The organism is Blastomonas sp. SL216, from assembly GCA_026625625.1.
In the GTDB taxonomy this organism is placed as follows: domain Bacteria; phylum Pseudomonadota; class Alphaproteobacteria; order Sphingomonadales; family Sphingomonadaceae; genus Blastomonas.
The window spans coordinates 2,740,450-2,796,330 of record CP113055.1; the positions used below are offsets into that span (position 1 = coordinate 2,740,450).

The following is a 55,881-nucleotide window of genomic DNA, read 5'->3' on the forward strand; positions in this document are numbered from 1 at the left end:
CGGCACCCTGCCCGCCAACCCAGCCTTTACCGCCTATGCCGAACGGCTGCGCGCCCGCCCCGCCTATATGCGCGCCAAGGCCATCGACAATGACCTGATCGCTCAGGCCGAAACCGAGGGAGCCGGCGCATGACCCGGCAGGAGGGCGGATGCCATTGCGGCGCGGTGCGCTTTGCCGTCGACGCGCCAAGAAACGAGGACGAGGCCCCGCGCACGGCTTTGTGCCATTGCAGCGACTGTCGGCGCTGCGCCGGGGCACCCGCTGTCGGCTGGACGGCGGTGGCCGGCACGACCTTTCACCTGCTGAAGGGTGAGCCTGCGATCTATCGGTCATCCGAACATGCCGAGCGCAGCTTCTGCCCCCATTGCGGGACCGGGCTGTTCTATGTCAACGAGGCGGCGCTGCCCGGCCTGGTCGATATCCAGACCGCGACCTTCGACGATCCCGATGCCTTTCCCGCGATGGCGCATATCCAGACCGCCGATCGCATCGGCTGGATGAAAAGCGCCCATGAGCTGCCTGAGTTCGAGCGCTTTCCCGAAGGATAAAATCCTCCCCGAGCTTGCTGGGGGAGGATTTGGGTCTAGCCCATCACCCCGTGGGTCCGAACACCTTGGGCGCGCCGGTACCGGCCTTGCGGTCCTTGTCGCTGGCGGTGATCGCTTCCATAATCTGCGGATTGCGGAAGTCGCCATCGGCATAGTCGCGCGCGGACTGGCCGGCGATGGTATCCTGCTTGTCCGGGTTTGCGCCGTTCTTCAGCAGCAGGCGCACCATGGCCAGATCGCGCAGCTGCACCGCGCGGATAAGCGCGGTTTCGCCCGAATTGTTGGTTGCATCGACCTGCGCCTTGCGTCCCAGCAGCGTTTCTGCGCCTTCGACAAAGCGCAGGTTGGTCGCCAGCATCAGCGGCGTGACCCCGTTCTTGTCGCGCGCATTGGGATTGGCACCGCGCTGGAGCAGAAAGCCCATCCAGGTCAGGTCACGCCGCGCGGTGACGATGTGCAGCGCGGTCTCGCCGCTGGTCAGATCCTTGGTGTTGACGATGGTGCTGCCCGGCTCGTTCAGCATCTCCGTCGCCTTGTCGCCGTCGCGCTCGCGCACCGCCTTGAGGAAGTTGTAGCTGTCGGAAAACTGGGCCTGCGCGGCCACCGGCAGCAGCAGCGCCAGCGCGGCGAGAAAGGCCAGCGAAAACCGGTTCAAAATGCGGGTCATGCGATGATGCACGTGTGCAAAGTCCTCGTTCAGGGCGCGACCCGGTCAACGGATCGCGTTTGTGATCAAGCCCCCTTGAAAGCGGCTGCATAGCAGAGCATGGACGAAGCTGTCATGAACAAATCCCTTTTCGCCGCCATCACCGCCCCCCTTCTGGTCGCCCTGTCGCTGACCGCGTGCAACAGCAGCACCGCCAAGCCCGAGGCCCCGCTGGAAGGCGCGCGGATCGGCGGTCCGTTCGCGCTGACCGACCAGAATGGCAAGACGGTGAAGGACACCGACTTTGCCGGCAAATTCCGCATCATCTATTTCGGCTACAGCTATTGCCCCGATGTCTGCCCGGTCGACCTGCAGAAGATCGCCGCGGGCTTTGCAAGGTTCGAGAAGCAGCAGCCCGAGCGGGCCAGCCAGATCCAGCCGATCTTCATCACCATCGATCCCGAGCGCGACACGCCGCAGGTGCTCAAGCAATATGTCGGTGCGTTCCACCCGCGCCTGATCGGCCTCACCGGCACGCCCGAGCAGATCAAGCAGGTCGCCGACGCCTATCTTGTCATGTACAAGGCGCAGAAGCCCGCAGGCGCAGACCCCAAGGCCTATCTGGTCGATCACAGCCGCCAGGCGTATCTGATGGGCAAGAAGGGTGAGCCGATCGCACTGCTGCCCTATGACGGTACGCCCGAAGCGATCGCCGCCGAAATCGACAAATGGACGGCGTAAACCGCTTCTGGGAACAGCCGCTCGCCGGCCTGGACCGGGCGCAATGGGAAGCGCTTTGCGATGGCTGCGGCAAATGCTGCCTGCACAAGGTCGAGGATGAAGACACCGGCCGCATCTATCCCACCAATGTCGCCTGCCGCCTGCTCGACACGCGCACCGCGCGCTGCGCCGATTACCGCCACCGCCGCGCGCTGGTGCCCGATTGCCTGCGCCTGACCCAAGGCAATGTCGGGTCGATCGGCTGGCTGCCTTCGACCTGCGCCTATAATCTGCGCGCCCAGGGCCTGCCGCTGCCCGATTGGCATCACCTGAACACCGGAAGTGCCGCTGCCATGCATGCCGGCGGCCATTCGGTTGTCGGACGCGTGATCTCCGAAGTGCATGCCGGGCCGATCGAGCACCATATCATCGAGGCCGAATTGTGATCGGCAGCGGGTCCTCGCTCACCCGCCTTCTGCTGCGCAAGCCCGCGCCGTCCGGCAGCCCCGAGCGGCTGACCATCAACGGCCGCGATTATGCGCTGGTCGTGCGCCGTCATCCGCGTGCGCGCGCCATCCGCCTGCGCACCGATCCGGCCAGGGGCGCGCTGCTGCTCACGCTGCCGCGCCATGCCCGGCTGGGCGAGGGGATCGCCTTTGCCCGCACCCAGGCCGACTGGATCGAGGCCAGCTTCGCCCGCGCCGGCAGCGGCACCCCGATCGCGCCGGGCGCACTGATCCCGTATCGCGGCGCGGATCACCGCATCGACTGGGATGCGCGGCATGGCCGCACCGTCGTCGCCGCCGATGGCATCATCCGCCTGGGCGGGGCGCAGGATCTGGTAGAAGCCCGCCTCACCCGCTGGCTCAAGGCCAAGGCCAAAAGGCTGTGCACGGCGGATCTGGCCGATTACTGCGCCCGCGCCGGCGTTCCCGCGCCCGCGCTGGCGCTCAGCAGTGCAGCGCGCCGCTGGGGCAGCTGCTCGGCCAATGGCACCATCCGCATTAACTGGCGGCTTGTGATGGCTCCCGACATGGTGCGCCGCTCGGTCGTCGCGCACGAGGTCGCACATCTGCGCCACATGAACCACAGCGCCGATTTCTACGCATGGCTCGACGCGCTGTTCGAAGGCGACCGCAAGTCCGCCGACCGCTGGCTGAAAGCGCATGGGCGGGGATTGTATCTGGTCGGCGGGGGCAGCTAGGCGCTGCGCTAGCGCACAGGCAAAGGAGCCTCCCCCGCACGCGCTTCGCGCTACACCGTCATCGACGTGCCCCTGTAGATCCGTGCCCGATAGCGCGAATCCTGCGCGTCGGGCAGCGGTGCGCCGACCAGCAGGACGGCGCGGGCGAAGCGTTTCAGCTCTTCCTGATGCTCCACCGCGTTGCGCGGTTCTTCGGAGCGGATGCGGCGGGTGAGGTTGATCTGGTTGGTGGGCACATCGTGTACCAGCCGCTCGTTTTCCACCGCCAGCGTCGCGGTGAAGGCGTGCAGCGTCGTCTTGACGAAATTGGCGAGCGCAAAGGCCGGGCCGCTCTGGCCGAAGGGCACATCTGGCGAGACCAGCACCAGCTGGCAGCCATCATAAAGCGAGGCCTTGCGGCCGATACGGAAATGATGGGTGAGGTTTTCCTCACACAGGTCGCGGAATTCCTCGGGTGCCAGCATCGCGCCGTCCTCGAACAACCGGTCGGGCAGGCCCGCCATCGGCGTCGAGACCACGGTGGTCGGCCGTCCGAATTCGGTCAGCGCCTGGTCCATCGCGCCTTCGATGTCCGCGCCGCACACGCGCACGGTCACCTTGTCGGCGACTTCCTGGTCCAGCATGGCGAGCACGCCTGCGCCCCCCGCTTCGCTGCGGGTGAGCAGCACCATGCGCGCGACGCCCAGGCCGCCGATCAGATGGTTGGCGGTCTCCGCGATATAATCGGCCAGATGCTCGCCGATCACCCAGACGATCTTGCCCTTCATCTGTTCGAGCCGTTCCTGCTTGGGGCTGCCGAACATTTCGCGCTCGGTATAGGAGCGCTCGACGCTGAGGCCGCCCGAAGGCATGAAGGTCTCGCCGCTCACCGCGCGGTCGGCGAGGTAGAAGACCGTGGCTTGCGCAACTTCGCTCTCCTTGGGCATCGCGCCCAGATGCAGCTGCGACAGCACGCCGCGCCCGACCTTGTCGGCCTCCTTGCCGATGCGTTCCTGCGGCAGGTACGGCATGTCATCGGGCGGAAGCGCCATCAGCCAGCCGGTCAGGCCCTCGTTGGTGCCGCTGCGCTCCTGCCATTCGGGATGGCCGAGCAGATAGCCCGCCGAGCGCAGCCGCGCGAGCAGGCGACCGGCGATATCGGCGGTGAGCAGATAGCGGTCCCAGGTGCAGATGCCGTCGCCCTCGCGCGCGAGCTCCAGGCAAAGCAGCCGCAAGGGATCGGGCGTCGAACGGTCATGGCTGAGATAGCCGGTATCGTTGCGCGCCAGCCGGCCGAGCACATGCGTGACCTCTGCCCCCTCGCGGATCGATTCGATCACCGCGGCATAGATGGCGTTCAGCCGCTTGTTCTCGAGGATCAGGCGCGCACGGCGCAGGAACAGTCCGGGCTTGCCGCCTGTGCCGGACAGGCGATCGCCGTCGACCGGGCCGGGGGCAATCGCGTTGACCTGGATTTCGGGGCCCAGGAAGCGCGAGAAGCTTTCCACCATCGCACGCTGTCCGGCCTTGGACACCGCATAATCGGCGCGGTTGGGATAGGCGACGGCCAGGAATTTCTCGCCGCCGAAATAGCTCGACACGTTGAGGATATAGCCCGATCCCTGGCGCTTCATGATCGGCACGACATAATGCATCAGCAGGTAATTGCTGATCAGGTTGGCATCCAGCGTCCAGCGCCACATGTCGAGGCTCATGTCGATGACCATGTCCTCGGCGCCTGCGACCCCGGCATTGTTGATCAGATAATCGATCCGCCCGAACTCGGCCATGGTGGCGTCCGCCGCGCGGCGCAGCGAATCGAAATCGCTGACATCGACATCGGCCATGATCTTGACCCGGCGTTCGACGCCCGAAAAGCCGACATCCTGCAGCTCGCCGACGATGCGTTCGCGCGCGGCTTCCAGCTCGCTGGCGCGGCGTGCGACCATCATCACTTTCGCACCGGCGAGCGCGAGCAGCCGCGCCACCTGGCCGCCGATCCCGGCCGATCCGCCGGTGATCATCGCCACCTTGCCCAGATGCAGCCCGGTAATGTTCTCGGCAAAGCCCAGCATCGCCCGGCGCGCACCCGTTTCCTCGCCGATATTGGCGGGCAGGTAGAGCGAGGTTTCGGTGATCTTCTGTTCCTTGAAGACGATGCGCGTCGCATGGCCCGCGGCAAAGCGCGTGTTCTCGTCCTCTGCATTGGTATAGCGCACGATCTGGTTGCCCCAGGCGGCGCGCTTCTGCCGGCCTTGCGCAAAATCGACGCGCGATTCATCGCGCCAGATGGTGATCAGCTGCGCGATCGCGGCGGTGAGGATGCGGCCCGCCTTGTTGCCCTTGCCATCGCTGGGTCCGGACATGAACACGAAGCGCGGGTCCTGCATCAGGTCGGTGCGTGTCTTCCAATAGCGGCGCAGCGTCCGCGCGACCGCGATCGTGCCGGTCAGCTCGACATCGATCAGCGCATCGACCTCGGCATCGGACGCCGCGACCAGGCTGTCGCCGAAATGGCCGGCGGGCTTGACCGGCAGCACGATGGCGCTGTGGATCGCGCCATGCGCGTCCGAATAGGCGCGGATCGCCGCCTCCATGCCCTCGGGCTCGGCGCGGTTGAAGCGCATGATAGTGAGGCCTTCCTCGGCCCCTTGCGCTTTGACGCGTGCCTCGGCCTGCGCGACATCGACCTGCCGCGTCATGCCCAGCAGCACGCGCGCACCGCATGCCGCCTGGATCTTCGCCATTTCCAGCGCGTCTTCCCAAGCCTCGCCCGCCGCGATCAGCACGGTCAGGCCCGCGCCGTCGAGCGAGCGCATCGACGGGCGCGTCATATAGGTGGAGCGCGAATCCTTGCGCACCTGCATGCCGTGGGTGACGTCGATCTCGTTGCCGTTCAGCGCCGCGGATTCATCGCTGGCGAGGAACAGGCACGCATCGGCAATGTCACCGGGCACCGGCAGCGTCTTCTGCTTGGGCGCATCGCCGACCGCGCGCTCGAGCGTCATCCGGCCCATGAAATGACTGGCGGTGGTGTTCTCCGGCTCGCCCTGCAGCTTGTCCATCGCGGCAAACACCGTGCGAATACGCTCGCTCTCGATAGGGCCGGGAAAGACCGTGTTGACGCGGATGCCGTTCGCGCCCAGCTCCTTGGCGAGCTCCTGGCTCAGCGCGTTCAGCGCCGCCTTGGGCACGACATAGGCGGTGCGTCCATAATAGCGGGTGTGCGAGAAGATCGTCGAGATGTTCACCACCGATGCGCCCACCGGCATGATCGGCGCAGCGGCGCGGGTGAGGTTCCAGCTGACGCCCAGCAGGTTGCGCATCGCATCGGCGACCGTTTCGGTATCGCCATTGGCTTCCATCTCGGCGCGGGTCAGCGGCACGTTTTCCAGCGTCTGGCGGGGGCCGGCAGAGCCTGCATTGTTGACCAGCACATCGATGCGGCCGAGCGCCGCCTTGACCTGATCGATCCCGGCGCGGACCGAGTCCGGATCGGCTCCGTCGAGGATCACGGTGAAGACGCGCGCATCCTCCACCCCGGTTTCGTCGAGCAGCGCCTGCTTGGCCGCGGCCAGCCGCTCCTCGGTGCGTCCGGTCATCACCAGGGTGGCCCCTTCGGCGATGAAGCGGCGGATGATCGCGCCGCCCAGATTGCCGGCGGCACCGGTGACCAGCGCCACCTTGCCCGCCAGCCTGCCCGTTGCCGCCTTGCCGCCCGCCGGATCGACCTTCGCGCCCTTGCCTTTGCCTGCCGTCATGTCTTTATCTCCTGCCTGCCCGCACCGGGGCGGCTTGTGTGCGTTCAATCCTGGATGCGGGCCGCTGCGCTTGCCCAATATTCGAGCAGCTCGTCGCGGCTGCGCAGGCCCAGAGCGGGCAGCGCATGGTTGACGACATAGGTCGCGCCGGTATGCCGGTTGTCCCACATCGCCTGATGCGCCTCCGGCAGGCCGTCCCAATCGACGACCAGGGGCTCGGTGACCGAGAGCAGCCCGCCTGCAATCATGTTGTTCATCACCGTCACCTCGTGTGCGTTGCACAGGTGGGTGCCGTAGATATTGGCGGTGGGCATGATGATCCGGCGCTGCCGGGTCCAGACCTGCGGCGCGTAGAAGGTGTAGCGGCGACCCGCCATCTCCTCGGCATAGACCACGCGGCCGCCGAACGGCTTGACCAGCGAGGTCGACACGCCGAGCGAATCCTGCCCGGCGCGCTCGATCACCAGATCGGGCACCCCGCGCGGATTGCCGGGCGAGCCCAGGATCTTGCCGACCGCGGTGCCAAAGGGCTTCAACGTGTGCTGCTGATAGCGGCGCACGCCCTCCTTGAACCGCTCGATATCGGCCCGGGCATCGGGAAGCCTGGGCAGGGTCTCGGGCCATTCGAACTCACTGTCACGGCGCTTCAGCCCTTCCAGGCTGATGATGCCTTCGACCGACTCCTCCAGCCCCAGCGATTGCAGGAATTCGCGCTGCCCGTCGGTGGTGGTGACGATCACGGTGCGCGCCTTGTACAGCCGCGCCGCCTCGATCATTTCCAGACCCAGCGGATCGGCGAGATCGCGGCTGCCCGGACCATAATAGAGCAGCACCGATTCCCCGCCGCGCAGCTGCGCGCGGGCCAGCATGTCCGATGGCGCGGCACTGCCGGTCTTGCCCATGAAGCTGAAATGATAGCCCGATGACGCCCCGTAAAAGGCGAGCGTGCCATGCTCTTCCAGCAGCTGGAAGCTGCGTGGAAAGGCGCTTTCACCCGCGTGGCTGACGACGAAATCGGCGAGCCTGCCGCCGTTCATCCGGCGATATTCCTCCAGCAGTCCTTCGCCTTCGCGCTCCCAGGCTCTGGCCGCATCGGGATCGTCCGGCACCGGGGTGAAGGCGGCGATGAAGCGCGGGTCCTTGCGGTTCAAGGCCCCGACCGCGCCCTGATCCTTGACGAATGCGGCACGGTCGCTGCTCGACACCAGACCCGTCGCCTTGAGCCCCGACTTGATGCTGCTCTTCAGCGCATCGAGCCCGGTCCCGGTGGCAGAGCCTTCGACGAAGATCGTCTTGCCCGGCACGATTTGCAGCGTCGTGAACAGGCACCGGGTGATCGTGCCCAGGTTGAGCACATAGCTGCCCGCCTGCTCGAGCGTCAGATCGGGCGGCACGCGGTGCAGCTGCGGTCCCTGGACGTTGAGGAACTGCGCGTGGCTTCCGGTCTTGGTCTCATAGCCCTGGATCGCAAAGCCCGCGAACATCGGGTCGTTGCCCGCTTGGGGGGAGAGCAGGTCCGAGGTGCCCGAGTACACGACCACCATGTCGCCGACGCGCAACCGCCCTTCGGCCTTCACCTCGCTGCCCAGCGAGGCGACCAGCGCGAGCCCGCCCGATCCGGTGATCTGGACATCCTCGTCATGCCCATCAAAGGGGGAGACGGGGATGCCGGTGAGCGCCCAGATATCGTTGAAATTGACCTCGCTGGTCAGCATGTAGACCAGAGCCTCATTGGGCTCGGGCGCGACCACGGGCACGATATGCTCCCGCTCATGGCTAGCAGGTGGCCCGAAACGGGGCGCGCCGGTATCGGGATCGCGGCTGATGCCGAAGGCGAGCTGCCTGGGCGGGATCGCGGTGACGCCCGGATAGAAAGGCGCGCCGACGGGCAGCAATTGGCCCGAGGCAATCATCGCCGCCTTGTTGCCCTCATGCTCGTCGTCGATCCACACGCCGTTGCGGCGGACGGGGAGCGGCGGCGACTGCTTGTCCATGAACTGGCGGATGCCGGTCTTGCCGCCTTCGGGATCGATGATCGCTTCGGCAAAATGCTCGCCCTCGCGCTTCAATCCGGCGGCCATGCCTTGCGTCCAGCCGGTGCGCACCGCATCGAGCGCGCGCCGCCCTGCCGGCCCACGCCCCGCCCAGTCGAGCTGTTTCAGGATGCGCTGAAGGAACGCGTCTTCCAGCACCGAATCCAGGTCGATATGCGCCGCATTGGCCCAGCGCTTGGTCATCGCCTTGCGATCGGCAAAGGCCTTGCCCAGCGGGCTTTCCGGCCCGTGCCGCGCAAACTCGCGCACCATCGCATGCGCCATGCTCAGCACATCGTCGCTGCCATCGGCGACCTGTTCGATCGCGCCCAGATCCAGCGCTTCGGCAGCGCTGATCGCGCGCCCGCCCAGGATCAGATCGAGCGCATCGCGCAGCCCTTCGGCAGCGCGCCGTTCGGCGAGCAGGCGCGGCAGCCGCTGCGTTCCACCATAGCCGGGCAGCAACCTCAGGTTGATCTCCGGCTGGCCGAAACGCGCCATCGGCTCTGCAATGCGGTAATGGCAGGCGAGTGCGAATTCCATGCCGCCACCCAGCGCCACGCCCTGGATCGCGGCGATGCAGGGCTTGCCCATCGTCTCGATCTTGGCAAAGGCCAGCTGCGCATTGTTGGGCAGCACGCCGGCTTCCTCGACGCTGTTCACTTCCTCGAGCATCTGGCGGATATCCGCGCCCGCGACGAACGAGGCGGTGCCTTGCCCAGTAAACACCACCGCGATCACATCATCCTTGCGCGCAAGATGCTCGACCACGATCACCAGCTCGTCGATCGCGCGTTCGTTGAGCGCGTTGACTGGCGGGTTGGTGACGGTGACCGTCGCGACGCGCTTGCCGTCGCCCAGATCATTGTACTGGATCAGGAAATAGCGGTAGCGCTCGAACAGCGCCTGGTCCTCGGCCAGCTGCTGCTTGCGCTGCCAGGCGGCAACGGCAAGCTTGAGCGCATCGATGCTCTCCGGATTGCGCAGCGTCGAGGTGTCGCCGATATCGCCGCCCTCGACGATCGCGCGGACCATGCGGCGCATGTACTTGCCCGAACGCGTTTCGGGAAACTCTGCGACCTCCAGAAAATCCTGCGGCACCGCGACCGCGCCCTTTTCGGTGCGGACAAGGTCGGTCAGACGGCGGCGGTCGTCCTGGGTGAGCCTGCGTCCGGCAATCGTCGTGACAAAGGCAATCGGCGTCGCCCCCTTTTCGCGGTGCGGCGCGCCGACGACCAGCACATTGCCCACCGGCGATCCGGGATCGAGCGTCTTGTCGCGCAGGATCGCGCCTTCGATCTCTTCGGTGCCGATGCGATGGCCCGAGACGTTGATGACATCGTCCGAGCGGCCATGCAGCGAGAACGAGCCATCCTCGTGCCGGATCGCGAAATCGCCCTGGGTATAGGCCCAGGTGCCCTTCCAGCGCCCCCAATAGGTTGACGCGTAACGGGCGGCATCCCCGCGCCAGAGCGGGTTGACGCGGATGCCGCCCGACACGGGTTCCAGCGTGAATTCGTCGGTATCACCCCAGATGGTGCGGGTGAGATAGGGATAGGGAAGCGCGATGACGATCTCGCCCTTCTCGCCGTTCTTCGCGCGCCGCCACGGCACGCCGCCGGGCTCGTCGCGCTCCAGCCCGAATTCCAGATCGGGCGCATCAGGGTCTTCCACCCAGACATCGCCGACAATCCAGGGCAGCGGATAGGTGTGCGCATCGGGGCGAAGCGGAAAGTCGGTATTGCCGTAGAAATGCGTCCAGGCGATGCCGCCATGCTCGGTCGCCCAATAGCTGTTGATATACCAGGGCGTGACATGCTCCATCGCGAACGCCTGGACCGAGGGCGAGGTCGGCTCCGCGCAGAACGTCGCGACCTTGAGCGACGACATGTCGTAATTCTGGATGTCCTTGAGGTTCTCCGGATCCTGCATCACGCTTTTCAGGAAGGTGACGCCGGCCTTGAAGATCTGCACCTTGTGCCGCTCGATGATCGAGGCGAAGCGGCCTGCATGCGGGAAGACGGGCGAGCCTTCGGTGATGATCGTCGTCACCCGGCACAGCAAGGACCCTGCGATCAGATAGCTCTGCCCGGTGATCCAGCCCGGATCGGCGACGACGAACATGACATCGCCGGGCGCGGCATCGAAGGCCACCGGCATGGTCGCGGCGACACCGGCGCAATAGCCGCCATGCACATGCACGACGCCCTTGGGCTTTCCGGTCGAACCCGAAGTATAGATGATGAAATTGGGATATTCGGAATCGACTGGCAGCGGCTTCGACACGGCCCAGATCGCAGCCACGAAATCCGCATCGGGCAGCGCGAGCAGCGCGGCCTCGTCGGCGACATCCAGCCCGGACGCGCGCGCGGCATCCAGGATCGCGGCGCTCGCCTGGCCGGTAAGGTCATGGCTCCAATGGTCGCGGCCTGCATTCCATACCAGGTCGGGCTGCGCGGTGTGGCGCACCACGACCACCGCCTCGACACGCGGCGGAGAATCGACCAGCGCAGAGGCAATCGCCATGCGCAGGTTCGCGGCCTGGGCGGCGTTGAGGGCCGAGCCCTGCGCCAGATCGTCGAGCGCGCGACCGACACCGCGCATCACGTCCGATCGCTCGACCGTCACCTCGCCATCGAGCAATTCGGTGACCGCCCCGGTGATCGCATCGCGCACCCTGGCGTCCGCTGCGTTGGCGGGATCATCGAGCGCGCCTGCCAGCCGCTCCATCGCCGTGCCGACGCCGATGAAATTGTCGAGCGCAGGATCGGTATAGCTCGTCTTGAACGGCACCATCTGCGCGTTGCGATAGCTGCCATCGGCGGTGATCACGATCCGCGCACCGGCATCGGCAATGCGGTCGGACAGGGTCTTGTCGCTGAACCCGCCGAATACCGGCGTATAGATGATGCCGGCGCGCTTGGCGCCTTCGGTCCAGTAGATCTGCGCCGGGATCGACGGCATGTTGAGCGCGATGCGATCGCCGGCCTTGAGCCCCAGCGCTGTCAGTGCCAGCGAGCATTTCGCCGCTTCCAGCATCAGCGCCTTGCGGCTGACCGGATAGCAATCGACCGGGCCGCCGCGGCCGTTGTCGCTGGACATGTTCCAGCGGTCGCCCTCGAAGATCAGCGCGGTCTCGGCGCCATGGCCTGCGACCACATGCCGGTCGACCTCGTTGAAGCCGCTATTGGTATAGGCACCCTCGAACCAGCGCCAGTTGGGCGGATCATCGGCATTGAGCCCGCGTGCCCAGGGCATATAGTCCTGCGCCAGATCAAGGCTGCGCGGTGCGCCGGTGGCGGCATCCCAGCCGGTCCAGCCGCCGGCATCTCGATCGTAAAAGCCCCAGGCCTGATGCTCGGGCAGATACCAGCAGATGGCGCTGCGCGCCTGATCGCCATGAAAGGCGCCGGGATCGGCGATGCAGGCATTGCGCATGGCGGTCCAGCTGGCCGAATCGGTCAGCGGGTTGGCGCGCGGCGGAACAGCGGGGGACGCCACCATCTCGGGGGCAGTCAGAGGACGGGCCCGAGAATTCGGGCGTGAAGGGGGACCGACATGAGTTCGCAGCTCTCCTGCCGCTCCGGCCGATTACGATTCCCAAATCGCAAAGGCCGGTTACAGCGAACGAAACAAATGTCTCCCGCCCCGCAGATAACACATTGTTTCAACGAACGGTAGGGTTGTTCGCGCCCCGCCCGCTCAGCGCTGGTGCCAGCGCCCCACCGCGCGCGACACCGCCTGCATCAGCTGCATCCGCGCCGGGATGCCGGCCGTGGTCTCGGCCAGCATGACCGCTACGGCATAGCGGGTTCCATCGGGCGCGGTCATGATGCCGACATCGTTGTAGCCGGTCGAAACCGGGGGCAGATCCTGGCCGGTTCCGGTCTTGTGGAGGAACTGCCAGCCCATAGGAACACCCGCTTTCAGCCGGTTGGGGCCGCTGCGCGTGCGCCCAAGCGTGTCGAGCATCAGCCGGGTGGAGGCCTGGCTGAGCAGTTCGCCGCGCGCCAGCCGCGCCAGCGCATCGACAATCCCCTCAGGACTCGCCCCGTCGATCGGGTCGGCGACATAGGCCGAGAGCAGGTTGCGGCGCCTGTCGAGCGGCACCCGGTCGCGCGCCGCCTGAAAGGCGCGCCCGGCCGAGAGTTCCTGCCGCCACTCGACCCCTGCAATGCTGCTCTGGAGCAGGCGCTCGCCCGGGCCGAAGCGGATTTGCGACAGGCCCTTGCGCCGCAGGAAATCGGTCACGGCCGCAGGACCTCCAGCGGTCCGCAGCAACGCGTCATTGGCGCTGTTGTCGCTGGCGGTCAGCGCCTCGTTGATCAGCGAGCGCACGGTTTCACGCACGACGCCCTCGCGCGACACCCGCGCGGCAAGCGGCTGGTGGAACAGGGTCAGGTCATTGGCGGTGATCGTCACCTCCTGGTCGAGCGAGACCTCGCCGCGATCGACCTTTTCCAGCACGGTCATGGTCACCCACAGCTTGGAAACGCTCTGTTGCGGGAACAGCTCTCCGCCGCGCTGGCCGACCACCCAATCGCCATCAATGCGGCGCACCGCAATGCCGGTCTTGCCGGGAAAGCTGCGCCACAGCGCCTGCAGTTCGTCGCGCAGCCCTTGAGGAACCTCATTGGCGGCGCGCGGCGCCAGCGGCGGCGGCACCGGCTGGACGCGCGCGGGCGGCGGCGGCGCAGGACGCGGCTGCGCGACCTGTTTCGGCGTCGACACACAGGCCGAGAGCGCGGCAGTGGCAAGGATCAGGACCAGCGGGCGGGCGACCATGTCGGGCTTTCTAGCGGCTTGAAGGTTGGCGACCATGCGGCACGGCAAGTGTATCCGCGCTGAAGCGGTCTTGCCACGGGTTCCGGGCCGGTGGCCGCTTTTGCGGCGAACAAGGCGCTGGGCGCGATGAGCAGTGCATTCCTGGTGGTGCGACAGTCTCCCCTCCCCTTGGGGAGGGGTGCCCGCAGGGTGGGGTGGGGAGGCGCCGATGGCCGCATTCTGGCCCCCACCCCGGTTCAGCAAGCTGAACCTGCCCCTCCCGCAAGCGGGAGGGGAAAAGGCTAGGGCACCAGCACCGTGTCTTCGGCGACCGGCAGTAGATCGGGATAGTCGCTGTTATAATGCAGCCCCCGGCTTTCCTTGCGCTCGAGTGCTGAGCGGACGATCAGATCGGCAACCTCGATCAGGTTGCGCAGCTCGACCAGATCGGGGGTGACGCGGAAATTGCCGTAATATTCCTCGACCTCGCTGCGGAGCAGTTCGATGCGGTGGCGCGCGCGCTCCAGCCTTTTGGTGGTGCGCACGATGCCGACATAGTCCCACATGAACCGGCGGATCTCGCGCCAGTTGTGCTGCACGATCACCTCTTCATCCGAATCGGTAACCCGGCTTTCATCCCAGGGCAGGATGGCGGGCGGCGGCCCCAGCTCGTCCCAATGTTCGATAATGTCACGCGCGGCGGCATCGCCGAAGACGAAACATTCGAGCAGGCTGTTCGACGCCAGCCGGTTCGCCCCGTGCAGGCCCGACTGGCTGACCTCGCCCGCTGCATAGAGCCCGGGAAGATCGGTGCGGCCGTTCAGGTCGATCAGCACCCCGCCGCAGGTATAATGCTGCGCGGGGACGACCGGAATCGGATCGCGCGTGATGTCGATCCCGAGCCCCAGCAGCTTTTCATGGATCGTCGGGAAATGGCCCTTCACGAACTCGGGCGGCTGATGGCTGATGTCGAGATGGACATAGTCCAGGCCCAGTCGCTTGATCTCGTGGTCGATCGCGCGGGCGACGACATCGCGCGGCGCCAGTTCCATCCGCTCGTCGAAATCGCCCATGAAGCGATAGCCGGTCTCAGGGATCAGCAGATGCCCGCCCTCGCCGCGCACCGCCTCGGTGATCAGGAAATTCTTGACGTTGAGGTTGAACAGGCAGGTCGGATGGAACTGCATGAATTCCATGTTCGAGACCCGCGCGCCTGCGCGCCACGCCATCGCGATGCCGTCGCCGGTCGCCCCGCGGGGCGCGGTGGAGAACAGGTAGGTGCGCCCCGCACCGCCGCTGGCGAGCAGCGTTGCGCGCGCCGTCAGCGCCTCGACATGACCGGTGGCACGATTGAGCGCATAAGCCCCCCAGATGCGCCTGTCGCCCGAGGGCTGGGCGCGGTGCCGGTCGGCAATCAGGTCGATCGCGACCATATCGGGCAGCAGCGTGATATTGGGATTGGCCAGCGCCGCGCGTTCCAGCGCCTGCTGCACCGCCCAGCCGGTGGCATCGTCGACATGCACGATGCGCCGGTGGCTGTGCCCGCCTTCGCGCGTCAGGTGCAGGTCGTCGGCATGGTCGCCGCTGCCGCCGTTGCGGTTGAACGGCACGCCCAGGTCCACCAGATGCTGGATCGCCGCGGGCGCGTTTTCGACGACGAACTCGACCGTCTCGCGCCGGTTGAGCCCGGCACCCGCGACCATCGTGTCCTCGATATGGCTGTCGAAGGTATCGCCGTCTTCGAGCACCGCCGCGATGCCGCCCTGCGCCCAGGCGGTCGACCCGCCCGAGATATCGCCCTTGGCGAGCACCAGCACCCGGCAATGCCGCGCGAGGCTGAGCGCTGCGGTCAACCCTGCCGCGCCCGATCCGATGATCAGGACATCATGTTGCATCAGCGGTAGCCACAGGTGAGCAAGGAGCGTTGAGGGGCATCGGGACTTTCCTGAAGACTGACAATCCGTTCGTAACCATCGGGCTCTCCCAGTGACACATCCTTGTCAATCTCGACGGGAAAGCCGTTCTTGCGCAGCGTCGAGAACACGGCAGCCACAGGAGCGGCAAACTCGAAGCTGAACTCGCCTGGGTCGCCGCCTTCCGGGTACGTCTGGTGAATGGCGTACAAAGGCAGACCTAGCATCGTCCCTGACGTGCGGACGGCGAACGATGTCCAGCCATCATGCCGGGTCATCTCAACCTTATCAAATACCTGCATGAGCGGAGCCGGTGCGGCAATCTGGCCAACACGCAGGTGGCGGTCAGGATCGACCACGGCATTCGGATCGATCTTAACCATGGCCAGCAGAAAGCGGGCTGTTTCGGGGGACAAATTGCACAGTGCGGGGTCTTCGAAGGATAGCAATGCGTCCAGTGCGACCGGACCGCTCGACGGGCGGGATATGCAGCCGGAAACGAGGGCAGCGATTGCAACTGTTGCAAAAACGGCTCTCACGCCACCGCCTTGGTGAGGTTCAGGAAAACATCCTCCAGATCGGGCTCGCGGGTCGAGACATCGACGATGTCATAGCCCGCCGCGCGCACGCGGGTCATCACCTGGCCGGCGTTCAGCTTGTCCTTGCTGTAACCGATCTCGACGATGCGATCGGTGAGCTTGCTGACCTTGTCGAAATCCGGGTCGGCAGGCAGCGTGGCGATATCCTGGTCGAGCGTCAGCACGATCAGCTTTTCGCGCGCCATGCCGACCATCTCGGCGGTGGGCTTGTTGGCGATGAGCTTGCCGTGGTTGATGATCGCGATGCGGTCGCACAGCTCTTCGGCTTCCTCGAGATAATGCGTGGTCAGCACGATGGTGACGCCTGCGCGGTTCAGTTCGCGCACATAATCCCACAATTGCTGGCGCAGATCGATATCGACGCCTGCGGTCGGCTCGTCGAGCACCAGGATCGGCGGCGAGTGCACCATGGCTTTTGCGACGAGCAGCCGCCGCTTCATGCCGCCCGACAGCGTCCGCGCATAGGCATCGGCCTTGTCCTCCAGCCGCACCGCGCGCAGCAGCTCTGCGGTGCGCCGATGCGCCTTGGGCACGCCGAACAGCCCTGCCTGCAATTCCAGCGCCTCGGCCGGGGTAAAGAACGGATCGAACACGATCTCCTGCGGCACGATGCCGATCGAGGCCTTGGCGTTGCGCGGATCGGCGTCGATGTCGAAGCCCCAGATACGCGCCGAGCCCGAGGTCTTGCGCACCATGCCCGACAATATGTTGATCAGCGTCGACTTGCCCGCACCATTGGGGCCGAGCAGCCCGAATATCTGTCCGCGCGGAACGTCGAAGCTCACGCCGTCCAGCGCCAGCTTGTCGGGGGCCTTGCCTGCACCAGCGTAAACCTTGCGCAGCGTGTCGATCGATATGGCAGCCTCAGTCACGCGATGCGGATTAGCCCGATGGCTGGCCAAGCGCAAAGGGAAAGGTGGCGCGCCCGTGCTGTGTGCAGGTGCAGCACGAATGCTGCCTAAATTTTACGCAACCGTTCGCATCTGCACAAAAAATGTGCGCCTGACCGCAGGGCGGATTAGCAATTCGTTAGGATTCACGGCTTCTGCGCATTTGGCACGTGCTTTGCGTAGCTTTCCTGCGGTGACGGGGCCAACCCCGCAAGAATATTACCAAAGGGGGCGTAATGAAATTCATCATTGCCATCATCAAGCCCTTCAGGCTGGACGAAGTGCGCGAGGCGCTGACCAGCCTGGGCATCGCGGGCATGACTGTGACCGAAGTGAAGGGCTTTGGCCGCCAGAAAGGCCAGACCGAGATTTATCGCGGCGCGGAATATACCACCAACATGGTCCCCAAGCTGAAGCTGGAGATCGCGGTGAGCGACGACATCGCCCCGCAGGTGGTCGAAACCATCCAGGCAGCCGCCAACACGGATTCCATCGGTGACGGCAAGATCTTCGTTTTCGACCTGGCGGCCGCGACGCGCATCCGCACCGGCGAGACCGGCGACACGGCACTGTAAGGGGAAAGGGGAATGATGAAACCTTTGCACACAATTGGCGCTGTGGTCGGAACGACAGCGCTCAGCGTATTCACTGCGGCCCAGGCCTGGGCTGCCACGACCGCACCGGCGGTCGCCGAAGTGACCGAAGAGGTGGTGGAAGCCGCCGTTGCCGGGCCGATCAAGGCCCCCACCGTCGAACAGATGGCAGGCATGGTCGACAAGGGCGACACCACCTGGATGCTGATTTCCTCGGTGCTGGTGCTGATGATGTCGATCCCCGGCCTGGCCCTGTTCTATGGCGGCCTGGTGCGCACCAAGAACATGCTCTCGGTGCTGATGCAGGTGCTGACCATCGTGTCGGTGGCCGCTCTGGTCTGGGTCAGCTGGGGCTATACCCTCGCCTTCACCAGCGGATCGCCCTATATCGGCGGCCTGTCCAAGGCGTTCCTGGCAGGCGTTGACGGCACCACCTTTGCCGCAACCTTCTCGAACAACGTGTATATTCCGGAACTCGCGTTCGTGGTGTTCCAAATGACCTTCGCCTGCATCACGCCGGCGCTGATCGTCGGCGCGTTCGCTGAGCGCATCAAGTTCACCCCGCTGATCATCTTCACGGTGCTGTGGCTGACGCTGGCCTATTTCCCGATCGCACACATGGTGTGGTACTGGGCGGGCCCGGACTTCCTGCCCGATGCCCCCACCGATACCGGCCTGCTCTGGGGCATGGGTGCGCTCGACTTCGCCGGCGGTACCGTGGTGCACATCAACGCTGGTATCGCTGGTCTGGTCGGCTGCCTCGTGATCGGCAAGCGCCTGGGTTACAAGACCGAGAACATGCCGCCGCACTCGCTGGTGATGACGATGATCGGTGCCTCGCTGCTGTGGGTGGGCTGGTTCGGCTTCAACGCCGGCTCCAACCTGGAAGCCAATGGCGTCACCGCCGTCGCCTTCATCAACACCTTCGTCGCCACTGCCGCTGCCACCGTTGCCTGGGCCGTGATCGAACAGATCGTCCACAAGAAGCCCTCGCTGCTGGGTGCTGCCACCGGTGCCGTCGCTGGCCTGGTCGCCATCACCCCGGCTTCGGGTCTGGCCGCTCCGATGACCTCGATTCTGCTCGGCTTTGCAGCTTCGATCGTTTGCTTCTTCTTCGTCACCACGGTGAAGAACAAGCTGGGTTATGACGACTCGCTCGATGTGTTCGGCGTCCACTGCGTCGGCGGCATCATCGGCGCGATCGGCACCGGCATCGTCGCCGACCCGGCGCTCGGCGGACAGGGCTTCTTCGACTACACCGTCTTCCCGGCGGGCGTGGGCGAGTATGACATGGCCGCACAGGTCATCACCCAGATCAAGGCAGTGGGCATCACCGTCATCTGGTCGGGTCTGGTCTCCGCCGTGCTCTTCTACGCGCTCAAGTTCACCATTGGTCTGCGTCCCTCCGAAGAGGTCGAGCAGGCTGGGCTCGACATCTCCGAACATGGAGAGCGCGCCTATAACTACTGAGTTCACGAGTTTGGTCTGCGGCGGAAGGCTAGCACCGCCGCAGACCTCCAGAGGTTCCTCCTGCGAACTGACAACTCAAGGCCGGGATGGCGACATCCCGGCCATTTTTTTGCGTTCACGCCCGGCGCTTGTCGAAGCCCGGCAGCGGCCTATCGGTTTCAGATCGAAACTGTATTGACAAAACTGTCAGTAAGGTGAGACTTTCTCTCCATAGACCGCCCCAGGCGGCACCCCAGTGGGACATCGCAACCCCCGGATACGGATCGCACGCACCCAGTCCCGGATTGCACGCAAGGAGAGAGCCATGGCCACCGTTTTGAAAGATACCGGCGCCGACATGAACTACGACATGAGCGATTCGAGCTGGTATGTCGAAGATCGCTGGCAGGAGCCGTTCCGCCAGATGCGATCGCGCGATCCCATCCACTGGACCGAGAACGGCGCGTTCGGCAGCTTCTGGAACGTGACCAGCCACAAGGCGATCCAGCATGTCGAGGCGCTGCCCGAGATCTTCTCCTCCTCCTATGAATTCGGCGGCATCACGCTGGCCGACCGGGTCGATGACGGCACCGAGCTGGTGATGCCGATGTTCATCGCGATGGACCGGCCCAAGCATACCGGCCAGCGCCGCACCGTTGCGCCCGCGTTCACGCCGACCGAAATGAAGCGCATGTCGGACGACATCCGTCGCCGCACCGCAGAGATTCTCGATGGCCTGCCCTGGGACCAGCCGTTCGACTGGGTCGACAAGGTCTCGATCGAGCTCACCACCCAGATGCTCGCCATCCTGTTCGACTTCCCGTGGGAAGATCGCCGCAAGCTCACCGAATGGTCCGACTGGGCGGGCGATATCGAGCTCGTGCACAGCGAGGAGCTGCGTCAGGAGCGCCTGAAGCACCTGTATGAGATGGGTGCCTATTTCAAGAAGCTGTGGGATGCGAAAATCAACGCCGAGCCCACGCCCGACCTCATCTCGATGATGATCCATTCCGACGCGATGGGCGAGATGGACGAGTTCGAGTTCATGGGAAACCTCATCCTGCTGATCGTCGGCGGCAATGACACCACCCGCAACTCGATGTCGGGCCTGGCCTATGGCCTGCACCAGTTCCCCGACCAGCGCGAGAAGCTGGAGCAGAACCCTGCGCTGATCCCCAATGCGGTGCAGGAAATCATCCGCTGGCAGACGCCGCTCGCGCATATGCGCCGCACTGCGCTCGCCGATTACGACCTGTTCGGCAAGCCGATCAAGAAGGGCGACAAGATCGCGCTCTGGTATATTTCGGGCAACCGCGACGAGAGCGTGTTCGAGGATGCCGACAAGATCATCGTCGACCGCGAAAATGCGCGCCGTCACCTGGCCTTTGGCTATGGCATCCACCGCTGCGTCGGCGCGCGGCTGGCCGAACTGCAAATTTCGATCCTGCTCGAGGAAATGGCCAAGCGCCGCATGCGCGTGAATGTGCTGGAAGAGCCGGTGCGCGTGCGCGCCTGCTTCGTCCATGGCTATCGTTCGATGCAGGTGAGCTTGAGCAAATATTGAAGCTGCGTTGGCAGCGCCTGCGTAACTGTGGCATCGTGCCCGGCGAACCGGCCGGGACGATGACACGGGAAGTGACGATGCAAAGACGCGATTTTCTGCAGGCCGGGCTGTTTGGTGCAGCGGGCCTTGGCGTTCTGGGGATGGCAGGCTTTTCGTTCGGCGGCGCAAGCGCGCGGCCCAAGGGCAAGTTCGAGATCACCAAGAGCGATGCCGAGTGGAAGAAGCAGCTGAGCGCCGACCAATATTATGTGTTGCGCCAGGAAGGGACCGAGCGCCCCTATACCAGCCCGCTGAACAAGGAAAAGCGCGCCGGCACCTTCATCTGCGCAGGCTGCCAGCTGCCTTTGTTCTCATCGAAGACGAAATTCGAAAGCGGCACCGGCTGGCCCAGCTTCTATGCGCCGCTGCCCAAGGCGGTCGGCACCAGCACCGACACGCTGCTCGGCTATCCGCGCACCGAAGTGCATTGCAGGCGGTGCGGCGGGCATCTGGGCCATGTGTTCGAGGACGGCCCCAAGCCCACGGGCCTGCGCTATTGCATGAACGGCGACGCGATGCTGTTCCGGGCGGGTGCGGCATGAATTCATTATGCTCTCTCCCCTTCAGGGGAGAGACGCGGAGCCTTATCAGCTTGCTGATTAGGCGAAGCTGAGAGGGGCACAGCGCATCGCAGGCCCCTCTCCCAACCCTCTCCCCTCAAGGGGAGAGGGCTTCATGGGACTTAACCCACCCGCTTGACGCTGTCCTTGTGCGCGCCGACGCCGCCGACACGCGAGCCGCCACCGCCGCCGCCGGGACGGCCGCCGCCACCCGAGCGGCCACCGCCGCCACCGGGACGTCCACCGCCGCCCGAGCGACGACGATCGCCGTCGCGCTTGGGCCCGTAATTGCGTCCGCCCGAACCGCCACGTTCACCACCGCGACCCTGGGCGGGGCGCTCGGGTGCCTTGGCCGGGGGCGGCAACTGGGCTGCGGCCTCGGTAAAGCCCTTGGGCAGCGGCATCGGAACCGGCTTGACCTTGGTCAGCTTCTCGATGTCCTTGAGCAGCGGCCGCTCGTCATTGCTGACGAACGCGATGGCAATGCCATCCGCGCCGTTGCGCGCGGTGCGGCCGATGCGGTGCACATACTGCTCGGGCACGTTCGGCAGGTCATAGTTGAACACATGGCTGACGCCATTGATGTCGATACCGCGCGCGGCGATGTCGGTCGCGATCAGCACCTTGATCTCGCCATCCTTGAACGCGGCGAGCGCAGCGGTGCGCTGCGACTGGCTCTTGTTGCCATGGATGGCGGCAGAACGGATGCCCGCACCGGCCAGCACGCGCACCACCTTGTCCGCGCCATGCTTGGTGCGGGTGAAGACAAGCGCCCGCTCGGGCTTGATCTCGCGCAGCTTCAGCGTCAGCAGCGCCTGCTTTTCGCTCTGGCTGACAAAGGTCACATACTGTTCGACCCGTTCGGCGGTGGTCGATTGCGGCGCGACCTCAACCCGCACGGGGTTGTTGAGGAAACGCGCGCCCAGCTCGGCAATTGCCTTGGGCATGGTCGCCGAGAAGAAAAGGCTCTGGCGCTGCTTGGGCAGCATCGATGCGATGCGCTTCAAGGGCACGATGAAGCCCAGGTCCATCATCTGGTCGGCCTCGTCGAGCACGAAGATCTCGACATTTTCCAGCGTGATCGCGCGCTGTTCGATGAGGTCGAGCAGACGGCCGGGCGTGGCAACGAGCACATCGGTGCCAGCCTGCAGCTTGCGCTTCTGCTGGTTGATCGGCACGCCGCCGAACACGCAATTGACCGAAAGGTTCAGATAGCGCGCATAGACGCGCATGTTTTCGGCAATCTGTGCGGCCAGCTCGCGCGTCGGCGACAGGACCAGCATGCGGACGCCGCGATGGCTGCGGCCCTTGGCTTCCTTGGCCAGGTGATGCAGCGAGGGCAGCGAGAACGCGGCGGTCTTGCCAGTACCGGTCTGGGCGATGCCCAGCAGGTCGCGGCCTTCAAGCAATGCGGGGATCGCATCGCGCTGGATCGGCGTCGGGGTATCGTAACCCTTGGAATCGAGCGCGCGCAAAATGGGGTCAGCAAGACCCAGTTCGTGGAAATAGGACATAAATACTCTTCAAAAAGAGCAACGCGCGAACCTCGCCCATTTCGGGCGGCGCGCGCATTGCGGGGTTCAGAAGCCGCCGGATGGTTGTCCGGAAACTTCAGGAAAACGCCCCGCGTGAATTGGGATGTTCGAAAATCAAGCAGCGGGGTTTCAGGACCCGGCCTATCGCGTCAGCCTGCCCTTGGGGCGAGGCCGGAACGAAGTTCACGCTGCCGGTTCATAAGGGGCATTGGGAAGGATTCCCGTGCCTAGGCGCGCTGCTTGGAGCGGCATATGATGCCAAAGCGCCAGAAATGCAAGGTAAATCGCAGGAAGCCCGCGATACCGCCGCAATCAGGCGGCTTCGGGAACGTCCGCCGGACCGCCGATCAGCACATAGCGGCGGTCGCAATAGCCGCATTCGACATAGCCCTTTTCGTCGATCTGCAGCCAGACGCGCGGATGGCCGAGCGCTGCACCACCGCGAATATCGCTGGCGCCATCACAGGCGACGCGGGGGCTGTTGGTGCGAACGGTTTCAGGAGGCGTGATCATGGGGTTGCGATTATCAAAAGCTGCGGCCCCGCGCAATCGGGCTTTGCGCCACAAGATCAGGCATCGCCCAGCTTTTCCAGCACCACCCGCGCCCGGGCCGCGTCCTCGGGCAGCACCATGATTCGCGCCGGTGTCATGAAGCCCAGGCCAAGGCCCGCCATGCCGCCATCAAAGATATGCGCGTCGATGCCTTCAGCGCCCAGCGCAAGCCGCGCCATCTCCGCCTCGATGCGGTCGGCATATTCGGCAATGGCTTTCAGGCTCACGCGTGATCAGCCCTCAACATCGGTGAAATAGCGCGTGCTGGGCGTGGTCGGCAGCCCGTCGATCGACCGGGTGCGCCCGGCGGTCCTGGCGAGCCAGGCATCGGGATCGCTCTGCCGATGCGCCTTTTTGAGCGTCTCGCGCTCGCGCTGCATCTGCATCACCGGAACGCCCCAGCCGCAGCTGGTCTGCACGCTGTCGACCGTGATGTCGAAAATCTGGCGGGTGCCGGGCAGCATCGTGAAATGCGCGGCCAGCGCGTCCCATTCGGCATCCTGCGGCAGGACCGGGCGACCGCGCCCATAGATGCGCAGGATCAGCGCCGGCTGTTCGAACGCGCAAAACATGATGGTGATGCGGCCATCGGCGACCAGATGCGCGTGCGTCTCGTTGCCCGAACCGCCCAGGTCCAGATAGGCAACGCGGGTATCGCCCAGCACGCGAAACGCATCATAACCCTTGGGGCTGAGGTTGATCCGCGCCTCATCCGCCGCGGTGGCGACAAAGAAGATCGGCTGGCGCGCGATGAAGGCGCGGTGCTTGTCGTCAAGCGCATCGGAAAAGTCTGCCATCGCGGCATAGTGCGGGATGCCGGGGGACGGCGCAAGAGCACCCCTTCCCCCAGGCCCAAAAAGCCGTTACCGCAGGCCCCATGACGACCTCTTCCACTGCCGCAACACCCGGCATTCCGCGCTCTCTTTACGTGCTCTCCGTCTTTTATGGCGGCATGGTGTGCCTGGCGGGCGTGCTGGGCAACAAACAGGTGGCCATCGGCCCGCTGGCGGTAGAGGCGGGGATCTTTGCCTTTCTGCTGCTGGTCGTGGTGTCGAGCGCGATTGCCGAGCTGCACGGGCGCGACACCGCCAACAGCCTGGTCAAGTTCGGCTTCGTGCCGCTGCTGTTTTCGATGCTGCTGTCGTGGATCGTCTGGTCGCTGCCGCCCTCGCCCGACATGGCGCCGGAAAATGCCGATGCCATCCAGCTGATCCTGGGCGCGACGGGCCGCATCTGGGCGGCGGGCGTGTGCGCCTATGGCGTGTCGCAATTCCTCAATGTCTATATCTTCTCCAAGCTCCAGAACATGCCGGGCCGCTTCCTGGCGGTCCGCGGGGTCATCGCCTCTGCGCTGTCGCAGATCGTCGACACGCTGATCTTCGTCACCATCGCCTTTTACGGCGTCTTCCCGATCGGTCAGCTGCTGGTCGGCCAGATGGTCGCCAAGGTCGCGCTTTCGGTCGTATTGGTGCCGTTCCTGATTGTGTTCTTCGTGCGGCTGGGCAAAAGGCTCGACGCATGAGCGACCATATTCACGATCCCGCGCTGCTCGCCAAGGCAGAGACACTGACCGAGGCGCTGCCCTTCATGCAGCGCTATGCCGGCAAGAGCTTCGTCGTCAAATATGGAGGCCATGCGATGGGCGACCCCGAGCTGGCGCGCGATTTTGCCGAGGACATCGTGCTGCTGAAGGCGGTCGGCATCAACCCCGTGGTCGTGCACGGCGGCGGCCCGCAGATCGGCGCGATGCTGAAGCGGCTGGGCGTCCAGTCCGAATTCATCGACGGCCTGCGCGTCACCGACAGCGAGACCGCCAATGTCGCCGAGATGGTGCTGGGCGCAATCAACAAGGAGCTGGTGACCTGGATCGCGGCCGCTGGCGGCAAGGCGATCGGCATCAGCGGCAAGGACGCAGGGTTCGTCCGCGCCAGCAAGGTCGAGCGGACGATGCGCGACCCGGACAGCAATATCGAACGCGCGATCGACTTGGGCTTTGTCGGCGAACCCGAATCGATCGACTGCACGGTGCTCAAGACCATATCGGACGCAGGCATGATCCCCGTGGTCTCGCCGATCGGCGTCGGGCCGGACGGACAGACCTATAATATCAACGCCGATACCATGGCGGGCGCTGTTGCCGCCGCGCTGGGGGCATCGCGCCTGTTCCTGCTCACCGATGTCGCAGGCGTGCTCGACAAGGCGAAACAGCTCCTGTCCGACCTGACGCCGGCCGACATCGCCGCGCTGCGCGCCGATGGCACCATCACCGGCGGGATGATCCCCAAGCTTGAGACCTGCGTGCACGCGGTCGAACAGGGCGTCGATGCTGCCGTCGTGCTCGATGGGCGGGTGCCGCATGCGATGCTGCTGGAAATCTTCACCTCGCGCGGGGCGGGCACGCTGATCCGCGCCTGAGCCCAAGCCGTTTTACTCTTGTAATACACCCCGGATCGTCCTAGATATCCGGCCCTGGATATCCGAAAAGGCCATATTGAGAGACCTATGCAGATCCTGCTCGAAATCCTGGATATCATCCTCCAGGTGGTGACCTGGTTCATCATCATCCAGATCGTGCTGTCCTGGCTGATCGCTTTCAATGTCATCAGCATGCAGAACGACCTGGTGCGCCAGATCGTCGAATCGCTGCACCGGATCACCGAACCGATCTATCGCCCCGTCCGCAAGATCATGCCCGATCTCGGCATGATCGACCTGGCACCGATGATCGTGCTGCTGCTGATCATGATCCTGCGCAATTCGATTATTCCGCGTCTGTGGGTCCAGTTCGCCTAAAGCCTGTCCAGCCCCGCGCTCTGCTGTGGCAATGACGCGCATTTGTCGATAGAGCGGCGGGCATGACAGCCCGGATCATAGATGGAAAGGCCTTTGCGGCCGGTTTGCGCGAGCGTCTCGCCGCGCGCGTTCCCAGCTTTGTTGCACAGGTCGGCCGCGCGCCGGGGCTGGCGGTGGTGCTGGTGGGCGAAGACCCGGCAAGCCAGGTCTATGTCCGCTCCAAGCACAAGGCGACGGTGGAAGCCGGGATGCAGAGCTTCGAGCACCGGCTGCCCGCCGATACCAGCCAGCAGGCGCTGCTCGATCTGGTCGCCGCGCTCAATGCCGATGATGCGGTCGACGGCATTCTCGTCCAGCTGCCGCTGCCCGGCCATATCGACGACAAGGCGGTGCTCGCCGCAATCGATCCCGCCAAGGATGTCGACGGCTTCCATGTCGTCAATGCCGGCAAGCTCGCGGTCGGGGAAGACGCGCTCGTTCCCTGCACGCCGCTGGGCTCGCTGATGCTTCTCCAGGACACGCTGGGCGATCTCTCCGGCCTGCACGCGGTCGTTATCGGCCGCTCGAACATCGTCGGCAAGCCGATGGCGCAGCTGTTGCTGCAGCAGAGCTGTACCGTGACCATCGCGCACAGCCGGACGAAGGATCTGCCCGCGATCGTCCGCCTGGCCGATATCGTCGTGGCGGCGGTGGGCCGGGCGGAGATGGTGCGGGGCGACTGGATCAAGCCGGGGGCTTGCGTGATCGATGTCGGCATCAACCGCGTTCCCGGAACCGAGCCCGGCAAGACCAGGCTGGTCGGCGATTGCGCCTATGATGAATGCGCTGCGGTGGCAGGCGCGATTACCCCGGTGCCCGGCGGCGTCGGTCCGATGACGATTGCCTGCCTGTTGCGCAACACGCTGGTCGCGGCGCACCGGCGCGCGGGTCTCGCCGATCCGGAGGGGATGTGATGCGCGCTTCGCGGCTGGTCGCAGCGCTGCTGCTCGGCATCGTGCCGCTGACCGTTCAGGCCCAGTCCGGCCCGCCGAGAGGCGGCGATGATCGGCGTGGCCCGCCGCCGGGACCGCCCGGCCAATCCTATGCCAATTCGAGCGCGGTGCTGGTCGCCGAGATCGCCTTTGCCCGGGCCGCGCAGGACAAGGGCCAGTGGACCGCGTTTCGCGCCACCGCAACGCCCGATGCGCTGATGTTCGTGCCCCAGCCGGTGCTGGCCCAGGCCTGGCTGAAGGGTCGCGCCGATCCGGCCCAGGCGGTCAAATGGCAGCCGCAAAAGCTGTTCATGGCCTGCGATGGCCGCACCGGCGCATCGACCGGTGCATCGCAATTCCCCGGCGGCGCGACCGGGTATTACACCACCGTCTGGCAGAATCTGGAAAAGCCGCGCGCCAAGAAGGCAGACTGGAAATGGGTGCTGGACCATGGCGCGATGCTGCAACAGCCGCGCGCGGGCGATGAGATGATTTCCTCGCGCACCGCGGTGTGCACCGGCAACCCCAAGGCAGCGCTGGGCGCTATCCCGTTCGGCCCCGCTGCGAAGGGCGAAAAGCCCGCCGCCCCCGGCACCAGCGGCGCGCGCGCGTCGGCCGATGGCACGATGGTATGGCGCTGGGAAGTGCGCGCCGACGGCAGCCGGACCATCAGCATAGACTTGTGGAACGGCACCGGGTTCGACACCGTGGTGCGTGACGACGTTCCGGCGGAGGCCGCATGATCGAACTGTTTGTCTCAGCCTTCGTCACGCTGTTCGTGGTGATCGATCCGCCCGGCTGCGCGCCGATCTATGCCAGCATGACCACCGGGGCCAATGCCCAGCAGCGGCGCAGTATGGCGATCCGCGCGGTCATCGTGGCGGGCGGCATTCTGCTCGTCTTTGCGCTGTTCGGCGAGGTGCTGCTTTCCGCGCTGCATATCGAGCTCAACAGCTTCCGCATCGCAGGCGGCATCATGCTGTTCCTGATCGCGCTCGACATGGTGTTCGAAAAACGCACCGAACGCCGCGAGCAGCGCGCGCAGAAGGTGATCGAGACGCCCGAGATCGAGGATGTCTCGATCTTCCCGATGGCCATGCCGATGATCGCTGGCCCTGGATCCATCGCGTCGGTGATGCTGCTGGTCTCGCAGAACGAAGGCCTGGATCGCGCGCTGACGATCCTGGCCGCGCTGCTGACCGTGCTGCTACTGACCCTGGTCGCGCTGCTCGCTGCCGGACCGCTGATGAAGCTGCTCGGCGCGAAGGCCGAGGCGGTGATCACCCGCCTGCTGGGCGTGCTGCTTGCAGCGCTGGCGGCGCAATTCGTGATCGATGGGTTGAGGGCGAGTTTTCAATAGGGTGATCGGCTGGGAACTGCGCGCATTCGGCCGTGGTAGGCATGCACCCGGCTTTCTACACACGGCCACTGCGCTGGGCCAGCCCGCCCACCCCCGCTCATCCTGAGCCGCGGGCTTTAGACCCGCGCCCATACAGGCCGTATAGCGGGGCCTTCGACAGGCTCAGGCTGAGCGGAGTGGGAGTGGGAGCGGCCCAGTTCGTAATCGATGGGTTACGCGCGTGTCCTCGGTTTGGTCATTGATACTGCCACAGCCGGCAATTCAATTAAGCGCACCACCCCCGAAATCCGTAAATCTGGAGCTTGAAGCTGATTTTGGGAAACCGTAAGATCTGGCCATAGTTGAACGGGTGTAGGACACCTTTTAGACCATGAGTATCGGCCAATTCCTCGATCTGTACCGCCAGATAGGACCATTGCGTTTTTCGGTTTTCATAACTGGGCTTCTCGGGATTACCTTAATCTTGGTTCTGCTTGGTTGGTGGCTGGGGGAGCAGGTGGGGTGGCCAGAGCGCTATGGCTTTGCGTGCCATGGGCGGGGGTGCCTGATTGAGAGTCTTGCCCATTCGCCCAAGCTGTTGATACGTGGCAGCAAAGACGAGCTGGCTTTGTTCGCATACCTTTGGTCATTCCCAGCAATAGGCATTGTCGCGCTGATGGCAGCGCTCTTTATCTTGGCCAGACGACGGCATCGGGCATGGCGAAATCGCATTCGGCCGTGGCGGCCAGATTAATCGGCCCGAGTACAATCCACGTCATGCAAAAAGCCCGCCAGCCTCACGGCTGACGGGCCTTTCGTTGAGGCTGGCGCCCGGGCTGTCGCTTAGAAGCGGAACAGTGCCGAGAGCGAGTATTGCTGTGCCTGGAAGTCCTGGCGACCCACCGTGGTGTCGATCGACGCGGTGAAGTCGAAGGTCGGCTGCGAGATCGTCAGACCAACGCCCGCCTCTGCCCAGTTCCGGTCGTCCGAACGATAGGCGAAGTTGAAGCGGCCCGTGGTGCTTCCGGCGAAATTGGCACCGAAGAAGCTATCGCCGTTCATCACGTCATAGACGTAATCGGCATAGATGTACGGACGGAACACCGCAGTCTTCTTGGCGCTGGCCGATGCACCGACGCGCACCTGCAGGCTGTCGAACTTGTTGCGGTCGATATCCAGAGCCGGACCACCGCCCACTTCGCGCACATCGTCAAAGCCGATATACTGATACTGGGCCGCAATGCGCGGAGTGAACACGATCGTCTTGGTCTCGAACGGACGCGACAGACCCAGTTCGGCAGTGATCGACAGGCTGTCGTCATTGGTCGCCAGGTTGAACGTCGCGGTGTTGCCGATGACAACCGTGCGAGCGGTGTCCGCCGTGAAGCGGCCCGCGCTGACGCGGCCATCGACGATCAGGCCGCCCGGCGTGGTGACCGCACCGTAGATGCTGCCCTCGATCAGCTCGCCCGAAGCTGCCTGGCCGCGCACGACATTGGCATCGACGTCCGAATAGCTGCCCGAGATGCCGAGCACCACGCCATCACGCGGCAGATATTCGAAGCCGGCGGTGATGAAATAGCCATCGAAGAAGTCCCGGCGGCCATTGGTCAGCGCGGTCGGCATCGGAGCGGCCTTGCCGTTCAGATAGCCACCGCCCAGGTACACCGCAAAGCGGCTGTCGAGCGAGGTCGAGTCGGTGACGGTTTCGCCGCTGTCCTGTGCTGCAACGGCAGCCATTGCACCGGGAAGCACTGCACCGCTGGTGGCGGTGGCAGCGATGCCGAGCGGCTGGCCGATCATCGCGATCGTGCCGCCCATGTCGCCGGATAGGGCCGACTGCATGCGGGTGCGGTGGAAGCGCGAGGTGGCCGAGAGCATCGCTTCGCCGAGGTTGAGGCGAGTCGATTCAGCGAACGGTGCCAGAGCTTCGAACTGCGCCTGGATCTGGGCGGCCGACATCAGGTCGGTGCGCAGATAGACGTCAGCGAAGGTGCGCTCTGCACCGCGGTTGCTGTCGAAGATGCCCGCATAGGACGACTGGGTCAGCGAGCCTGCCGCGATCACGTTGCGATACAGGCCTGCGTTGATGCGCAGGTCCACGGCATTGACGCTGGTGGAGAGCACCGGCGTCAGGATGGCGCTGATCGGGGCGGCAGAGTTGAACGCTGCCGAAATCGTGCCGCCGGTGGTGACGATGCGATAGACGTCGCCATTCTTGATCGTGTAGCCGGCCACCGGCGAGACGATCACGCGGCCACCCAGGCTTGCCGATCCGGTGATCGCCAGGCGATCCGCAGTGCCGTTGCCGACATCCACCAGGAACTGGGTTGCAGACGAAAGCACCGCGCTGCCGTCAATGGTCAGCGTACCGATGCTGCCCACACCGCCAGGCGCCACGGTGCCCAGGATGCTGGTGACGAACGGTGCCTGGATGGTACCGGTGCCGGTCAGCAGACCTGCGGCCAGCGTGTAATCGCCAACCGAGCGCAGACGACCCGCCACGTTCACGGTGCCGCCGGTCTGGGTGATATCGATCAGGCTGGTGAGGTTGCCGGTCGATGCCACATTGAGGCCGGCGGTCCCGGCGACCGTCAGACGGTCGATGGTGACGACGCTCGACAGCGTGGTGGTGCCGGCAGCGCCCAGCGTCACGTCGAAGTAACGGCCAGCAACGCCCGTGCGGTTGTTGGGGTTGATGTTGTTGGGCACGAAGTTGGTCGCGCCCGGCAGGCCGTTGGCCAGCGTGGCGGTGGGCAGCGGGCCGGTGCGGAAGATGCCGCTACCGTTGCGCTGGGCCTCTTCGGCCAGCTTCTGCAGCGCAGCGGCGGTGTCGGCGCTGGCTGCAGGGCTCAGCGGCGTACCGATATCGGCAGTGGCCAGCTGGGTCTGCAGACCGGCAACGGCATTGTCGCCGGTGCTCAGCGAGTTGATCATGTCCGCGCGGGTCAGCGTCGTGGCAGCAGCAGCAGCCGGAGCAGCCTCGGTCGACGATGCGACAGCGGTTGCGGCAGTTGCAGCAGCAGCGGTTTCAACGCCGGTGGCAGCGTTCAGCGCAACCTGCTCTGCGCCGCCGTTCAGCTGACCGTTAAGGTCGGCGCGGCCGATGCCCGAGACGACCGTCGTACCGTCCGTGGTGCGAGCAGCCGGGGTAAAGTTGGTGCGGGTGGCAAGATCGCGGCACTCGTTGAGGCCCAGACCCTGGATACACACCTGGCCGAAGTCCGGATCGCCACCGGCAATGCCGAGGCCGAGACCGGTCGGCACGCCGTTGACCACCTGGCCGCTGGCATTGATGATGTTGTAGTTGGGATCGAGCGTCGTCACCCAGCGGCTGGCGTCTTCCCAGTTGCCGCTGCCGGCATTCGCGGTGACATAGCGATAGGGGTTGGTCGCCGCGATATAATCCCAATACAGGTAAAGCGGCTGATAGAAGCTGGTGGTGCCATAGCTGCTGAACGCCTGCGGGCCAAAGAAGCGGCTGCCGCCCGACAGGACGCCGATCTGCAGGTTCTTGGTCGACAGCGTGTTGCGCGAGGCCGTCAGGATCAGCGGACCGCCCGAGTCGCCACCGGCCGTCGTGCCTTCGCCAGCCAGCGCATCGTCGCGGTGGATGTTGATGTCGAACTGGTTGGCACCCGCCGTTCCGCGGCGCGGATCGTCAAAGTCGAGATTGTAGAGGTTCTGGCCGAGCGGCGGCGTGCCGGGCGCGGCAGGACCGAACAGGAATTCGTTTCGATCGTCGAGCGAAGCGAGCGCGCCGAGCATGTTTTCAGCAGCGCGCCGACGGAAGTCGACACCCTGGGTCGCACCGGAGGTGCCATTGCCCGAACGGCCATAGCCGGTGATCGTGACATGATAGCCGGTGCCGCGGACCGGATCGATGCTGGTCGGCGTCGGCAGCGGCGAGAACAGCAGTGCCCAGGTCGGGATGCGGGCCGCCGGGGTGTCCAGCGTTGCCAGCGCGATATCGGCCTCCAGGAAGCCCAGGCCCTGCGGGTTCAGCAGCGAGCGGGGATCATACTGGATCTGGTTGATGTTGAAGACGTTCAGCGAGGTGTTCGAACGGAAGCCGTTGGCGGACCAGTTCTGGAAGCCGGGACGCGCGTCGACGTTGAACGAGAAGGCAGCCGGGACGGTGCCATCGATGCTGCTGTAGTCGGTCTGGCGACGGTCGTTGACGCAGTGCGCGGCGAACAACACGGTGCGCGGGTTGATCAGCGTGCCGGTGCAGACGAAGCCGTCGTTGCGGAAGAACATGCCGACGCCATTCACGCCGCCCGCATTGTCGATGATCTGGGTGGGCGTCTGGTTGTTGTTCGGAACGATCGCGAGCGCCGGCGCAGAGGCCAGCGCGACGGCCAGTGCCGTTGCCGCGGATCCGCCCAGGATCGCCTTGTGAAGGTGAGAGGTCTTGAAGGTCATGAAAATCCCCTGCTCAACGTGTTTGTTGACCGGGGAAATTAGCCAGCGCGAAGCGAAAGGCAACGCAGCCGATCCGCTTTGGTTCCGATTGTGGCAACCTGTTGCCACATTGACACATTTTGTTACAGAAACGGCGTCGGACTATGCCCAATCCCCCCAAAAGAGGGGGGATTGGGCATAAAATAACGCGGCGAGATTACTTTCCGAGCGTCTCGGTAAGGAACCAGGCGCGCTCCTGCGCCTGGTCGGTCCAGTCGTCGACAATTCCATCGGTGGCGTTGTCGCCTGCCTGGCCGGCGAGCTCCTTGACCTCGCGCAGCTTGGCGACAAAGGCCAGATTATCGTCGCGCAGTTCCTTGAGCATCGCCTCTGCCGCAACGCCCGACTTGTCGTTGTCCGAGATCGAGCTGCGCCGCGCGATATCGCCGATCGAGGTCAGCGTGCGGAAGCCGTTCTTGCGCACCCGCTCGGCAATCGCATCGGTAATGGCCAGGATCTGGGTGGCCTGATCGTCGAGCAGCAGATGATATTCGCGGAAATGCGGGCCCGCGACGTGCCAGTGGAAATTCTTGGTCTTGAGGTACAGCGCGAAGCCATCGGCCAGCAGGCCGTTCATCGCCTCGGCCAGCGCCTTGCCGGCATTGTCACCCTTTTTGCTTCCCATGACGTTCTCCTGTCATTGCTGCGAATGCGTTTAACATAGGTTGGCTTTGCGCGATTCCTATGACGATTTATCCGCCCTGCCTGATCGATCGGGCCGATTCGTCAGACCAGACCGAAGGCCGAAAGGGCAAGCCCGCTGGCCAGCAGGGTGATCGCCAGCCCGGCGCCCAGGCGCACCACGCGCAGCGGCCAGTTGGCGAGCTCTGCCTGCCAGATGACCGCCGGTGCCAGCCCCAGCACGGTCCCGGCCCAGCCGCCGATCAGCGGCCAGATCCAGTCATGGCTGCGCGCGGCGGTGGCAGCGATGATGAACTGGCCCTTGTCCCCGAACTGGAAGATCGCAAGGCCGATCATGCCTGTAAGCAAAGGTCCGGTGCGCCATCCCGGCAGCGTATCGACCGGCCTGCGGGGGGCAAGCATGCCAAGCCCCGCAAACAGCAGCGACAGCGCATAGAACAGGCGCAGCGCGTCCAGGCTTATATACAGGCCGATCAGCTCCCCGCCCAGCGCGCCGATCAGCGCCATCAACCCGCTTGCGAACACAACGCCGGTCATCAGCGGCACAGGCCGATCGAAGCGCTGGCCAAGCGCCGCGCACAGCAGCTGCGCGCGGTCGCCGGCCTGGACGATCGCGGTCAGCAACAGGGTGGTGAAAAAGGCTTCCATCAGCGCACGTGATAGCGCGGATCAGCGCACTCCGCGCACCGCAATCGACGCCAGTACCGCAGCGCGCATGTCGCCATCGCCGTGATCGCAGGCAATCGCCTCATCCATGGCATCCAGATATTGCGCGGCCATGGTCCGGCTCCAGCCCTGGGCGAGCAGATGCTCGAGGCCATAGGCGAGGTCGCTGACGCAGGGCAGGCTGTGCGCCTCGGCCATGTGGCGCATCTTGCCGATCTCGCGCTGCAGATCGTTGCGTGCGACCCGGCGGGCGAGCGAACGGATATGCCCGGCCTGCATGCGCAGTTGCTGGCGCGCCAGCTTCAGCCGGTCCTGGGCGGGGTCTGATGCCGAATGATGCTGCATGGGTCGCGCTCCTGCGTTATGCCGGTACCGCTGAACGCTCGCACAAACCGGTTAAAATTTGGGCAAGCCTGTTTGCGCGTTCGCACGGCAGGGCCCGCCATGGCGGCGGCGCAGCTTGACAAGCCGATGGGCATGCGGCATGGGCCGCCTTCGCGTTTGAAGGGCGGCCAATGCGCCGCTCTTTGTGTTTGTGATTCTCACGGGTGGCGGCCTCAAGCCTTCATCCGGACCCGAATATCTAACCCAAAGGAACAGGTCATGGCCAAGCCAGCCACTGTCAAGATCCGCCTGGTCAGCACCGAAGGCACCGGATTCTTCTATGTTACCAAGAAGAACCCGCGCAACATCACCGAGAAGATGACCTTCCGCAAATATGACCCCGTCGCGCGCAAGCACGTCGAGTTCAAGGAAGCCAAGATCAAGTGATCTTGTCGGGTCTGTCGCGATGAACCGGCGATTCAGCGCCGGTTCAATCGCAACGGACCAGGGATTTCAGCGTATTTTCCTTTTGATGGAAGCCTGATCCCGATGCTGAAGACCCCGATGAAATCCGTTGCCGCCGTGCTGCTTGCCAGCGCGGCTGTTGCCATGCCTGCCGCCCTGCCCAGTGCAGCGATCGGCCAGCAGGTGGGCCAGGGCGGCGAACTCGCGCAGGTCTCGCGCCATCTCAAGGCCATGCAGTCGCTGCGCGCCAGCTTCACCCAGACCGACCGCAGCGGCCAGACACTGACCGGCACGCTGACGCTCAAGCAGCCCGGCCGCATCCGCTTCGAATATCAGAAGGACGCGCAGCTGCTGATCGTCAGCGATGGCCGCGCGCTCACCATGATCGACTATCAGGTCAAGCAGGTCCAGCGTTGGCCGATTCGCAACTCGCCGCTCGGCGCGCTGCTTGATCCCAATCGCGATCTCACCCGCTATGGCAAGGTCGTCCCCACCGGCGATCCCGCTGTGGTCAGCATCGAGGTGCGCGACCCCAAGCGCCCCGAATATGGCGTGATCACCCTGATCTTCACCCGCAGCGCCTCGGCCCCCGGCGGGCTGTCGCTGGTCGGCTGGGTCGCGCTCGATTCGCAGAACAAGCGGACCACGATTCGCCTTTCGGGCCAGCAATATAATGTCGCAGTCGCGGACAGCGCCTTTGCCTGGACCGATCCGCGCGGCAAGGGCCCGCGGCGGTAAGGCATCCGCGTACCCTCGCCCTGACGAACCGACCCACGGTATCGATGAGCTGCGAAAGATTCTCAAATCCGTTCACATGGCAGACAGGGTTGGCGCATTAAAACCAATCTCGAAGACGGCGATGAGGTTTCCCCCTGTTACCTGATCGAACCACCGGCTTCACCCAAGCGTGACGAACGCAACAAAGAACCCTCGTTCCAATGCCCCCGGGACGAGGGTTTTTTGCGCCCTGTCCCACGTTTAGGGCTTGGGTTTGGGGGAATCGCTGGTTAGAGCCTCTGCCATGGCTGCCCCTATCAAGATCGCTTCGTGGAACATCAACTCGGTCCGTTTCCGGCTGGCCTCGGTCCAGCGGTTCCTGGCCGAAGAGCAGCCCGACATCCTGTGCCTTCAGGAAACCAAGGTGATCAACAACGACTTCCCCGAAGGCCCTTTTCGCCAGCTCGGCTATAATTTCCAGAAGCTGCACGGACAGCCGATGCACCACGGCGTGGCGATCATCAGCAAGATGCGGCTGAGCGAGGATAACCGGCTCGACTGGCAGGCCAATGGCGAGGCGCGGCATATCGGCGTCAGCATCACCGGCCCGCTGGGCGGCACGGTGCGGCTGGAAAATGTCTATGTTCCCGCAGGCGGCGAAGTGCCCGATCGCGACGTGAACCCCAAATTCGGCCAGAAGCTCGACTTTCTCGAGCGCATGACCCAATGGTCGCGCGGGCTCGATGGACGCACGATCATCCTGGGCGATTTCAACATCGCCCCGCTCGAATCAGATGTGTGGAGCCACAAGCAGCTCATCAACACCGTCAGCCACACCGCGATCGAGATCGAGCGGCTGAAGGCGATGCAGGACGCCCATAACTGGGTCGATATCGGCCGCAAATTCTACCCCGCGCCCGAACGGCTCTACACCTGGTGGAGCTATCGCGCGCGTGACTGGTCGGTATCCGACAAGGGCCGCCGCCTCGACCATATCTGGGTCTCGCCTGACATCGTCGACACGGTGAAGAGCCATCGCGTGGTTGAACCGTGCCGCGGCTGGGCACAGCCCTCCGACCACGCACCGCTGATCAGCGAGTTCCTGTTCTGATGGGACGCGCCTGCCGGTATCCGGTGCCATGAACGCGCGCGCTGCGGCCCGGGCGCTCGATGCGCTGGCCCGGGGCTGGGACATTATCGTCGAGAGCGAGAGCGGCAGGCTTGCGCTGCGCCCGGTCGAAACCGGCGGCGCGCCATTGGGACACAACCGGCAGCTGCTGATCTCCGCCGCACGCGCGATTACCTTGAAGCTCGCCAACCAGAAAGAGGCCGCACGCCCCGATGCGCCGGTGCTGATCGCGGTGCCCGGAGAGCTCGACAGCGCCCGTGCGGTTGCGATTGCCGATCCCTCGCTCGATCTCGCGCAGCCGATGAAGGGGCCGTTTGCAGCCCAGCCGCTGCCCGCGCCAGAGGCCGCCGAAGCCGCGATGCAGCTCGCGCGGCTCGCCGGATTGCTGCCCGCCTATCATCTGCTTGGGGCCAGCGAGGCCGATTTCGACGCGCCGGTCGTCACCCCCGGCGATGTCGCCGCTTATGCCGACCCGGCGCAGCTGCGCATCGCGGCGCGCGCGCGGCTGCCGGTGAGCGCGAGCGAGAGCGCCGAGATCGTCGCCTTCCGCTCGGATGCCGATTTTCACGAGCATGTTGCGCTGATCGTCGGCACGCCCGATGACAGCATTCCCGTCGTGCGGCTGCACAGCGAGTGCCTGACTGGCGATGTGTTCGGCAGCCTGAAATGCGATTGCGGGCCGCAGCTGAACGGCGCGCTGCACGCGATGGCGCATGCGCGCTGGGGCATATTGCTGTACCTGCGCCAGGAAGGGCGCGGCATCGGCCTGATCAACAAGCTGCGCGCCTATCAGCTGCAGGACCAGGGGCATGACACGGTCGATGCCAACAATCGGCTCGGCTTCCCCACCGACGCGCGCGATTTCGCGGTGGCGGCGCAGATGCTGAAGGCGTTGCGCGTCCCCGCGATCCGGCTGATGACCAACAATCCGGAGAAGCAGGCGGTGCTGGCCAGCCTGGGCGTCGAGATTGCCGAGCGGCTGCCGCTGCAAATCGAGGCCAATCCGCATAACGCGCGCTATCTGGTCACCAAGCGCGACCGCACCGGCCACCAGCTGTGAGCGACACAGTGTTCGTCGATACGGCGGCACTAACCGTTACGCTGGGCGACTGGACCATCCCCTGCACCATCGGTCGCAGCGGCGCGTGTGCCGCCGATGCCAAGCGCGAGGGCGACGGCTGCACCCCGATGGGCATCTGGCCGATCCGCGCCGCGCTCTTCCGCCCCGGCCGCAGCAGCCCTCCGCCGGGTCTCGCGCTGCCCTGGCGCTGGACGAACGCACAAGACGGCTGGTCCGACGACCCCGCCGACCCCGCGTATAACCGCCCCGTCCGCCTGCCGCATCCCTTCAGCGCCGAGACGCTGCAACGCGAGGACATGCTCTACGACATGGTGCTGGTGCTGGGCCATAACGATGCGCCCCCGGTCCCGGGCGCAGGCAGCGCGATCTTCTTCCACCTGTGGAACGAGGCCAAGCTGGCGGCGGAGCGCAGCACAGAGGGCTGCGTGGCGATTGCGCGGGCAGATATGGAGACACTGCTGCCGATGCTCAGGCCGGGAATGGTGCTGGAGATCGGGTGAGCGAAACTAGCGGATCAATGCGTCTTTCCGCATCGGCTTGCACCATGTTAGTCCTACTGCATGAGTATGGACCGCTTTATTTCCCTATGGACACATCCGGGCTATCCGCCCGAGGCGGTTTCTGAAGAGGAGCTGAAACAAACTGAAGCTCGCCTTCATACGCATCTGCCGTCCGACTATCGAAGTGCGGTGTGTCAGTATGGCCTCCCGAACCCAGTTGGTGCCCTTCTGGACGCGATCGTCGACCGAGAGCTCGATCAGAAAGATGTGAGCGAATTTCTCACGCCATCTGATATCATTGACGTCACCCTAGAATGGCGCGATCTGGGTTTGTCCGAGGAACTCGTCGCCTTTGCTACCGACTGCATCGGTAACCTGTTCTGCTTTCCAACAGCCCCAGACATCCGTGATTGCCTCCCGGTAATTTGGTTCAACCATGACGACGCCACGATAGATATTGTCGCTCCTTCATTTTCCGAATGGATTGATGCGTTCTGCAGGATTTTGCAGCATTGAGCGAAACGTTCCGGTCCAGAACCGCCTGAGGCGAAGCTCGTTTGAGGATTCGAGCCCCTACCCCGCTCAGCCTGAGCCTGTCGAAGGCCCCGCTATACGGCCAGCGTGGGCGCGGGTCCTTCGACTTCGCGGGCTCAAGCCCGCAGCTCAGGATGAGCGGAGGTGGGTAAGATGTGCCTTTCGCGAGGCGGATTGAAGGCCAGCCAGGAGTGGTAAGAGCAAGCGCGTTCCCCTCCCTTGCAGGGAGGGGAGCTCATCGCGCGAGGGGCCGCCCCCTAGCGCCCCGCCATTTCCTTCACCCGCGCCAGATACGTCCGCCCCACCCTGAGCTCGCTGCCATCGGCAAGGCACGCGAACCAGACGCCGCCGCCATTGTGGCGCAAGCTGGTGATATAATCGTTGCGCACGATGTGCGAGCGGTGGAGGCGGACGAAGCGCGCCGGGTCTAGCCGTTCCTCGAGCGTCTTGATCGTCTCGTGCATCAGATAGCTTCGCGTGCCGACATGCAGCCGCATGTAATCGCGCTCGGCATCGATGCGTTCGATCAGGTCGGCGTCGATGCGCTTCAATTCGGAGCGATGCGGCACCCAGAATTCGCGCACCCAGTCGCCTTGCGCCGCTGCCGGTGGCTCGGGATTGGCGAGCACCGCGCTGCGGCGTTCGAGGACGCGGGCGACCGCGCGTTCGAGCCGGTCGGTGGCGACGGGCTTGAGCAGATAGTCGATCGCGGCGAGGTCGAACGCCTCGACCGCGAACGCCTGATAGGCGGTGACGAAGATGATCGCGGGCGACTGCCCGGTCTTGCCGAGCGCGCGGGCGACGCCCATGCCATCGAGGCGCGGCATGTTGATGTCGAGAAACACCAGTTCGGGCTTCAATTGTTCGGCCAGGCGCAGCGCGGATTCGCCATCGCTCGCGGTGCCGACCAGGCTGATCCGCGGCAGCCGCGCGCACAGCAGTTGCAGCCGCTCGACCGCCAGCGGCTCGTCATCGACGATCATGGTGCGCAGCGGCGCGGTCTCGGTCTCAACAGTCATGGCGCACCGCCGGCAGGGTCAGTTCCACCACAAAGCCTCCTTCAAAGGGAACATGCCATTCGATCCGCGCCGCGCTGCCATAGCGCGCGTCGAGCCGGTCGCGGACATTGGCAAGCCCGATGCCGCTGCCCTTGTCCGAATCGGTCGGGATGACATCGCCGTCATCGCTCACCATCAGGTGCAGCACGCCATCGGCCTCGCGCGCGCCGATGCGGATGGTGACGGGGCGCGTCGCGCGGGCAACGCCATATTTGATCGCGTTCTCGACCAGCGGCTGCAGGATCAGCCCGGGCACGCAGCAGCCCATCAGCGCATCGGGCACATCGATCTCGATCTTCAGCCGGTCGGGAAAGCGCACCTCCTCGATTGCGAGATACAGTTGCTGCAACTGCACCTCGTCCTCCAGCGGCACATCGTCGAGCGGATCGCCGGTCAGGCTGGTGCGGTAGAAGGTCGACAGGTTCAGGATCATCGATTCGGCCTCTTCGGGCCGGTTGCGCAGCACCAGCGTGGAGAGCGAGTTCAGCGTGTTGAACAGGAAATGCGGGTTCACCTGATAGCGCAAGCTGCGCAGCTCGGCCTGCTGCGCGGCCTGGGCAAAGCGCGCGGCCTTGCGCTCGGCGGTGCGGACCTCGGCGGCATAGCTGAGCGCGAGATAGAGCATCGCCCAGGACATCAGGAAATAATAGCTGGAGATCGCGAATTCGAGCACGTTGGCGACCGGATCGAGCGTGACGATATTCTCGGCCAGCTCGTTATCCTGAAACACGCTCATCGGATCATAGATGTTGAACGCGAAATAGTTGAACACCGAGATCGCCAGCGCAGCGGGCACCGCGCCGACACAGGCGGCGATGATACGCGGGGTGAGCGGCTTGTCCTCGAACCAGCGCAGCCCGAAATACATCGCGACATTGACCAGCACGCCGAACAGCGTGACCGCGACGCGGCGCACCACCAGCTCTTCCTGGGCGGGAAAATCCAGCACCGCCGCGCGCAGCGTGACGATGATCATGTAGAACAGCCAGAATCCCAGGATCGAGAGCAGGGCCACCTGCTGGTCGACACGGGGGCGGGCTTGGCGGGGAACGGGCAAGGTCATCACAAGCATCATTAACCTGCGATGACCCGCCTGTCTGCCCCATGGCCTTATGCTGGTCGAAGCCCGCGTCTCTTTGGTCGAAAGCGCGACGGCCCCTGGCCCCGGTTATTCGGCGAGCGCGATGCCCGGGCTGCGCGGGTCGGCATAGCCGGTCCAGCCCTTGCCGTTGAACTGCGCGGCGTTGAGCTTCGATCCCAGATCATCGACCACCACCGGCTGGCCAAAGGCGGCGAGCGCCTCGTTCATGCCGCCGAGCGGCGTCTTGCCCTCGACGATCAGCGAGCCGCCGCCGAAATAGATATTGGGTAGCGCCAGCGCCTCGCCTGCGGGAAGCTTGAAGTCGATCACGCCGATCAGCGCCTTGGTGACGTGCATGATGATGCGCTTGCCGCCCGCCGAGCCGACCGCGAGCACCGGTCGGTCCTGCGCATCATAGACGATATGCGGCGACATCGACGACAGCGGCCGCTTGCCCGGCTGCACCCGGTTGGCGACCTTCTTGCCGTTCTTCTCCGGCGCGAAGGTGAAATCGGTCAGCTCGTTGTTGAGGAAATAGCCATTGGCGATCAGCTGGCTGCCAAAGGGGCCCTCGACCGTCGAGGTCATGCTGACGATATTGCCGGCACCATCGACCGCAACGAAATGCGTCGTGCCCGCAACCTCGCTCGAGGCGGCGGTGGTGCGCAGCTCTGCCCCCGGCGGGGTTCCCGCCTCGTAGCTGTTGAGCGCCCTGGCCGGATCGATCAGCGCAGCACGGCTCTTGACATAGGCCGGGTCCAGCAGGCCGTTGACCGGCACCGAAACGAAATCGGCGTCGCCCAGATAGGTTTCGCGATCGGCATAGGCGAGTTGCATAGCCTCGCCGATCAGGTGCCAGGTCCCGGGATTGTCCTGCCCCATCGCGCCGATATCGTGCGGTTCGAGCATGCCCAGGATCTGCTGCACCGTGGTCGCGCCCGAAGACGGCGGGCCCATGCCGCAGATCTTGTAGCCGCGATAGCGCGAGCAGACCGGTGGGCGCTCCTTGGCCTTGTAGGCGGCCAGGTCCGCCAGCGTCATCGGCACCGGGTTGACGCTCGCCTTGCTGACCGCATCGGCCAGCGCCTGGCCATGCTTGCCCGCATAAAAGGCGTCGGGGCCGTTGCTGGCCACCGCGCGCAGCAGCTCGGCTAGCGCAGGATTGGTGACGCGATCGCCGACCGTCTTGGGGCCGGTCGCGTTCCAGTAGATCGCGCGCGCATCGGGGAAACGCGCCCAGATCGGTGCCAATCGCGCCAGCGCCTTGGCCAGCGCATCGTTGACGACAAAGCCCTCGTCCGCCAGCCGGATCGCCGGGGCGAACAGCTCGGCCCAGGGCAGCTTGCCCCATTTCTGGTGCGCCAGCGCCATCAGCCGGATATTGCCGGGCACGCCGACGCTGCGCCCGCCCTGGAACGCCTCGATAAAGGGCAGCGGCTTGCCGTCCGCGCCCAGCAACAGGCTTTCGCTCGCGGATGCAGGCGCCATTTCACGCCCGTCGATCGTGGCCAGCGTCCCCGTCGCTGAATCATGGTGCAGCATCAGCCCGCCGCCACCGATGCCCGAACTTTGCGGCTCGACCACGGTCAGCGCCAGCATCATCGCCATTGCGGCATCGGCAGCCGAACCACCCTTGCGCAGCATCTCCTGCCCGGCTGCGGTCGCGCGCGGGTCGGCCGAGGAGACCACGCCCTTGCCCAGCGGCGCGGTGGCAGAGCTGTCCTGCGGCGCGCCGGTCTGCGCATGACAGGCGATGGAGAGCGAAGACAGCGCCAGAGCAGCTGCGGCGAGGACGGTGCGGGGAATGAAACTCATCGCCGCGTTATAGCGCGAGAGGCGGGTGCGACAAGGCTTGGCTCAGGTCGCCGCGAGCGCCATCGTGGCGGGGGGCTTGGCAGCCCAGAGCTTCTCGTGAAAGAAGAAGGCGACGGCGTTGACCACCGGCTCGATAATGGCGAGGCCGCCCGCGATCTCGATCGATCCGGTAAAGGCATAAGCGACCGAGAAGCCGATGGTGAGGTGCACCGCCAGATAGCTCAGGGTCTTGGCAAGGTCGCGCGGCATTTCGATACTCCTGTACGGCAAGACAGGAGGTATTGATAATCATTTGCATTTAAATCCGCAAATGAGCGTTTTGCGCGAACGTGATCGACGGGTTCGATCAATTCAGGCGGCTCTTGGTTGGTTTCACGCGAAGACGCGAACCCCACACCCCTCAGTCTGCGCCGACCGCCTCGCTCAGCGTCGCAAAGCCATCGCGCTGCAGCAGCGCCTTCAGCCCGCGATTGATGCGCGCGGCCAGGCCCGGCCCTTCGTACACCAAAGCCGAATAAAGCTGCACCAGCGAGGCCCCGGCGCGGATGCGGGCATAGGCATCCTCTGCGCTGGCGATGCCGCCCACCCCGATCAGCGGAATGGCGCCACCGCTGGCTTGCCGGAAATCCCTGAGCCGCTGCTGCGCCAGATCGCGAAGCGGTGCGCCCGACAGCCCGCCTGCCTCGCCCGCATGGCGTGACCGGAGCGCCGGGCGCGAAATCGTGGTGTTCGACACGATCAGCGCATCGAGCCGCTTGTCCATCGCGATGCGGGTAATGTCGTCGATATCCGCCGGTTCCAGATCTGGCGCGAGCTTGAGGAAGACCGGGCAGCTGTGCGCGCCCCGCGCCTCCTGCACGGCATCGAGCAAGGCCGCCAGCGCGCCGGCATCCTGCAGCGCGCGCAGGCCCGGCGTGTTGGGCGAGGAGATGTTGACCGTGAGGTACCGCGCGAGCGGCGCCATGGTCTGCGTCATTACCGCATAATCGGCAATGCGATCGGCAGAATCCTTGTTCGCGCCGATATTGACGCCGATGATCCCGGCGCGGCCCTGCCCCGCTTGCAGCCGGGCGACGACAGCATCCGCGCCGTCATTGTTGAAGCCCATGCGGTTGATCACCGCCTTGTCCTCGACCAGCCGGAACAGCCGCGGGCGCGGATTGCCCGCCTGGGGCAACGGCGTCACCGTGCCGATCTCGACAAAGCCGAAGCCGAAACCGAACATCGCGTGCGGCGCTTCGGCATTCTTGTCGAAGCCGGGGGCAAGCCCGACCGGGGCCGGGAAATCAAGCCCCGCCACCTGCATGGCCAGCACCGGATCGGGCGCAGGCGGCGCGGAGGCAGGCGCAAGGCGGAGCGCGGCGATGGTCAGCCGATGCGCGGCCTCGCCATCGAGCAGATACAAGGCGGGCCGGGCGATCGAGAACAGCATGGCCAAGCCTATGGCTTTGCGACGGGCCGATGGTCAAGCGGCGGTGGCACGGTTTACCCATCGGGCCTGTCTGTATACGTTCGGGCCCAACCCTCTTCGAAACAAAGGAAAGCCGCCTGATGCTGCTGCGCCCGATTGCCCTTGCCCTTTGCCTTGCCGCCAGCCCGATGGCGCTTGCCATGCCCGCCAGCGCGCAGGATGCGCCTGCCCAGGCGCAGGCACAGAATGCTGAACTCGCTGCCTTTTTCGACCAGGTCGATGCCGACAATCTCGCTGCCTCGCCGCAGGGCAAGGCCTATCGCGGCGTGCGCGACGGCGATTACGGCAAGTGGAACGACCCCTCCGACGCAGCGGAGATCGCCGATTTCGAACGCGGCCAGAAGGCGCTGGCGACGATGAAGGCACGGTTCGACCCGGCACAGCTCTCGCCCGAGGATCGTCTGAGCTACCGCCTGTTCGAATATCAGGCCGAACGCGCCGCACGCGTGCATCCGTATCGTAAGAACGAGTATATCTTCGATCAGATGAACGGCGCGCAGAGCCAGATGCCCGCCTTTCTCATCAACATCCACCGCGTGGCCAGCAAGAGCGATGCGGAAAGCTATGTGCAGCGGCTGCAGGCCATGGGCCCGCAGATGGACGGGCTGATCGCCGAAGCGCGGAGCCGGGCCGATGCGGGGGTGATGCCGCCCAAATGGGTCTATCCCTTCGTCCTCGACGATGCGCGCAACGTCATCAAGGGCGCGCCGTTCGATGAGGGGGCGCCCTCCACGCTGCTCGCCGACCTTGCCAAGAAGGTCGAGGCGCTCGACATTGCTGCGCCTGAAAAGGCCGCGCTGATCGAGGCCGGACGGCAGGCGCTGCTGAGCAGCGTCAAGCCGGCCTATCAGCGGCTGATCGCCGAGATGGAGCGGCAACAGGCGATCGCGCCTGCCGATGACGGCATCTGGCGGCTCAAGGACGGCGCGGCTTATTACGCGCAGCTGCTCGCCAACTACACCACCACCGATCTCAGCGCCGACCAGATCCACCAGATCGGCCTCGACAATGTCGCGCGCATCCATGGCGAAATGCGCGTCATCATGGACAAGGTTGGCTTCAAGGGCAGCCTGCAGGACTTTTTCGCCTTTGTCCGCACCGACGACCGCTTCTATTTCAAGACGCGCGAGGACTATCTCACCACGGTCGATGCCAGGCTGAAGGCGATGCAGGCAAAGCTGCCCGAATATTTCGGCACGCTGCCCAAGGCGCCGCTGACGGTAAAGGCGGTGGAAGCGTTTCGCGAGAAATCGGCGGGCAAGGCCTTTTACCAGAGCCCCGCGCCCGATGGCTCACGCCCCGGCACCTATTATGTGAACCTCTACAACCTCAAGGACATGGCCTCGACCGAGCTTGAGGCACTGGCCTATCATGAAGGCGTGCCCGGCCATCACCTGCAGCGCGCGGTGCAGACCGAGCTGGGCGATCTGCCCCCGTTCCGCCGCTTTGGCGGGGTGACCGCCTATACCGAAGGCTGGGGCCTTTATTCCGAGGAACTGGGCAAGGACATGGGCTTTTACCAAGACCCCTATTCCGATTTCGGGCGGCTGGGCATGGAGCTGTGGCGCGCCTGCCGCCTGGTCGTCGATACCGGTATCCACCACAAGCGCTGGAGCCGCGAGCAGGCGATCCAGTATCTCACCGACAACACCCCCAACCCGCCGGGCGATATCTCCAAGGCGATCGAACGCTATGTCGTCTATCCGGGCCAGGCGACGGCGTACATGATCGGCAAGCTCAAGATCATGGAACTGCGCGAGAAGGCGCAAAAGGCGCTCGGCGCGAAGTTCAGCTTTGCCCGGTTCCACGATGCCGTCCTGCAAAGCGGGCCGGTGCCGCTGACGGTGCTGGAGGAGCGGATCGACAGCTGGATCGGGACGGGCGGCTGAATCCCCCGTATTTGGGGGAGTTTTGGGCAGCCCTTCGATTTTGCACGATTTTTCAAGATGTCGAATCTGTCCAATCGTCCGAATTTGCAACCGACTATATACCGCCTTGCGACCCGAAGGGCTCAAGGCGGAGACGCCAAGAGTTCTTTTCCTAAGAGGCGATCCTGCTTTTTTGCGGGGTCGCCTTTTTTTTGGTCCGAAATGGAGCTATACCCCAATCCGGGTCGACATAAGGATAAACCGGCGAGGGGACGATGGCGCAGACGCTACGCCCGTCGAACCGGTATTTGGGGTCGCCAATGCCACATCTCGAATACGCCCTGCCGGGCGAATCGCTACGAGAGTTTGTTTCCGTCTATTACCGCTTCAACTGCCCCGAGCCTTTCGTGGCAGATGGAGAGCGAGCGGCGATTGCACAGCTGCGGCTGGGCACGTGCGGGCGGGTGACGATGCATTTCCCCGATGGCAGCTCCACCACCTGCACCGGCGCGGTCGTTTGCGGCCCCACCACGGCTGCCGTGCGATTCGAGATCGAGGGGCCGTTCCACATGTTCGGCATGGGGATCACCGCTGCCGGATGGGGCGCGCTGACCCAGGCGAGCGCAGCCGATTTCGTCGACAGGATCGTGCCCGCATCGACCATCTTCCCCAATATCGACCAGCGGCTCGAGCTGTTGCGTACGCTCGATTCGCTACCGCAGATGTGCGCTGCGGCCGACGAGGTGCTGCAGGGGTTCATCGAACAGGCATCGCCTGAGATGGTGGCCTTTACCCGCATGGTCGATGCCTGGCTGGCCTCCTCGGTCTCGCCGATGGTGACCGACCTGCATGCGCAGAGCAAACTGTCCGAACGCCAGCTGACCCGCCGGGTGAAGCAGCTCTACGGCATGCCGCCCAAATATCTGTCGCGCAAATATCGCGCGCTGCGCGCCGCGCGATCGCTGATCGATGCCGAGCCCGACGAGGCGGATTTCCTGCGCGATGCGTTTTACGACCAGTCGCACATGATCCGCGAGCTCAAGCTGTTTGCCGGAACCACGCCGACCCGGCTGCGATCGGGCGAGGGTGAGCTGGCGCGGATGATCGACCAGCGCAGCCAGCTGAAAGGTGCGATCAACCCGCTGGTGGCCGAAACCTGAAAGCAGCGCTCAGCCGAGCAGCACCAGCTCGAGCAGGTTGAAACCCTCTTCGCGGCGGTAATCGGCAATCTCGGCCCAGGCGCGGATCATGGCGAGGCCCGCGCCGCCGCCGCGCTCCATGTTCGGCATGTCGGACATTTCGGCCGCGCGCGGATCGAACGGACAGCCATTATCGGCGAGCAGGATGCACACGCCCGCCGGGTCACGCTCCAGCGCCAGCCAGCCGCACAGACCGCGTTCTGCCCCGCCATGCTCGTAAACATTGGTCACGGCTTCCTCGACCAGCACCGCAAGCTTTGCACCCTGGACCGGGGCAAGGCTATGCTCGGCGCTGAAGGCCTGTGCCAATGCCACCGCGCGATGTACCGATTCGGGACCATTGGCATCCAGATCGCAGCGATACGGTTTGAAATTGCGCGCAGTCATGGTGCAGGTTATGCCATGCTGGCGGGCAAGAGGGGATGCATATTATGAAATGCGCACTGCTTGTTACATTTTCGCTGCTGGCCATGACGGCTCAGCCGGCCTGGGCCGATATCGGCCGGGTCAAGAAAAGCGCCGGCATCGCCTCGATCGAGCGCAAGGGCGCGCGCGTCAACCCTGCTGTCGGCACGGCATTGCTGCCGGGTGACGTGCTGGTCACCGGCAAGGGCGGCCAGATTGCGGTATCCTTTGCCGACAACACCCGCTTTTCGGTCGGCCCCAACAGCCGCATCGCGGTCGACAAGTTCGATTTCGACCGCACCACGCGCAGCGGCACCTTCGAGACCCGGGTCGAGCGCGGATCGCTCGGCGTCGTTTCGGGCCAGATCGCCAAATCGCGCCGCGACGCGATGAAGGTGCGCACGCCGACATCGCTGCTCGGGGTGCGCGGCACCCGCTTCATCATCAACGTGCCCGAATGATGCGCGCGGGGGGTATTTCGATCGCGCTGCTGCCGCTGATGCTGGCGGGCTGCGCGGGACCATCGCTGCTGCTGCTCGACAATGAGGACGGATCGACCGAAGGCGCGCTGGCCGTGATCGACGAGGGCTGCGGCAATCCCGACGGATCGACCATTGCCGGATCGTTCACCCGCACCAAGCTTTCCGGCTGCGCGCCGCGGCCCAAGGGCGTGGGACAGGCCGGGTTGAAGCCCGACGAACGCAGCCTGATCAACGATCTGCCGCCGCCGCCTGCACGCTTCATCATGTATTTCGTCCCCGATACCACCGATCTGGCACCCGGGTCGGAGGGAATGATCGATGCGCTCGCCGAGCATTTCAAGGCGCGTCCGGGAGCGGAGATCGAGATCATCGGCTATACCGATACCGTCGGCAAGGAAGGGTATAATCTCACCCTCTCGCAAAAGCGCGCCGACGAGATCAAGGTGCGGCTGGTAGAGCTGGGCTTCCCGCCCGAGGTGATCACCACCACGGGTCGCGGCGAAACCGAGTTGCGCTTTCCCACCCCTGACGAAACCGAAAATGGCGGCAACCGCCGGGTGGAAATCATCGTCCGCTGACCATCGGTGCTTGCCTGTCCGGGCATGACCGTTACCAACGATGCCTCACGCTCGTTTTGCAGAGGCCCGATGCTCACCGATATCCAGATTTCGCGCGCCGCCAGTCTGAAGCCCATTGCCGGCATTGCCGATTCGCTGGGGCTCGATCCGCAGGCGGTCGAACCTTATGGCCATTACAAGGCCAAGATCGACCTCAAGACCGCCGGGCTCGATAGCGCCGGCCCGCGCGGACGGCTGATCCTGGTCACGGCGATCAACCCCACGCCTGCGGGCGAAGGCAAGACGACGACATCGGTCGGGCTGGCCGATGCGCTAAACCGGATCGGCCACAAGACCGTGCTCGCCCTGCGCGAACCCTCGCTTGGCCCGTGCTTCGGCACCAAGGGCGGCGCGACCGGAGGCGGCTATGCGCAGGTCGGGCCGATGGAAGACATCAACCTGCACTTTACCGGCGATTTTCACGCGATCACCTCTGCGCACAATCTGCTTTCGGCGATGATCGACAACCATATCCATTGGGGGAATGCGCTCGATATCGACGTGCGCCGCGTGGTGTGGCGGCGCGTGCTCGACATCAACGACCGGGCGCTGCGCTCGATCACCCAGTCGCTGGGCGGGGTCGGCAACGGCTTCCCGCGCGAAAGCGGGTTCGACATCACCGTCGCGTCCGAAGTCATGGCCATCCTGTGTCTGGCGCGCGATCTGGAAGATCTGGAAGAGCGGCTGGGCCGCATCGTCATCGGCTATACCCGCGCCCGCCAGCCGGTGACAGCCAGCGACCTCAAGGCCGCAGGGGCAATGGCGGTGCTGCTGGCCCAGGCGATCAAGCCCAATCTCGTCCAGACGCTCGAGGGCAATCCGGCGCTGCTGCATGGCGGGCCGTTCGCCAATATCGCGCATGGCTGCAATTCGGTGATCGCGACACGCGCCGCCCTGGCGCTGGGCGATTTCGTGGTGACCGAAGCCGGGTTCGGCGCGGATCTGGGGGCGGAGAAATTCTTCGACATCAAGTGCCGCCAGGCCGGGCTTAAGCCTGCCGCTGCGGTGATCGTCGCCACGGTGCGCGCGCTCAAGATGAACGGCGGCGTCGCCAAGGCCGATCTGGCCGGCGAGGATGTCGAGGCCGTCCGCCGGGGCAGCGTCAATCTGGTCCGCCATATCGAGAATGTCCGCCAGTTCGGCGTGCCCGTGCTGGTCGCGATCAACCATTTCCACAGCGACAGCGATGCCGAGATTGCAGTGCTGCACGAGGTTGCAGAGGCGCAGGGGTGCGAGGCGCATCTGTGCCGCCACTGGGCCGAGGGTGGCGCGGGCGCGGAAGGCCTGGCGCATGCCGTCGCCCGGGTCACCGCCAGCGACGAGGCTCGCTTCCAGCCGCTCTATGCTGATGACCTGCCGCTGATCGCCAAGATCGAGACGGTTGCCAAGCGCATCTACCGCGCCGAATCGGTCTCTGCCACCTCGGCGGTGCTGGCACAGCTCCAGCGCTGGGAAGAGGCAGGCTATGGCCATCTGCCGGTGTGCATGGCCAAGACGCAGTACAGCTTTTCCGCCGACCCCGCGCTGCTGGGCGCGCCGACGGGCCATGTCCTGCCGGTGCGCGAGGTGCGGCTGAGCGCGGGTGCGGGTTTTGTCGTCGCGATCTGCGGCGAGATCATGACCATGCCCGGCCTGCCCCGTGTCCCGGCAGCCGAAAGCATCCGCTTCGATGCCGAAGGCGAGATCGAAGGCCTGTTCTGACGAGCTTCCCCCTCCCGCGAACGGGAGGGGAAAAACCTGGTATCAGCCGTTCACGTCGGCCTGAGTCACCGGCACGATGCGGATTTCGACGCGGCGGTTCTGCGCCCGGCCGTCTTCGGTGGTGTTCGACGCCACCGGCTGCGATTCACCGAAGCCGCGCGTCGCCAGACGCGCCGACTGCACGCCGCGGCTCGAAAGATAGCTCGACACCGACTGCGCGCGGCGCTCGGACAGCGTCTGGTTATACGCATCGCTGCCCGTCGAATCGGTATGGCCGTACACGTCGATATAGGTGCTTTCATACTGGACCAGCGTCGAGGCGACGTCGTTCAGCGTGTTGCGGAACTCGGGCTTCACCGCCGAGCTGTCGACATCAAAGGTCACCTGGCTGGGCATGTTGAGCAGCAGGCTGTCGCCATCGCGGACGACATCGATGCCGGTTCCGGCGGTCTTCTGGCGCAGCTCGCGCTCCTGCTGGTCGAGATAATAGCCGATGCCTGCACCGGCGACTGCGCCGATGCCTGCACCGACGATCTTCTCGGTGCGATCGCGGCGACCGCCGACGATATCGCCCAGCAGATAGCCGCCCAGCGCGCCGCCGATGCCGCCGATCGCCGTGCGGCTGATGCGCTGCTGGCCGGTCTCCGGATCGGTCACGCAGGCGCCGAGCGCCAGGCTGGCCAGGCCGGCAAAGGCTGCGATACGGATGGTCTTGCTGTTCATCATGTGCTCCCGCGATAGGTCATTGGTCTCACGGACGCGTCGCTGCGTCTCATCCGCTTATTCGGTTTGGCGGCTGAATGGTTCCCGAACCCAAATGTAACTTCGTTTAATTTCCGCGCCGGGCGCGAGCGGCCAATGGCTTCATTGCAGGTGCGAAAGCACGTGACACACCGCGCGCCTGCGATATAGGGTGTCAGCTTAACCCCATAAGGCCCGATGGACCCTCTTCCCCCCTTTCCCTGGCTTGATGTCGTCATCATTCTGGCGCTGATCGTGCTCAACGGCGTGTTCGCGATGTCGGAACTGGCGATCGTTTCCGCGCGCAACGCGAAGCTGGAGGCGATGGCCCGCGATGGCAGCAACGGTGCGCGCACCGCGCTGCGGCTAGGGTCTGACCCGGGCAAGTTCCTCTCCACCGTCCAGATCGGCATCACGCTGATCGGCATTCTCGCCGGTGCATATTCGGGCGCAAGCCTGGGCGCCCCGGTGGGTGAACGGCTGGCGCTGGTCGGCGTGCCGGCCGATGTCGCCGATAGCGCTGGCTTTGCGCTGGTCATCGGCGTGACCACCTATCTGTCGCTGGTCATCGGTGAACTCGTCCCCAAGCAGTTTGCGTTGCGCAAGGCCGAGGAACTGGCGGTGATCATGGCGATCCCGATGGACCTGATGGCGCGTGGCGCCGCGCCCCTGGTGTGGCTGCTCGACCGGTCGAGCGCGCTGATCTTCCGGCTGCTCGGCCTCAACCGCGAATCGGAAAACATCGTCACCGCCGAAGAGCTGCAGATGATCTTTGCCGAGGCGACCAAATCGGGCGTGATCGAGGAATCCGAACGCGCGATCATCTCGGGCGTCGTCCGCCTCGCCGACCGCCCGGTGCGCGAGGTGATGACGCCGCGGACCGAGGTCGACTGGCTGCCTGCCGAGGCGGGGCTGGACGATCTTCGCCGGATCATGACCGAATCCCCGCACAGCCGGCTGCCCGTCGCCAATGGCTCGGTCGATGCGATCATCGGCATCGTCACCGTCCGCGACCTGCTGACCGCGATCATCGAAGGTGCGCCGCTGGATCTGGCCGCGCTTGCCCGCACCGCGCCGATCGTGCCCGACCGGCTCGATGCGATGGATGCGCTCAAGGCGCTGCAAAAGGGCGAAGTGCCGATGGCGCTGGTGCATGACGAATATGGCCATTTCGAAGGCCTGGTCACCCCCGCGGACCTGTTGCAGGCTCTGGTCGGCGATTTCGCGTCGGACCAGGGCGAAGGCGATTCGCCGATGGTGGTCGTCCGCGCCGATGGCAGCCTGCTGATATCGGGCGCGCTGCCCGCCGATGCCATGGCCGAGCGGCTGGGCATGACGCTGTCCGAGGATCGCGATTATGCGACGGCGGCAGGCCATGTGCTGCACTGCCTGCGCCACCTGCCCAAGGAGGGCGAGGTGTTCAACGATCAGGGGTGGCGGTTCGAGATTGTCGACATGGACAATCGCAAGGTCGACAAGCTGCTGGTCAGCCGGATCGACGAGACCGACTGACCGGTTGACGCTCGCTTATTGCGGAGCGCCGCCTGCGCCCGCACCCGGCGCGCCGACCGCGCCGATATTGCCGAACAGATCCTGGAAGAAGGTGCGGTTGCGGCCCAGCGTCGGCGTCTTGTCGCCATCGGGATCGACCTTCGCGACCTGGTCCAGCCCGGTGAAATCGACCGCCGCGACATTGCCGGTCTGGTCGAACTTCACCCGCATCACCTGCTGCGCGGTCGGGCGCGGATTGGCAAAGGCGAGCTGGCGCGTATCGCGCGCGAAATAATACCATTCGCTGTCGCCGAACTGGCCGGTAAAGGTCGGACGGCCCAGCGTGCGCTCCACCGACTGGCGGTTGTCCACGCCCGGCAGGATCTGGCTTGCCAGCGTCTGGTCATAGATAAAGCCCTGATGTCCGCGCAGCTGGCCGCAGCCTGCGAGAAGCGGCAGGCAGGCCACCATCAGCCCCAGGGCAGCGCGTGATCGCAGGCGACGGGGCGCGCGGAGGGTCTGGGCTTTGCTGGTCATCATTCTTCCTTGGCGGTCAATCCGCTGTTCCTGCGGCGGTCTGGCGACGGGGCCCGGCCCTGTTCCCAAGCCCATTACCATCTCTTGCAACTTGCCGTTGCCGCCTCAATATGCACTAAGCCGCTGCATCACAAGTAGCCAATGAATTGTGGCTTAACGCCGCATTCCTCTCCTGCATCACGCCAGACCCCTGAAGAGGCTAGACCCGATGTCCGTCCTTTCCCGATTGTTCAGCCGCAAGGACCCGCGCGAGATCGCGCGCAGCGCCTATGACCGCATCGTCGCGCTGGGGCGCGACCCTTATTGGTATCTCGATGGCCAGGTGGAAGACAGCGTCGATGGCCGGTTCGAGGCGGTGACGATGGTGCTGGCCGCTGTCCTGCTGCGCCTGGAAAATGACGACGCCGATCCGAAGGTACGCCAGTTTTCGGTGTTCCTCGCCGAACTGTTCGTCGACGACATGGACGGACAGCTGCGCCAGAACGGCGTCGGCGATCTGATTGTCGGCAAGCATATCGGCAAGATGATGAGCGCGCTGGGCGGGCGGCTGGGGGCCTTTCGCGAGGCGCTGGCAAGCGGCGACGGGGCACAGCTTGGCCAGGCGCTGCGCCGCAACCTCTATCGGGACGCACCGGTGGAAGAGAGCGCCGTTTCCGCCAGCGCCGATCACCTTTCCGCGCTGTATGCGCGCTTGCGCACCGTGCCGGCAGAGGCGGTGATGCAGGGGGCGTTCTGATGCAGGAGCCGACCGAGTTTTCGCGCCCGATCGATCTTCGCGCGCTGCCGCGCCAGATCATCGAGGTCAGCGCCGATGCGCCCGAGCGCGCTGCGCTGGCGCGCCGGTTCGACATTGTCTCGATCACCGCGCTGAAGGCCAGCGCCCAGGTCGAGGAGCGCGCAACGGGCGTCGAGGTTTCGGGCCGGATCGAGGCCGAGCTGGTCCAGGCCTGCGCGATTTCGGGCGACGACTTCCCGGTGGAGATCGCCTCGGACTATCGCCTGCGCTTCCTGCCGGAAAGCGATTACGAGGCAGCGCTTGCCGATTCGGGTGAAGAGATCGAGCTCAGCAGCGAGGATCTCGACACCATCGCCTATACCGGCAGCACCATCGATCTGGGCGAGGCGATCGCGCAGACGCTGGCGCTGGAGATCGACCCTTATGCCGAAGGGCCCGGGGCCGAGGCTGCGCGCGCCGAATATGGCCTGTCCACACCTGAGGCGAGCGGGCCGTTCGCAGCGCTGCAGGCGCTGAAGAAGCAGCCATAGGGCGTTTTCCATCCGGCCGTTGACGGTCGGCGGCTCTTGCGTTGCGGCAACCCCAGATCAGGGCCTTTCCGCGCATCGCGCAAGGGCTTCAGGGCTTGGGCACACCGACATCATCGAGCAGCCGGTCGATCGCCGCCAGCGCGCGTCTGTATTCGGGCGAATCGATATTGCTGTACGTTTGCTCGAACAAGGCGGCATCGATCCCCTCGGGCTTGCTGAGCGCCTCGCGCGCGAGCAGCTGGTCCTGGGTGACCGCAGCGAGCCGCGTCTGGACGAACCGGGCAAGTTGGGGATTGGCGGCAGCGCGCGCGAAACGCTCGCCCGAGCGGTCGGCGGCCAGATCGACAAACGAAAAGCCGCTGCCGCCCTTGAGGCTGTCCGACAGTTCCTTGAACGCGCCCAGCGACTGCGCGACCGATCCGCCCAGGCTGATACCGAGCGCAGCTGACATCGCCCAGTGCTTGGCGAGGTCATTGCGGCCTGCCAGCGTGACCGGCTGATCCGGGTTGGTGCACCGCGCCACCAGCGGCAGCGCAGCGCCCGCCAGCCGGTCGCGATATTCGGGGATCGTCCGCATCGCCACGGCCATCATCAGCCCGCGATTCTGTTCGACAATGGCGAGCTGCGACGGGCGTGGCAGGCTCCAGGCGCGGCGGACGATGGCAGCCAGATCGGCATCGTCGTGCAGCGTCAGCGCGCAATAGGCGCGCGCGACCCAGCCAGGGTCGGTGGCATTGCCGCCCAGCCGCGCCAGCCCGGCCAGGGCGGCACTGCGCCCCGGATGAATGAGCACGACGCGCGCAGCCTCGGGCCCGATCCGCACCAGCGGCAGCGTCTCTTCGAGCGTCTTCGCCTCCGCGCTGTCGGCCTGCACCATCGACCAGCCATGGGTCATCACGATCCGCGTCAGCCAGGCGGGAACAGGCAGATGGCCGATCCTGGCGCGGACCACCGGCAGCGCGCGGCCATCGCCCTCGCTGTGCACGCGTGCCTCGATGTTGAGCCAGGCGCCCAGCGGCAGGCTGCGGCTCAGCCGGGCCACCAGCGCGGGCCGATCCGCGGCGCGGGGCCCTGCGGCCACCAGCCGGGCATCGACGCGGATCGGTGCCATCACCTGGCTGACCAGCGCGGACAGGCCGTCCAGCTCGGGCTGGCGCAAGGTTATGACCTGGCG

The 55,881-nt window shown here is 65.1% G+C and carries 53 protein-coding genes (2 of these 53 cut by a window edge); 29 read left to right on the forward strand and 24 right to left on the reverse strand.

Annotated elements, in window-relative coordinates; translation table 11 throughout:
* Together OU999_12905 and OU999_12910 are read left to right on the forward strand one after the other, a co-directional pair.
* Positions 1–133, forward strand: partial view of a glutathione S-transferase family protein gene (locus OU999_12905; protein ID WAC22645.1) — the 3' portion only. It extends 503 nt beyond the left edge of the window; 133 of the gene's 636 nt are visible here — the last part of the coding sequence; its start codon lies off the left edge, out of view; the stop codon is at positions 131–133.
* On the forward strand, positions 130–549 hold the full coding sequence (locus OU999_12910; protein WAC22646.1) for a GFA family protein: 420 nt from the start codon (positions 130–132) through the stop codon (positions 547–549). The genes OU999_12905 and OU999_12910 overlap by 4 nt, the downstream gene beginning before the upstream one ends.
* Positions 550–592: 43 nt before the next feature.
* Here the strand turns inward: OU999_12910 and OU999_12915 are convergent, their stop codons facing one another.
* On the reverse strand, positions 593–1,216 hold the full coding sequence (locus OU999_12915; protein WAC22647.1) for an ankyrin repeat domain-containing protein: 624 nt from the start codon (positions 1,214–1,216) through the stop codon (positions 593–595).
* A gap of 114 nt (positions 1,217–1,330) precedes the next feature.
* On the opposite strand from OU999_12915, the gene OU999_12920 reads away from it, so the two are divergent.
* From OU999_12920 to OU999_12930, 3 genes are read left to right on the forward strand one after another with little or no spacing between them, the layout of a single operon-like run.
* A complete protein-coding gene (locus OU999_12920) occupies positions 1,331–1,936 on the forward strand; it encodes an SCO family protein (protein WAC22648.1) in 606 nt (201 codons plus the stop codon).
* On the forward strand, positions 1,924–2,361 hold the full coding sequence (locus OU999_12925) for a YcgN family cysteine cluster protein (GenBank protein WAC22649.1): 438 nt from the start codon (positions 1,924–1,926) through the stop codon (positions 2,359–2,361). Before OU999_12920 ends, OU999_12925 begins: the two co-directional genes overlap by 13 nt.
* Positions 2,358–3,119 carry a SprT family zinc-dependent metalloprotease gene (locus OU999_12930; protein WAC22650.1) on the forward strand — a complete coding sequence of 254 codons (762 nt, stop codon included), beginning with the start codon at positions 2,358–2,360 and terminating at the stop codon, positions 3,117–3,119. The genes OU999_12925 and OU999_12930 overlap by 4 nt, the downstream gene beginning before the upstream one ends.
* A gap of 50 nt (positions 3,120–3,169) precedes the next feature.
* Here OU999_12930 and OU999_12935 read toward each other — a convergent pair whose 3' ends face one another.
* The 6 genes from OU999_12935 to OU999_12960 all read right to left on the reverse strand — a co-directional run bounded on the left by OU999_12935 (position 3,170) and on the right by OU999_12960 (position 17,040).
* A complete protein-coding gene (locus OU999_12935; protein ID WAC22651.1) occupies positions 3,170–6,859 on the reverse strand; it encodes an SDR family oxidoreductase in 3,690 nt (1,229 codons plus the stop codon).
* 44 nt (positions 6,860–6,903) lie between these two features.
* Complete coding sequence (locus tag OU999_12940; protein WAC22652.1) at positions 6,904–12,396, reverse strand: AMP-binding protein; 5,493 nt, start codon at positions 12,394–12,396, stop codon at positions 6,904–6,906.
* 198 nt (positions 12,397–12,594) lie between these two features.
* The gene (locus OU999_12945; GenBank protein ID WAC22653.1) at positions 12,595–13,677 is read right to left on the reverse strand and encodes a serine hydrolase; all 1,083 of its coding nucleotides are present in this window, start codon (positions 13,675–13,677) and stop codon (positions 12,595–12,597) included.
* Positions 13,678–13,958: 281 nt separating this feature from the next.
* Entirely contained in the window at positions 13,959–15,551 is a 1,593-nt protein-coding gene (gene nadB / locus OU999_12950) for an L-aspartate oxidase (GenBank protein ID WAC22654.1), read from the reverse strand.
* Entirely contained in the window at positions 15,551–16,108 is a 558-nt protein-coding gene (locus OU999_12955; protein ID WAC22655.1) for a hypothetical protein, read from the reverse strand. Before OU999_12955 ends, nadB begins: the two co-directional genes overlap by 1 nt.
* A complete protein-coding gene (locus tag OU999_12960) occupies positions 16,105–17,040 on the reverse strand; it encodes an ABC transporter ATP-binding protein (protein WAC22656.1) in 936 nt (311 codons plus the stop codon). The genes OU999_12955 and OU999_12960 overlap by 4 nt, the downstream gene beginning before the upstream one ends.
* Before the next feature lie 254 nt (positions 17,041–17,294).
* Between OU999_12960 and OU999_12965 the strand changes: the two genes are divergently transcribed.
* The 4 genes from OU999_12965 (at position 17,295) to msrB (ending at position 21,245) form a co-directional block, all read left to right on the forward strand.
* Positions 17,295–17,633 (forward strand): P-II family nitrogen regulator, encoded by a 339-nt coding sequence (locus tag OU999_12965; GenBank protein WAC22657.1) that lies wholly within the window; start codon positions 17,295–17,297, stop codon positions 17,631–17,633.
* A gap of 12 nt (positions 17,634–17,645) precedes the next feature.
* Entirely contained in the window at positions 17,646–19,121 is a 1,476-nt protein-coding gene (locus OU999_12970) for an ammonium transporter (GenBank protein WAC22658.1), read from the forward strand.
* Positions 19,122–19,425: 304 nt separating this feature from the next.
* Entirely contained in the window at positions 19,426–20,664 is a 1,239-nt protein-coding gene (locus OU999_12975; GenBank protein ID WAC22659.1) for a cytochrome P450, read from the forward strand.
* A 140-nt stretch (positions 20,665–20,804) separates the two neighbouring features.
* Positions 20,805–21,245 carry a peptide-methionine (R)-S-oxide reductase MsrB gene (msrB, locus tag OU999_12980; protein ID WAC25426.1) on the forward strand — a complete coding sequence of 147 codons (441 nt, stop codon included), beginning with the start codon at positions 20,805–20,807 and terminating at the stop codon, positions 21,243–21,245.
* 140 nt (positions 21,246–21,385) lie between these two features.
* Here the strand turns inward: msrB and OU999_12985 are convergent, their stop codons facing one another.
* From OU999_12985 to OU999_13000, 4 genes are all read right to left on the reverse strand, one after another.
* A complete protein-coding gene (locus OU999_12985) occupies positions 21,386–22,777 on the reverse strand; it encodes a DEAD/DEAH box helicase (protein WAC22660.1) in 1,392 nt (463 codons plus the stop codon).
* Between the two features lie 333 nt (positions 22,778–23,110).
* A complete protein-coding gene (locus OU999_12990) occupies positions 23,111–23,311 on the reverse strand; it encodes a zinc-finger domain-containing protein (protein WAC22661.1) in 201 nt (66 codons plus the stop codon).
* A 56-nt stretch (positions 23,312–23,367) separates the two neighbouring features.
* A complete protein-coding gene (locus OU999_12995; GenBank protein ID WAC22662.1) occupies positions 23,368–23,577 on the reverse strand; it encodes a DUF2007 domain-containing protein in 210 nt (69 codons plus the stop codon).
* 6 nt (positions 23,578–23,583) lie between these two features.
* Positions 23,584–24,147: a pyridoxamine 5'-phosphate oxidase family protein gene (locus OU999_13000; protein ID WAC22663.1), complete on the reverse strand. Its 564-nt coding sequence runs from the start codon at positions 24,145–24,147 to the stop codon at positions 23,584–23,586.
* An 80-nt stretch (positions 24,148–24,227) separates the two neighbouring features.
* Between OU999_13000 and OU999_13005 the strand changes: the two genes are divergently transcribed.
* From OU999_13005 to OU999_13030, 6 genes are all read left to right on the forward strand, one after another.
* A complete protein-coding gene (locus OU999_13005) occupies positions 24,228–24,872 on the forward strand; it encodes a queuosine precursor transporter (GenBank protein ID WAC22664.1) in 645 nt (214 codons plus the stop codon).
* Positions 24,869–25,765, forward strand: coding sequence for an acetylglutamate kinase (argB, locus tag OU999_13010; protein ID WAC22665.1), 897 nt, complete (start codon positions 24,869–24,871; stop codon positions 25,763–25,765). Before OU999_13005 ends, argB begins: the two co-directional genes overlap by 4 nt.
* Before the next feature lie 87 nt (positions 25,766–25,852).
* Positions 25,853–26,143 (forward strand): YggT family protein, encoded by a 291-nt coding sequence (locus OU999_13015; GenBank protein WAC22666.1) that lies wholly within the window; start codon positions 25,853–25,855, stop codon positions 26,141–26,143.
* 62 nt (positions 26,144–26,205) lie between these two features.
* Entirely contained in the window at positions 26,206–27,096 is an 891-nt protein-coding gene (gene folD, locus OU999_13020; protein ID WAC22667.1) for a bifunctional methylenetetrahydrofolate dehydrogenase/methenyltetrahydrofolate cyclohydrolase FolD, read from the forward strand.
* Positions 27,096–27,857 (forward strand): hypothetical protein, encoded by a 762-nt coding sequence (locus OU999_13025; GenBank protein ID WAC22668.1) that lies wholly within the window; start codon positions 27,096–27,098, stop codon positions 27,855–27,857. The genes folD and OU999_13025 overlap by 1 nt, the downstream gene beginning before the upstream one ends.
* A complete protein-coding gene (locus OU999_13030) occupies positions 27,854–28,474 on the forward strand; it encodes a MarC family protein (protein ID WAC22669.1) in 621 nt (206 codons plus the stop codon). The genes OU999_13025 and OU999_13030 overlap by 4 nt, the downstream gene beginning before the upstream one ends.
* 822 nt (positions 28,475–29,296) lie before the next feature.
* On the opposite strand, the gene OU999_13035 is transcribed toward OU999_13030, so the two are convergent.
* The 4 genes from OU999_13035 to OU999_13050 form a co-directional block, all read right to left on the reverse strand.
* The gene (locus OU999_13035) at positions 29,297–32,878 is read right to left on the reverse strand and encodes an autotransporter domain-containing protein (GenBank protein ID WAC22670.1); all 3,582 of its coding nucleotides are present in this window, start codon (positions 32,876–32,878) and stop codon (positions 29,297–29,299) included.
* Positions 32,879–33,074: 196 nt separating this feature from the next.
* Complete coding sequence (locus tag OU999_13040; GenBank protein WAC22671.1) at positions 33,075–33,542, reverse strand: DNA starvation/stationary phase protection protein; 468 nt, start codon at positions 33,540–33,542, stop codon at positions 33,075–33,077.
* Between the two features lie 101 nt (positions 33,543–33,643).
* Entirely contained in the window at positions 33,644–34,207 is a 564-nt protein-coding gene (locus OU999_13045; GenBank protein ID WAC22672.1) for a TMEM165/GDT1 family protein, read from the reverse strand.
* A gap of 21 nt (positions 34,208–34,228) precedes the next feature.
* Positions 34,229–34,570 carry a hypothetical protein gene (locus OU999_13050; GenBank protein WAC22673.1) on the reverse strand — a complete coding sequence of 114 codons (342 nt, stop codon included), beginning with the start codon at positions 34,568–34,570 and terminating at the stop codon, positions 34,229–34,231.
* Positions 34,571–34,828: 258 nt separating this feature from the next.
* Here OU999_13050 and rpmG point away from each other — a divergent pair, with 258 nt between their 5' ends.
* From rpmG to OU999_13080, 6 genes are all read left to right on the forward strand, one after another.
* A complete protein-coding gene (gene rpmG / locus OU999_13055) occupies positions 34,829–34,996 on the forward strand; it encodes a 50S ribosomal protein L33 (GenBank protein ID WAC22674.1) in 168 nt (55 codons plus the stop codon).
* Between the two features lie 117 nt (positions 34,997–35,113).
* Entirely contained in the window at positions 35,114–35,752 is a 639-nt protein-coding gene (locus OU999_13060) for an outer membrane lipoprotein carrier protein LolA (GenBank protein ID WAC22675.1), read from the forward strand.
* 283 nt (positions 35,753–36,035) lie between these two features.
* Positions 36,036–36,842 carry an exodeoxyribonuclease III gene (locus tag OU999_13065; GenBank protein ID WAC22676.1) on the forward strand — a complete coding sequence of 269 codons (807 nt, stop codon included), beginning with the start codon at positions 36,036–36,038 and terminating at the stop codon, positions 36,840–36,842.
* 28 nt (positions 36,843–36,870) lie between these two features.
* Positions 36,871–37,920, forward strand: coding sequence for a GTP cyclohydrolase II (ribA, locus tag OU999_13070; GenBank protein ID WAC22677.1), 1,050 nt, complete (start codon positions 36,871–36,873; stop codon positions 37,918–37,920).
* Positions 37,917–38,441 carry a L,D-transpeptidase family protein gene (locus OU999_13075; GenBank protein WAC22678.1) on the forward strand — a complete coding sequence of 175 codons (525 nt, stop codon included), beginning with the start codon at positions 37,917–37,919 and terminating at the stop codon, positions 38,439–38,441. Before ribA ends, OU999_13075 begins: the two co-directional genes overlap by 4 nt.
* A 60-nt stretch (positions 38,442–38,501) precedes the next feature.
* Positions 38,502–38,957 carry an SMI1/KNR4 family protein gene (locus tag OU999_13080; GenBank protein ID WAC22679.1) on the forward strand — a complete coding sequence of 152 codons (456 nt, stop codon included), beginning with the start codon at positions 38,502–38,504 and terminating at the stop codon, positions 38,955–38,957.
* Between the two features lie 275 nt (positions 38,958–39,232).
* Here OU999_13080 and OU999_13085 read toward each other — a convergent pair whose 3' ends face one another.
* The 5 genes from OU999_13085 to OU999_13105 all read right to left on the reverse strand — a co-directional run bounded on the left by OU999_13085 (position 39,233) and on the right by OU999_13105 (position 44,361).
* Positions 39,233–39,994, reverse strand: a complete 762-nt coding sequence (locus OU999_13085; protein WAC22680.1) for a response regulator transcription factor — start codon at positions 39,992–39,994, stop codon at positions 39,233–39,235.
* Positions 39,984–41,096 carry a histidine kinase gene (locus OU999_13090; protein WAC22681.1) on the reverse strand — a complete coding sequence of 371 codons (1,113 nt, stop codon included), beginning with the start codon at positions 41,094–41,096 and terminating at the stop codon, positions 39,984–39,986. The genes OU999_13085 and OU999_13090 overlap by 11 nt, the downstream gene beginning before the upstream one ends.
* A gap of 105 nt (positions 41,097–41,201) precedes the next feature.
* Complete coding sequence (gene ggt / locus OU999_13095; protein WAC22682.1) at positions 41,202–42,929, reverse strand: gamma-glutamyltransferase; 1,728 nt, start codon at positions 42,927–42,929, stop codon at positions 41,202–41,204.
* A gap of 42 nt (positions 42,930–42,971) precedes the next feature.
* A complete protein-coding gene (locus tag OU999_13100) occupies positions 42,972–43,178 on the reverse strand; it encodes a DUF2061 domain-containing protein (GenBank protein ID WAC22683.1) in 207 nt (68 codons plus the stop codon).
* 151 nt (positions 43,179–43,329) lie between these two features.
* Entirely contained in the window at positions 43,330–44,361 is a 1,032-nt protein-coding gene (locus OU999_13105) for a quinone-dependent dihydroorotate dehydrogenase (GenBank protein WAC22684.1), read from the reverse strand.
* 119 nt (positions 44,362–44,480) lie between these two features.
* Between OU999_13105 and OU999_13110 the strand changes: the two genes are divergently transcribed.
* Both OU999_13110 and OU999_13115 read left to right on the forward strand, forming a co-directional pair.
* On the forward strand, positions 44,481–46,289 hold the full coding sequence (locus OU999_13110; GenBank protein WAC22685.1) for a DUF885 domain-containing protein: 1,809 nt from the start codon (positions 44,481–44,483) through the stop codon (positions 46,287–46,289).
* A gap of 299 nt (positions 46,290–46,588) precedes the next feature.
* Positions 46,589–47,428, forward strand: coding sequence for a helix-turn-helix domain-containing protein (locus OU999_13115; GenBank protein WAC22686.1), 840 nt, complete (start codon positions 46,589–46,591; stop codon positions 47,426–47,428).
* A 9-nt stretch (positions 47,429–47,437) separates the two neighbouring features.
* Here the strand turns inward: OU999_13115 and OU999_13120 are convergent, their stop codons facing one another.
* Positions 47,438–47,854: an ATP-binding protein gene (locus tag OU999_13120; GenBank protein WAC22687.1), complete on the reverse strand. Its 417-nt coding sequence runs from the start codon at positions 47,852–47,854 to the stop codon at positions 47,438–47,440.
* 44 nt (positions 47,855–47,898) lie between these two features.
* On the opposite strand from OU999_13120, the gene OU999_13125 reads away from it, so the two are divergent.
* The 3 genes from OU999_13125 to OU999_13135 all read left to right on the forward strand — a co-directional run bounded on the left by OU999_13125 (position 47,899) and on the right by OU999_13135 (position 50,672).
* Positions 47,899–48,333: a FecR family protein gene (locus OU999_13125; protein WAC22688.1), complete on the forward strand. Its 435-nt coding sequence runs from the start codon at positions 47,899–47,901 to the stop codon at positions 48,331–48,333.
* Positions 48,330–48,932, forward strand: coding sequence for an OmpA family protein (locus tag OU999_13130; protein ID WAC22689.1), 603 nt, complete (start codon positions 48,330–48,332; stop codon positions 48,930–48,932). The genes OU999_13125 and OU999_13130 overlap by 4 nt, the downstream gene beginning before the upstream one ends.
* Positions 48,933–49,001: 69 nt before the next feature.
* On the forward strand, positions 49,002–50,672 hold the full coding sequence (locus OU999_13135; protein ID WAC22690.1) for a formate--tetrahydrofolate ligase: 1,671 nt from the start codon (positions 49,002–49,004) through the stop codon (positions 50,670–50,672).
* A gap of 42 nt (positions 50,673–50,714) precedes the next feature.
* On the opposite strand, the gene OU999_13140 is transcribed toward OU999_13135, so the two are convergent.
* Positions 50,715–51,395 (reverse strand): OmpA family protein, encoded by a 681-nt coding sequence (locus OU999_13140; GenBank protein ID WAC25427.1) that lies wholly within the window; start codon positions 51,393–51,395, stop codon positions 50,715–50,717.
* A gap of 216 nt (positions 51,396–51,611) precedes the next feature.
* On the opposite strand from OU999_13140, the gene OU999_13145 reads away from it, so the two are divergent.
* Positions 51,612–52,925, forward strand: coding sequence for a hemolysin family protein (locus OU999_13145; GenBank protein ID WAC22691.1), 1,314 nt, complete (start codon positions 51,612–51,614; stop codon positions 52,923–52,925).
* Between the two features lie 15 nt (positions 52,926–52,940).
* Here the strand turns inward: OU999_13145 and bamE are convergent, their stop codons facing one another.
* Positions 52,941–53,444 (reverse strand): outer membrane protein assembly factor BamE, encoded by a 504-nt coding sequence (gene bamE / locus OU999_13150; GenBank protein ID WAC22692.1) that lies wholly within the window; start codon positions 53,442–53,444, stop codon positions 52,941–52,943.
* A 205-nt stretch (positions 53,445–53,649) separates the two neighbouring features.
* On the opposite strand from bamE, the gene OU999_13155 reads away from it, so the two are divergent.
* Both OU999_13155 and OU999_13160 read left to right on the forward strand, forming a co-directional pair.
* On the forward strand, positions 53,650–54,177 hold the full coding sequence (locus tag OU999_13155) for a ubiquinol-cytochrome C chaperone family protein (protein WAC22693.1): 528 nt from the start codon (positions 53,650–53,652) through the stop codon (positions 54,175–54,177).
* The gene (locus OU999_13160; protein WAC22694.1) at positions 54,177–54,707 is read left to right on the forward strand and encodes a DUF177 domain-containing protein; all 531 of its coding nucleotides are present in this window, start codon (positions 54,177–54,179) and stop codon (positions 54,705–54,707) included. The genes OU999_13155 and OU999_13160 overlap by 1 nt, the downstream gene beginning before the upstream one ends.
* An 88-nt stretch (positions 54,708–54,795) precedes the next feature.
* Here OU999_13160 and OU999_13165 read toward each other — a convergent pair whose 3' ends face one another.
* Positions 54,796–55,881 carry the 3' portion of a hypothetical protein gene (locus OU999_13165; protein ID WAC22695.1) on the reverse strand. It continues 213 nt past the right edge of the window, so only the last 1,086 of its 1,299 coding nucleotides appear in the window; its start codon lies beyond the right edge, outside the window; the stop codon is at positions 54,796–54,798.

What these genes read in the sequence shown, in the direction of transcription:
- OU999_12985 (WAC22660.1), bottom strand. Translation starts at nt 22,777, where the DNA reads ATGTCCTATTTCCACGAACTGGGTCTTGCTGACCCCATTTTGCGCGCG.
- OU999_13110 (WAC22685.1), top strand. Translation starts at nt 44,481, where the DNA reads ATGCTGCTGCGCCCGATTGCCCTTGCCCTTTGCCTTGCCGCCAGCCCG.
- OU999_13145 (WAC22691.1), top strand. Translation starts at nt 51,612, where the DNA reads ATGGACCCTCTTCCCCCCTTTCCCTGGCTTGATGTCGTCATCATTCTG.
- OU999_13085 (WAC22680.1), bottom strand. Translation starts at nt 39,994, where the DNA reads ATGACTGTTGAGACCGAGACCGCGCCGCTGCGCACCATGATCGTCGAT.
- OU999_12920 (WAC22648.1), top strand. Translation starts at nt 1,331, where the DNA reads ATGAACAAATCCCTTTTCGCCGCCATCACCGCCCCCCTTCTGGTCGCC.
- ggt (WAC22682.1), bottom strand. Translation starts at nt 42,929, where the DNA reads ATGAGTTTCATTCCCCGCACCGTCCTCGCCGCAGCTGCTCTGGCGCTG.
- OU999_13015 (WAC22666.1), top strand. Translation starts at nt 25,853, where the DNA reads ATGCAGATCCTGCTCGAAATCCTGGATATCATCCTCCAGGTGGTGACC.
- OU999_12975 (WAC22659.1), top strand. Translation starts at nt 19,426, where the DNA reads ATGGCCACCGTTTTGAAAGATACCGGCGCCGACATGAACTACGACATG.
- OU999_12915 (WAC22647.1), bottom strand. Translation starts at nt 1,216, where the DNA reads ATGACCCGCATTTTGAACCGGTTTTCGCTGGCCTTTCTCGCCGCGCTG.
- OU999_12925 (WAC22649.1), top strand. Translation starts at nt 1,924, where the DNA reads ATGGACGGCGTAAACCGCTTCTGGGAACAGCCGCTCGCCGGCCTGGAC.
- OU999_13135 (WAC22690.1), top strand. Translation starts at nt 49,002, where the DNA reads ATGCTCACCGATATCCAGATTTCGCGCGCCGCCAGTCTGAAGCCCATT.
- OU999_13125 (WAC22688.1), top strand. Translation starts at nt 47,899, where the DNA reads ATGAAATGCGCACTGCTTGTTACATTTTCGCTGCTGGCCATGACGGCT.
- rpmG (WAC22674.1), top strand. Translation starts at nt 34,829, where the DNA reads ATGGCCAAGCCAGCCACTGTCAAGATCCGCCTGGTCAGCACCGAAGGC.
- bamE (WAC22692.1), bottom strand. Translation starts at nt 53,444, where the DNA reads ATGATGACCAGCAAAGCCCAGACCCTCCGCGCGCCCCGTCGCCTGCGA.
- OU999_12910 (WAC22646.1), top strand. Translation starts at nt 130, where the DNA reads ATGACCCGGCAGGAGGGCGGATGCCATTGCGGCGCGGTGCGCTTTGCC.
- OU999_13140 (WAC25427.1), bottom strand. Translation starts at nt 51,395, where the DNA reads ATGAACAGCAAGACCATCCGTATCGCAGCCTTTGCCGGCCTGGCCAGC.
- OU999_13040 (WAC22671.1), bottom strand. Translation starts at nt 33,542, where the DNA reads ATGGGAAGCAAAAAGGGTGACAATGCCGGCAAGGCGCTGGCCGAGGCG.
- OU999_13025 (WAC22668.1), top strand. Translation starts at nt 27,096, where the DNA reads ATGCGCGCTTCGCGGCTGGTCGCAGCGCTGCTGCTCGGCATCGTGCCG.
- nadB (WAC22654.1), bottom strand. Translation starts at nt 15,551, where the DNA reads ATGCAACATGATGTCCTGATCATCGGATCGGGCGCGGCAGGGTTGACC.
- OU999_13050 (WAC22673.1), bottom strand. Translation starts at nt 34,570, where the DNA reads ATGCAGCATCATTCGGCATCAGACCCCGCCCAGGACCGGCTGAAGCTG.
- OU999_12935 (WAC22651.1), bottom strand. Translation starts at nt 6,859, where the DNA reads ATGACGGCAGGCAAAGGCAAGGGCGCGAAGGTCGATCCGGCGGGCGGC.
- OU999_13080 (WAC22679.1), top strand. Translation starts at nt 38,502, where the DNA reads ATGAGTATGGACCGCTTTATTTCCCTATGGACACATCCGGGCTATCCG.
- OU999_13130 (WAC22689.1), top strand. Translation starts at nt 48,330, where the DNA reads ATGATGCGCGCGGGGGGTATTTCGATCGCGCTGCTGCCGCTGATGCTG.
- OU999_13160 (WAC22694.1), top strand. Translation starts at nt 54,177, where the DNA reads ATGCAGGAGCCGACCGAGTTTTCGCGCCCGATCGATCTTCGCGCGCTG.
- OU999_13065 (WAC22676.1), top strand. Translation starts at nt 36,036, where the DNA reads ATGGCTGCCCCTATCAAGATCGCTTCGTGGAACATCAACTCGGTCCGT.
- OU999_13000 (WAC22663.1), bottom strand. Translation starts at nt 24,147, where the DNA reads ATGGCAGACTTTTCCGATGCGCTTGACGACAAGCACCGCGCCTTCATC.
- OU999_12990 (WAC22661.1), bottom strand. Translation starts at nt 23,311, where the DNA reads ATGATCACGCCTCCTGAAACCGTTCGCACCAACAGCCCCCGCGTCGCC.
- OU999_13035 (WAC22670.1), bottom strand. Translation starts at nt 32,878, where the DNA reads ATGACCTTCAAGACCTCTCACCTTCACAAGGCGATCCTGGGCGGATCC.
- OU999_13030 (WAC22669.1), top strand. Translation starts at nt 27,854, where the DNA reads ATGATCGAACTGTTTGTCTCAGCCTTCGTCACGCTGTTCGTGGTGATC.
- OU999_13060 (WAC22675.1), top strand. Translation starts at nt 35,114, where the DNA reads ATGAAATCCGTTGCCGCCGTGCTGCTTGCCAGCGCGGCTGTTGCCATG.
- OU999_13045 (WAC22672.1), bottom strand. Translation starts at nt 34,207, where the DNA reads ATGGAAGCCTTTTTCACCACCCTGTTGCTGACCGCGATCGTCCAGGCC.
- OU999_12965 (WAC22657.1), top strand. Translation starts at nt 17,295, where the DNA reads ATGAAATTCATCATTGCCATCATCAAGCCCTTCAGGCTGGACGAAGTG.
- OU999_13115 (WAC22686.1), top strand. Translation starts at nt 46,589, where the DNA reads ATGCCACATCTCGAATACGCCCTGCCGGGCGAATCGCTACGAGAGTTT.
- folD (WAC22667.1), top strand. Translation starts at nt 26,206, where the DNA reads ATGACAGCCCGGATCATAGATGGAAAGGCCTTTGCGGCCGGTTTGCGC.
- OU999_13120 (WAC22687.1), bottom strand. Translation starts at nt 47,854, where the DNA reads ATGACTGCGCGCAATTTCAAACCGTATCGCTGCGATCTGGATGCCAAT.
- OU999_13090 (WAC22681.1), bottom strand. Translation starts at nt 41,096, where the DNA reads ATGACCTTGCCCGTTCCCCGCCAAGCCCGCCCCCGTGTCGACCAGCAG.
- OU999_13155 (WAC22693.1), top strand. Translation starts at nt 53,650, where the DNA reads ATGTCCGTCCTTTCCCGATTGTTCAGCCGCAAGGACCCGCGCGAGATC.
- OU999_13100 (WAC22683.1), bottom strand. Translation starts at nt 43,178, where the DNA reads ATGCCGCGCGACCTTGCCAAGACCCTGAGCTATCTGGCGGTGCACCTC.
- msrB (WAC25426.1), top strand. Translation starts at nt 20,805, where the DNA reads ATGGCAGGCTTTTCGTTCGGCGGCGCAAGCGCGCGGCCCAAGGGCAAG.
- ribA (WAC22677.1), top strand. Translation starts at nt 36,871, where the DNA reads ATGAACGCGCGCGCTGCGGCCCGGGCGCTCGATGCGCTGGCCCGGGGC.
- OU999_12945 (WAC22653.1), bottom strand. Translation starts at nt 13,677, where the DNA reads ATGGTCGCCCGCCCGCTGGTCCTGATCCTTGCCACTGCCGCGCTCTCG.
- OU999_12940 (WAC22652.1), bottom strand. Translation starts at nt 12,396, where the DNA reads ATGGTGGCGTCCCCCGCTGTTCCGCCGCGCGCCAACCCGCTGACCGAT.
- OU999_13105 (WAC22684.1), bottom strand. Translation starts at nt 44,361, where the DNA reads ATGCTGTTCTCGATCGCCCGGCCCGCCTTGTATCTGCTCGATGGCGAG.
- OU999_12970 (WAC22658.1), top strand. Translation starts at nt 17,646, where the DNA reads ATGATGAAACCTTTGCACACAATTGGCGCTGTGGTCGGAACGACAGCG.
- argB (WAC22665.1), top strand. Translation starts at nt 24,869, where the DNA reads ATGAGCGACCATATTCACGATCCCGCGCTGCTCGCCAAGGCAGAGACA.
- OU999_13005 (WAC22664.1), top strand. Translation starts at nt 24,228, where the DNA reads ATGACGACCTCTTCCACTGCCGCAACACCCGGCATTCCGCGCTCTCTT.